We start from the raw sequence: 56,473 nt of genomic DNA on the forward strand, positions 1-56,473 counted from the left end.
AATGTTTGGATGTTTTGCTGGTCCTTGGGGCAAACCGACCAGAAGCGGAAGTCCACTTGATTCGCGCAATGTTTGGTGAAGGCCGGGAGCGGCCATCAATGACAGGCAGCTCCCGACCCAATGCGGCCGGTCAAAGGTTAGTTCTCGCCGCCCGATATCGTGTTTGTGACGATTCGGCCCTGGTCTGAGTCACGCTGCACAACCCGTGTACAATGCTCCCGCAGCATCTGCAACGGATGCGGCTTCGCTTCGATAGCGATACTAGTGGACCCGGCGTTTGCCGGGTGGCTCGGCCGGGCGCCTATCCCTCGGACAACTCCAAGCGAATTACGGCTCGCTCCGAGACCAACTACAAACCACCCTCGGTGCAAGGCATCGCTTGCTAACGTCAGGTTAGCCTAACAATGTCTTTTTTCTCCTCTTTTCGTCGCGAATGGATGTCCAGTCCTCGTAACGATATTCTTGCGGGCATCGTCGTTGCCCTTGCTCTTATCCCCGAAGCCATCGGCTTTTCCATCATCGCGGGTATTGATCCGCGGGTAGGCCTCTACGCATCGTTCTCGATCGCGGTAATCATCGCTTTAGTGGGCGGCCGGCCTGGCATGATTTCTGCGGCCACGGCCGCCATTGCCGTGCTGGTGGTGCCTTTGGTCAAGGATCATGGCGTTGAATACCTGTTCGCCGCCACAATCCTGATGGGCATCTTCCAGATCATCGCCGGCTTTCTTCGGCTTGACCTGCTGATGCAGTATGTGTCGCGGTCTGTCGTCACCGGGTTCGTGAACGCGCTGGCAATTCTGATCTTTGTTGCCCAGTTGCCGCAGCTGACCAACGTCACGTGGGTCACCTACGTGATGGTGGCGGGAGGGTTGGCGATCATCTATCTGTTTCCGCGCCTGACCCGGGCCGTGCCGTCGCCGTTGATCGCGATCATCGTGTTGACGGCCATCTCTATTTACTGGGGCCTGCCCGTCAACACGGTGGGCGACATGGGCAAGCTGCCGTCGTCCCTGCCTTCGTTCCTGATTCCGAACGTGCCCTTCACGTTTGAAACCTTGCAGATCATTCTTCCGTATTCGCTGACCATGGCGGCGGTGGGTTTGCTGGAGTCGATGATGACCGCGCAGATCGTGGACGACTTGACCGACACGCCCAGCAATAAGCGGCGCGAATGCAAGGGCCAGGGTATCGCGAACTTCGTGACGGGCTTCTTTGGCGGCATGGGCGGTTGTGCCATGATCGGCCAGTCCGTCATCAACGTGAAGTCGGGCGGTTCGACGCGGCTTTCCACTTTCGTGGCGGGTTCCTTCCTGCTGTTCCTGATCGTGGTGCTGGGGCCCTTGGTGGCCAGGATTCCCATGCCGGCACTGGTCGCGGTCATGATCATGGTGTCCATCGGCACGTTCAGTTGGGGTTCGATCCGCAACCTGCGTTCGCATCCCTGGCAGTCTTCCGTGGTCATGCTGGCGACCGTTGTGGTGGTCGTCTGGACGCATGACCTTGCACAGGGCGTACTGGCGGGCGTGCTGTTGAGCGGCGTGTTCTTCGCGGGTAAGGTCAAGCGGCTCTTCGCAGTGACTTCGGCCTTGTCTGAGGACGGGCGCACCCGCACCTACTACTACGAGGGCCAGGTGTTTTTTGCATCCACCGATCGGTTTTCAGAAGCCATTGATTTTAAAGAGGTCGTCGACCACGTGGTGCTGGATGTATCCGCCGCGCACTTCTGGGACATCTCGGCCGTGGGTGCCCTGGACAAGGTCGTGATCAAGCTGCGCCGCGAAGGCACGACTGTAGATGTCGTCGGTTTGAATGCCGCCAGCGCCACCATGATTGGTCGATTTGCAATTCACGACAAACCCGGCGCCGACACCAAGTCGTTGGGACACTAAGGAGAAGATATGTCGAAAGTACTTGCATGCATCGATGCCTCCCACTACGCCGCCGCGGTCTGCGACTTGTCAGCCTGGGCGGCGCACCGTCTTTCCTGGAGAGTTGAACTGCTGCATGTTGTGCAGCGAAAAAGCGCGGTGACAGCGCGGCACGACCTTAGTGGCGCTATCGGGCTAGGTGTGAAAAGCGAGCTGCTAGAAGAGCTGACTCGCATCGAAGAAGCGCAAGGAAAACTGGCGGTCGAAGGTGGCCGCGCCCTCTTGGCGACCGCTGAAGAGCGATTACGGGCTGCCGGCATCGGCGACGTCAGTACGGTGCACCTCCATGGTGGCATTGTGGAAACCATTATCGAGCGCGAAGCCGAGGCTGGCTTGGTGGTGATGGGCAAGCGGGGAGCGTCGAGCGAATTCGCCGCCGGCCATCTCGGATCGAAAATCGAGCGCGTGCTTCGAGCCAGTAACAAGCCGCTATTTGTTGCTCCCGAGCGGCACGTGCCGCCAATGCGCGCTGTGATTGCCTACGATGGCGGAAAGTCTATTGCTAGAGCGATTGCATTGCTGACAAGCACGCCGATGCTGGACGGTCTGCCAATACACCTCGTGAGGGCTGGCGCGGAGTCGCAGGAGAATCGAGCCCAGATGGAGCAGGTCGTTCAGCTATTCGCGCAAAGCGGGCGAACGGCAACTTTTTCGATTACCCCGGGGGCTCCAGAGAAAGTTATCGCTGACTGCGTAGCCGGTGGTCCGATGTCCGTGCTGGTCATGGGTGCCTATGGTCACTCGCCGCTCAGGAATTTGATCGTCGGCAGTACCACGACGGCAATGATACGAGCTGTTGAGGTGCCGATCCTGCTTGCGCGATAGCGCTGTGAAATTATGGAATGCCCTGAGGTGACTGGTGTGCGTCACCTGCATAGGATCGGGTGAATGTCCGGCTTTGGCCGGCAAGCGACCGTTCGCCGGCCCGGGATGCATCAACCTCAGTTTGCTCTGCCATCTCAACGGCATCGTTAGCTCGATCCCGAGGTAACGAACCCTGCGTTCAAGCTTCGTTCGCCCAAGCAGCAGCTATACCGCTGGAAGATTCTTCGTCCTGAGGTACATCAGCGAAGGAATTATGCGAAGTTTGATTGAAAGCTCTGAGTGAAACGAATTTCAGATGCCCATCGCCATGACCCAGCCTGCCAAGCCAGCCAGCAGCACCACGAGCGCTGGCGGCACGCGCCCCACTGTGAGCAGCCCGAACGAGAGCAACGCCAACCCGAAGTCCGCCTTGCCGTGGATGGCGCTTGTCCACACCGGGTCATATAAGGCCGATACCAGGATACCAACCACGCCGGCGTTGATGCCCGCCATGGTCGTCTGAATACCCGCCCGGTGGCGAAGCGCCGCCCAGAACGGCAATGCGCCGACCAGCATGAGGAAGGCTGGGAGGAATATGGTGCCCAGCAGAGCCAGGCCGCCAATCCAGCCATGCAGCGGGCCGTGGGCTATTGCGCCAAGATACGCCGAAAAAGTGAACAGCGGTCCCGGCACGGCCTGGGCAGCGCCATAGCCAGCTAGGAAGTCTGCGTTGCTGACGATGCCGCTGGGCACCACGGTGGCTTGCAGCAGCGGCAGCACAACGTGCCCACCGCCGAAGACTAGCGCACCGGAACGGTACACCCCATCCAGCAGCGCTATCGTGGACGATCCCGTGGCTGCTGCACATAGGGGCAGCAAGACAAGCGGTGTTGCAAACAGAAGCAGCGCAATGACGCCCAGTCTGCGCGAGACCGGGTAGCTGTGAGCTTGGCCACCGCCAGGTTGTGAAATCTTCAGCGTCCACCAGCCCAGCAGTCCTGCCAACAAGATCGCGACAATCTGTCCCGCTGCTGAGGGTAGGATCATGGTCAGCAGTGCCGCCAGAATGGCCAGGGCAGCGCGTGGCCGGTCAGGGCACAACGACTTGGCCATGCCCCACACCGCCTGAGCTACGATGGCCACGGCGACTACCTTGAGACCATGCACCCACCCGGACTGGGCTAGTCCCTGGTACTCAGCGATGCCGAAGGCAAACAGGATTAGCGCGATGGCCGATGGCAAAGTGAACCCTGCCCACGCCGCCAGCAAGCCCAACCAGCCAGCGCGACCCAGCCCAAGCGCCATGCCCACCTGGCTGCTGGCCGGACCCGGAAGAAACTGGCACAAGGCGACCAGATCGGAATAGCTGCGGTCATCCAGCCAGCGGCGGCGCTCGACAAACTCCGAGCGGAAATAACCCAGATGCGCGATCGGCCCACCGAAGGAGGTCAATCCCAGTTTAAGGAAGGCGCCGAAGACTTCAACGGGTGAACCGCGCGTAGCTACAGCTTCGTGCTGTACGGTGTTGGTGGAGCCTGTCATTTGTGCATTGCCTCCCCGGTGAACTCCCGGATGCGTTCCTTGGCCAGCGCCAAGCCTTCCTTGCCCTTGGGCGTGATCGTGTAGAGCTTTCGCACGGTGCGTCCGTCGCGCTCCTGGCGCGAAACTAGGTATCCGTCGCGCTCCATCTTGTGAAGCATCGGGTACAGCGTTCCGGGAGAAAGTCGGTAGCCGTGGTGGGCCAGTTCGTCAATCATCCACTGCCCATAGATCTCCTGCGCGGCTGCGTGGTGCAGCACGTGCAGGCGGATCAGCCCCGATAGCAGATCGTGGTGCTCCATGGCGCGAGGTGTTGAGTTCTCTTTCATATCGAGTTTCGATAACGAAATACGATCATAGCACTTGCACCAAGATTCTAGGTTGGTCCAGCTGTTCCGTCTTGAAGGGCAGTTATTGGCTGTGGATGAAACCGGTCGTTGCAACAGCTTGGTTCAATCGCTCGGCCGATGACGACCCACTTCGGCCGGTCGGAGTGCCTCGGTCAACGGCTGCTGTGCAGCGATTGCTGTCCATTGAATCCACCGCATGGTGACGCTGCATCGCCTCGCGCATTACGGCCCGAAACGAACGTCCGATCCGTCATGAAAAAGTAATTGGCGCCACCTACATTCATTGCTTCGTTAAATCCAGACAAATGGACAATATGAAGACCAACATGAATGCGCCCGTCGTGGACTTCAATGACGAGGACTCGAACACATCGCCAAATCCGACATTCGACGCGGTGCTACAAACCCGCTTGAGTCGACGCCGGATTCTGAAGGGAGGCATGGCAACGGTGGGCTCTGCCCTGTTCGGGGTTGGCCTGGCGGGCTGTAATGGCGACGGAGACGACGACAGCGATGTCGATAGCCCGGACACACCGCCCACAGGAGCTCCTCCCACGGAGCCCTCGGAAAAACTGCTCAATTTCGGCGCGGTTCCGAAATCGCTGGCAGACGCGGTCAGCGTTCCTTCCGGATACACCGCGCAAGTGCTCTATGGGGTCGCCTCAGAAAACGGAAAATAAAGCACGCTAAGCCGGTTGCAGCGGTCGTAGCGGCCTGAACTTGCCCGCGCCGATCTTGGCGCTGCTGCGCCAGAGGTAATCGCCGGTGAGGTTGATGTGCTCCCAACCGAGCGGCGACAGGTACTGCAACAGCGCGTCATCAACGGCATGGCCGTTGCCACGCAGCGCGTGCGCAGCCCGTTCCAGATAGACCGTGTTCCACAACACGACGGCAGCCGTTACCAGATTGAGGCCGCTAGCCCGGTAGCGCTGCTGCTCGAAACTGCGGTCGCGGATTTCACCCAGGCGGTTGAAAAACACTGCCCTGGCCAGCGCATTGCGCGCCTCGCCCTTGTTCAGGCCGGCATGCACGCGGCGGCGCAGTTCCACGCTTTGCAGCCAGTCCAGGATGAACAGCGTGCGCTCGATGCGGCCCAGCTCGCGGAGCGCCACGGCCAGGCCGTTCTGGCGTGGGTAGCTGCCGAGCTTTCGGAGCATCAGGGAGGCCGTCACCGTGCCCTGCTTGATCGAGGTGGCCAGCCGCAGGATTTCGTCCCAATGGGCGCGGACGTGCTTGATGTTGAGCGTGCCGCCGATCATGGGTTTCAGCGCGTCATAGGCGGCGTCGCCCTTCGGGATGTAGAGCTTGGTGTCGCCCAGGTCGCGGATGCGCGGCGCGAAGCGGAAGCCCAGGAGGTGCATCAGGGCGAAGACGTGATCGGTGAAGCCCGCCGTGTCGGTGTAATGCTCCTCGATCCGCAAGTCGGACTCGTGGTACAGCAGGCCGTCGAGCACGTAGGTCGAATCGCGCACGCCGACGTTCACGACCTTGGTGTGAAATGGCGCGTACTGGTCAGAAATGTGGGTGTAGAACGTCCGCCCTGGGCTGCTCCCGTATTTCGGGTTGATGTGGCCGGTGCTCTCGGCCTTGCTGCCGGTGCGGAAGTTCTGGCCGTCCGACGATGAGGTGGTGCCGTCGCCCCAGTGCTCGGCGAAGGGATGGCGGAACTGTGCGTTGACCAGATCGGCCAGCGCCGCCCCGTAGGTTTCGTCGCGGATGTGCCAGGCTTGCAGCCAAGCCAGCTTGGCGTAGGTCGTGCCGGGGCAAGACTCCGCCATCTTGGTCAGGCCCAGGTTGATCGCGTCGGCGAGGATCGTGGTCAGCAACAGGTTCTTGTCTTTGGCCGGGTCGCCCGATTTCAGATGCGCGAAATGCCGAGTGAAGCCCGTCCATTCGTCCACCTCCAGCAGCAGTTCGGTGATCTTGACGTGCGGCAGGATCATTGCCGTCTGGTCGATCAGCGCTTGGGCGGTGTCGGGTACCGCCGCGTCGAGCGGCGTGATCTTCAAGCCTGACTCGGTGATGATGGCGTCCGGCAGCTCGTTGGCCGTCGCCATACGGTTGACGGTGGCAAGCTGTGTTTCCAGCAGCGTCAGCCGGTCGTTCAGGTACCGGTTGCAGTCGGTGGCCACGGCCAGCGGCAATTCGCTGGCCTGCTTGAGGCTGGCGAATTTCGCGGGCGGCACCAGGTAGTCCTCGAAGTCCTTGAACTGGCGCGACCCCTGCACCCAGATGTCGCCGGAACGCAACGCGTTCTTCATCTCCGACAGCGCGCACAGTTCGTAGTAGCGCCGGTCGATGCCGGTGTCGGTCATGACCAGCTTCTGCCAGCGCGGCTTGATGAACTCGGTCGGCGCGTCGGCGGGCACCTTGCGGGCGTTGTCGCTGTTCATGCCGCGCAGCACCTCGATGGCGTCGAGCACGTCCTTCGCGGCGGGAGCGGCCCGCAGCTTGAGCACGGCAAGGAATTCCGGCGCGTAGCGGCGCAGCGTGGCGTAGCTTTCGCCGATGCGGTGCAGGAAATCGAAGTCCTCGGGCTGCGCAAGCTTCTGCGCTTCGGTGACGCTCTCGGCGAAGGCATCCCAGGACATGACGGCCTCGATGGCGGCGAACGGATCGCGGCCCGCCTGCTTGGCCTCGATCAGCGCCTGGCCGATGCGGCCGAACAGCCGCACCTTGGCGTTGATCGCCTTGCCGGACGCCTGGAATTGCTGCTGATGCTTGTTCTTGGCGGCGTTGAACAGCTTGCCCAGGATGCGGTCGTGCAGGTCGATGATTTCGTCGGTGACGGTGGCCATGCCCTCGATGGCAAGCGCCACCAGGGTGGCATAGCGTCGCTGCGCCTCGAACTTGGCCAGGTCGGCGGGCGTCATCTGGCCACCCTCACGGGCGATCTTGAGCAGGCGGTTCTGGTGCACCGACCGCTCGATGCCAGAAGGCAGGTCGAGCGCCTGCCACGCTTTGAGGCGTTCGATGTGTTCCAGCATGTGCCGCGAATTCGGTTTGACGGGCGATTGGCGCAGCCAGGCCAGCCAGGTCGTTTTGCCGTTGTCCCGACGCTTGAGCAGATCGTCGAGGCGGCGGCGATGCGCGTCCGACAGCGGTTCGGCCAAGGCATCGTAGATGCGCCGGTTGGCGCGGGTGATTGCTTCGGCGCTCGCCCGCTCGACGGCGTTGAGGGCAGGCAGAATGACCGACTGCTGCCGCAGGTGCTCGATCAAGGTGCTGGCCAGCACGATGCCCTTGTCGGTCTGCAAGGCCATCTCGGTCAGCAACTGGACGGCCTGCCGGTAGTGGCCCATGGTAAAGGGCTGGAAGCCGAACACCGTTTGCAGTTCGACCAGGTGCTCGCGCCGGGTCTGCTCCCGCTGCCCGTATTCGTCCCAGCTTTCGACGCTGACCTTGAGCTGGTCGGCGACCAGTTTCAACAAGGGCGGAAACGGCGGCTCATCGACGCCCAGGATGACACCAGGAAAGCGCAGGTAACAGAGCTGCACGGCGAAGCCCAGCCGGTTGGCCGGGCCGCGCCGCTGCCGGATGATGGAGAGGTCGGTTTCGCTGAACGTGTAGTGACGGATCAACTCATCCTTGGTGTCCGGCAACGCCAGCAGGCTTTCGCGCTCGGCGGCGGACAGGATTGAACGACGTGGCATATTTACTGATCCGTTCTCAAGTATTGATACAGGGTTTCGCGACTGATTCCGAATTCACGAGCCAGCTTGGTCTTTTGCTCGCCAGCCTCGACACGTTGGCGCAGTTCGGCAATACGCTCAGACGACAGGGATTTCTTCCTGCCACGGTAGGCCCCGCGCTGCTTGGCGAGCGCGATGCCCTCGCGCTGCCGCTCGCGGATCAAGGCGCGTTCGAACTCGGCGAACGCGCCCATTACCGACAGCATCAGGTTCGCCATCGGCGAGTCCTCGCCGGTGAAGGTCAAATGCTCCTTAAGGAACTCGATGCGTACGCCGCGCTGGGTGAGGCCCTGCACCAGGCGGCGCAGGTCGTCGAGGTTGCGCGCCAGACGATCCATGCTGTGCACCACGACCGTGTCGCCTTCGCGCACGAAGGCGAGCAGCCGTTCCAGTTCGGGCCGCCGTGTGTCCTTGCCCGACGCCTTGTCGGTGAACACTTTATCCACCTGGATCTGTTCGAGCTGCCGTTCTGGGTTCTGGTCGAAGCTGCTGACGCGGACGTAACCGATGCGCTGACCGTGCAAGGTATCCTCCTGAGGGAAATGTGTCAGGAAGAAATCTATGACCCTTGACGGCGTATGTCAATCAATTCGGAAGGCAACTCTATTCTGACGATTTAGCGCCGGATGGTCTGACGCCAAGTTAGGGTATGCCTCAATCTGACGGTAGCGAGTCGCAGGCGTTCGGATCGGCATCGGTTTCGTTCCCTGTCTTGGCACGCGCTTCGAAGCGTTGATAACACTCCAACCCGCAGAAGTGCTCGACGTATTCCGCGCCTTCCGGGGTGAAGGCGGCATCGAGCGGGATTTCCTTGCAGCACACGCAGCAACTGGTGGTGGTCGAGTCACTTGCATTCATGGTGGCACCCCTCCATTGACTGACGAAGACGGCGAATGCCGCCGCCGGCATTGGCTTCGCGAACAGGAAGCCTTGTCCTGTGTCGCAGTCCGCTTGTCGCAATAGATCAAGACTCGCCGATGTTTCCACGCCTTCAGCCACCACATCCATGCCCAGCCCGTGCGCAAGCTGAATCACGGTGTGCACGATGGTTTGGTCGCGGCGGTCGTTGGCGAGCCCGGCGACAAACGATTGGTCGATCTTGAGCGTGCTGATTGGGCAGCACTTCAGATGTTGCAGACAGGAATACCCCGTCCCGAAGTCATCGGCGGCGAAGCGCACACCGATCTGCCGCAAGGCGTCCAGGGCGGGGAAGATCGCCGGATCACCAAACGCGACCGATTCGGTCAGCTCGATTTCGAGATACTCGGCGGGCAACTCGGCATCAGCCAGCACGCCCTTTACCCACCCGTCGAAGTCCGGTCCCACTTGGCTCGCCGAAACATTGACGGCCAGCCGGAACGGTCGCCATGCCAGCATTCGCCAGTCACGCATCTGGCGGCAGGCTTCGCCCAGCACCCAAGCGCCGATTTCAGGCATCAGGCCGGACGATTCGACCACGGGCAGGAACTGGCCCGGTGGCAATAGTCCAAGCGTCGGATGACGCCAGCGCAACAGGGCTTCCGCGCCGACAATCCCACCACTGCGCAGATCGACGACGGGCTGGTAGTGCAGTTCAAGCTGCCCGCGCTCGACCGCTTGGGCCAGTTCCGGCGTCGTCCATCCATCCGGCCGGAAAGCGCTCATTCTCTTTCCCTGAATGCCCGCAACGCCCGCGACAGGGACAGAAGGAACAGGCCGGTCAAACCGAGCGCCGCGATGACCCAATGCTCGCCGAGGAAAGCACCGGCGGTTGTGCCGGCCAGCACGACAGCGAGGATGGGCAGGTGGCAGGGGCAAGTCAGCACAGCCAGTCCGCCCCACAGGTAGCCGGTGATCGGTTTGTGCGTCTCGGACGGCAAGCGCTCGGGGTTGTTCATGGCAGACTCTCCGCGTGCTGTGCCGGCTCGGTCGGCAGGGTGGCCAACTGCACTTCCAGATCGGCCAACGCTTCGCGCCGACGCTCGACGAACTGACGCAGCAGGGCAAGCTGCGCGGCCGCTTCGTCGCCGTCCGCCGCATCCAGCGCCCGGCACAGCCGCGCCAGCGCGTCGAGGCCGATGCCCGCCTCGAAGGCCGCCCGCACGAAGCACAGCCGTTGCAAGGCGGCGTCATCGAACAAGCCGTAGCCGCCTGGTGTGCACGCCACCGGGCGCAGCAATCCGCGCAGCAGGTAGTCGCGCACGATATGCACGCTCACCCCGGCATCAAGAGCCAGCCGGGACACCGTGTAGGCGTTCATTGAACACCTCCTTTTTCTCACCCGGCGCAGCAGGAAAGCTGCTTCACATCCTTGTTGAAGGTCTGCGCCGCGAGCTTCAACCCCTCGACCATCGTCAGGTAGGGGAACAACTGGTCGGCCAGTTCCTGCACCGTCATGCGGTTGCGAATGGCCAGAGCCGCCGTCTGGATCAGTTCACCCGCTTCCGGCGCGACCGCCTGTACGCCGATCAGCCGATGGCTGCCTTCCTCGATAACCAACTTGATGAAGCCGCGTGTGTCGAAGTTGGCGAGCGCACGCGGCACGTTGTCCAAGGTCAAGGTGCGGCTGTCGGTCTCGATCCCGTCGTGGTGGGCTTCCGCCTCGCTGTAGCCCACGGTCGCCACTTGCGGATCGGTGAACACCACGGCCGGCATTGCGGTCAGGTCGAGCGCCGCATCGCCGCCGGTCATGTTGATCGCGGCACGGGTGCCGGCCGCTGCCGCCACATAGACGAACTGCGGCTGGTCGGTGCAGTCGCCGGCCGCGTAGATGTTCGGGTTGCTCGTGCGCATGCCTTGGTCGATGACGATGGCACCTTGCGCATTGACAGTGACCCCCGCTGCGTCCAGCGCGAGGCTGCGCGTGTTCGGTGTCCGACCGGTGGCAACCAGCAGTTTGTCGGCGCGCAATTCACCGTGCGTGGTGGTCAGCACGAATTCACCGTCCATATGGGCGACCTGGCTGGCTTGCGTGTGCTCCAGCACCTCGATGCCCTCGGCACGGAAAGCGGCTGTCACCGCCTCGCCGATGGCCGGGTCTTCACGGAAGAACAAGGTATTGCGCGCCAGGACCGTGACCTTGCTGCCCAGCCGGGCAAAGGCTTGCGCCAGCTCCAGCGCCACCACCGACGAGCCGATTACGGCAAGGCGTTCGGGAATGGTGTCGCTCGCCAGGGCCTCGGTGGAAGTCCAGTAGGGTGACTCTTTCAAGCCCGGAATCGGCGGGACCGCCGGGCTGGCACCCGTGGCGACCAGGCAGCGGTCGAACATCACGACGCGCTCGCCACCCTCGTTCAAACGGACGGTAAGGCTCTGGTCGTCCTTGAAGCGCGCCTCACCGTGCACAACGGTGATGGCCGGATTACCGCCCAGGATGCCTTCGTACTTGGCGTGCCGCAGTTCGTCGACGCGGGCCTGCTGCTGGGCCAGCAGCTTACTGCGGTCAATCGTAGGCACAGTTGCCGCAATACCGCCATCGAACGGGCTTTCCCGGCGCAGATGGGCGATGTGGGCGGCGCGGATCATGATCTTGGACGGCACACAGCCGACATTGACGCAGGTGCCGCCGATGGTGCCGCGCTCGATCAGCGTGACCTGCGCGCCTTGCTCGACGGCCTTCAGCGCCGCCGCCATCGCGGCTCCACCGCTGCCAATGACCGCTACCTGCACCGGGGGCTCGTTGCCACTGTGCTTTTCGGCGGCGGCCATCCATCCCCGCACCTTGTCGAGCAGTCCGACGCGGTTGTCCGCCAGTGGCGCATCGGCTAGCGTTGCCTTGTAGCCCAGTCCGGCCACGGCGGCAGTCAGCGCGTCCGGCGATGTGCCCGGCACGATGGCGAGTTGCGCTGTGCCCTTCGGATAGGACACCAGCGCCGACTGCACGCCTGGCACTTTTTCCAGCGCTTCCTTGACGTGCGCCGCGCACGAGTCGCAAGTCATGCCGGTGATTTTTAGATGGGTCATGCAACAGATCCTTTATCGTTTGTGGCGCCAGACAATGACGTCCGTTGTGCTGCGGTGCCGTTTTCAGTGACTCACTGCTTGACGCTGGACGGATAGCCCGCGTCTGCGGTTGCCTTGGTCAGCTTCTGCACGCTGGTCTTGGCATCGTCGAAGGTGACGACCGCTTGGCGTGTCTCGAAAGTCACGTCAACTTTGCTGACGCCTTCGACCTTGGAAATCGCCTTCTTGACAGTGATCGGGCAGGCGGAGCAGGTCATGCCCGGTACGGACAGCGTGACGGTCTGGGTGGCGGCCCAGACGGGGGCAACAACGGCGGCGAGGGCGAGGGAGGCAAACAGTTTCTTCATGGTGAACTCCGATCAGTAGAAAAATGGCATGACGTAGGGAAATCCGAGCGCGACCAGAACCAGCGCGGCCACGATCCAGAAAATGAGCTTGTAAGTAGCTCGCACTTGGGGAATCGCGCAGACCTCACCCGGTTTGCAGGCCGCTGCCTGCCGGTAGATGCGCCGCCAGGCGAAGAACAACGCCACCAGCGCCACGCCGATAAAGATGGGGCGATAGGGATCCAACACCGCCAAGTTGCCGATCCAAGCGCCGCTGAACCCCAAGGCGATCAGAACCAACGGCCCGAGGCAGCAAGCCGAGGCGAGGATGGCGGCAAGCCCTCCAGTGAAGAGCGCGCCGCGCCCGGTTTTTGGTTCAGACATGCGCTTGTCCTTTCGAATTGAAATTGGATAGCGTAACCTTACTTCCGTACTCATGTACGGAGTCAAGCGATATGGAAAACAATTTGGAGAACCTGACCATTGGCGTTTTCGCCAAGGCGGCCGGGGTCAATGTGGAGACCATCCGTTTCTATCAGCGCAAGGGCTTGTTGCTGGAGCCTGACAAGCCCTATGGCAGCATCCGCCGCTATGGCGAGGCGGATGTAACGCGGGTGCGCTTCGTGAAATCAGCCCAGCGGCTGGGCTTCAGCCTGGATGAGATCGCCGAGCTGCTGCGGCTGGAGGATGGCACCCATTGCGAGGAAGCCAGCAGTCTGGCCGAGCACAAGCTCAAGGACGTGCGCGAGAAAATGGCTGACCTGGCGCGCATGGAGGCCGTGCTGTCTGAGTTGGTGTGCGCCTGCCATGCGCGAAGGGGGAACGTTTCCTGCCCGCTGATCGCGTCACTACAGGGTGGAGCAAGCTTGGCAGGTTCGGCTATGCCTTAGCGTGCTTTATTTTCCGTTTTCTGAGACGACCCCTCTATGGCTTGGGTGACCCGCTCGCTGAGGGGGTGCTTGCCTACAAGAACGATGGCACGGACAACGATTTCGACAAGCGTGCTGGTGACCACCACGATGGCATGGAATGGTTCGGCCTTGGTGCTGACAACCGGCCGTCGGCAAGCTCGACGGATCGCGGGCTGCTGGCGGTCAACCATGAGGCCACGACGAACGAAGGGCTCAGTTCGTTCTTCCTGCATGCAAATGGGGGCACGAATACGCTACCCCGGCCAGCCGCCGAGGTTGACAAGGAGATCGCCATTCATGGAGTGTCGGTTGTCGAGGTAAAGAAAGCCGGCAATGCCTGGGGTACGGTTCCCGATTCGTTGTTCAATTTCAGGCTCACGGCGCTTTCCGAAGTCGAGATCGCCGGCCCCGCCCGAGGTAACCCGCTGCTGGTGACGAAGTACTCGCCCGACGCGACGCGTACGCGCGGCACGCTCAACAACTGCGGCACGGGAAAGACCCCTTGGGGCACCTTTCTGACTGGCGAGGAAAACTGGTACGGCTATTTCACGCGAGACGCTGCGGACGATGCCGCCCGCGGGAATGACAAATCTGTCACCTCGCTTCGGCGCTATGGACGCAATCAAGGCGCTGCGTCGCGCCACGGTTGGGAATCGGCCGGCGCGGACGATCGATATGCTCGCTGGATAATCAGCCAGTCTGGCGCGTCGGCTGACGGTAGCGATGACTACCGCAACGAGATGAACGGCCAGGGCTACGTCGTCGAGGTGGATGCTTACGACCGCAGCAGAAAGGCGAAAAAGCGCTCGGCTTTGGGCCGGTTTGCCCATGAATCGGCCGCTTTCCGCACGGCAGTCGCGGGTCAACCGATCATCGTATATATGGGCGACGACGCTCGTGGCGAGTACCTCTACAAGTGGGTCTCGTCGGCCAATTGGGATCCCGCGGACGCAGACGCGATCAGTCGTATCTCTGTGGGCGACAAGTACCTTGATAACGGCACACTATTTGCGGCCCAGTTCTCAGAAGATGGCACCGGCTCGTGGTTGGAACTGTCGATGCAGAACTCGGCGGTCAGCGGGTATGCGACCTACCCCTTTTCCGATCAGGCCGATGTGGCGGTCAATGCCCGGTTGGCGGCCGATGCCGCCGGTGCAACTAAGATGGATCGGCCCGAATGGTGTGGCGTGAACCCCGCGAACGGCGAACTCTATTGCACGTTGACGAACAACAGCAGCCGCCGCGTTGATCCCACCGGCTCGCAGTATGAGCCCGACTCCGCCAATCCTCGCGTGTACACCGATATGAAGGGTGGCGCTAGCCAGTCTGGCAACCCCAACGGACACATCATTCGTATCAAGGAATTGGCAGCGGCCGGTGATGGCGATCGCTTCGAATGGGATGTGTACCTGTTCGGCGCGCAAGCCGACGCCGATGTCACGACCGTAAACCTGTCCAGTCTTACCGATGACCAGGACTTTTCAAGCCCGGATGGTCTGGTGTTCAGTGCGGTAACGGGTCTGTGCTGGCTGCAGACCGATGACGGCGCCTACACCGACGTGACCAACTGCATGATGTTGGCCGCGCGCCCCGGGCAGGTTGGTGATGGGGCGAAGAAATCCCTGGCGTATCCCGAGGGGGACGGCAGCACGCTTACGGTGGATACCTATGTCGGTAAGCCGCCAGCGCCAGAGCAGCTCAAGCGCTTTCTGGTGGGTCCGGTTGGATGCGAAATTACGGGATTCTGCGAAACCCCTGATGGCAAGGCCATTTTTGTCAACATCCAACATCCTGGCGAAAACACGGACCAAGCCAACCTCGCTGATCCTTCCAAGTACACCAGCCAATGGCCAAGCAATGCTGGGTATGGAGCGGGCAAACGACCCCGCTCCGCGACGATCGTGATTACGAAGGATGACGGCGGCCGTATCGGAACCTGATACCCAAAACCATAAGTAGGGCCAACATCGTCGATTCGTCGACGACTTTGCGGGGCGATGCTGGGGGGCTGGCACTCGCCCCAATTTTTTTGCGGCGGCCGCTTTAGCATGTCAGATGTTGCTGACACTAATCTGTCATCTATGCGATATAGTCTGTCCGGATATACAGAACTACCGACTTATCGAATTTCCATGCCCATCGCCAGCACGTCCACGCCTTCCCCAGCGGTTGCCAGCCATTTCAACCCGGATTTACCTCGGGACGGAGTGTCTTTCCAGCACGCGCTAAGCGCATTCCACGCCCTTTCTCAGCCAACGCGGCTCGAGATTTTTCGCCTTTTGATGGCGCGCGAGCCGGAAGGGGTGCCTGCGGGCGCCATCGCGGAAATGGTGGAGGGCCCCCACAACACGGTGTCGCAGCATCTGTCGGTGCTTGCCCGCGCGGGCTTGATCTGGGGAGACCGCCAGGGGCGAAGCATCATATATCGTGCCGACGTAGGCGTCATGGGCTCGTTGATGTCGTTCATGTTGACCGATTGCTGCCATGGCCACCCCGAGGCGTGCGCGCCGGTCATCGCTGCGCTGGCGGGTCACTGCGACTGCGACATCATCCCGAATAAGAAGCCGCTTCGTGGCGCCAAGAAAAATGCTGGCGCCTCGGCGGCTACCTAGCCGCCGATGTAGCTCATCTCGATCTTGTGTTGGCGTGGTTGTGACGTTCGAACCTCTGAGTATCGATCGTTGCGGGATCGCCACCGCTCAGCCAAGCCGTTGATCAGCATTTGTGGATTCGACTCCGACCTCAATTGCAAACGTATGTCATCGCCTTGTTCGGCAAACAGACAGGTATAGAGCTTGCCGTCGGCCGAGAGCCTTGCCCTTGAGCAATCGCCGCAGAATGGGTGGCTGACGCTAGAAATCAAACCGATTTCTCCTTGACCGTCTTGGTAAGCCCAGCGGCGGGCGACTTCGCCGCGCACCGTAGGCGCCAAGGGTGTCAACGGGAAAACGGCATGTATTCTCTTTAGGACTTCGTCGGACGGCAGGACGGCCGAGGCATTCCAACCGTTGGTCGCACCGACATCCATGAATTCGATGAAGCGCAGCGCGTGCGCGGTTCCGCGAAAGCGCCGGGCCATCGGCAGGATCTGATCGTCATTCACACCACGGTGCACCACCATATTTATCTTGATGTGCGGGATGCCCGCAGCCTGGGCTGCGGCTATACCCGCCAATACATCATCCACGGAAGCAGTCGTGTCCGCGACCCGCGCAAAGATGGACGGCGAAAGCGCGTCAAGGCTGACGTTCAGACGCCGCAACCCGGCGGCGGCCAGCCCCCGGGCCTTGCGTGCCAATAAAGACCCGTTGGTGGTCATGGCCAGATCAATCGGCGCGCCGGACGGCGTACGCAACGCCGCCAGTCGCGCAATAAGATGCTCCACGTCTTTGCGCAGCAGCGGTTCACCCCCGCTGACCCTGACCTTACGTACGCCCAGGCTGATGAAGGCGCTTGCGACTCTCTCAATCTCATCAAAAGTCAGCAGCTCTTCGCGGCGCAGGAATGAATGATCCGCGCCGAACTGATCTCGGGGCATACAGTAGGTGCAACGAAAATTGCACTGGTCTATGACCGAAATGCGCAAGTCATGCAGAGGCCGACCGTGCCGGTCTTCGGGCGGGCCGTCCATGCCTGACGAGGCGGTCGATGTTGACCGTAGCGAAGGAGATTTGCGGCGATCCAAAAGTGGAGCTTCGATCATGTTCTGCGTCAGCCTGGCGCGCCGGCAAGTATCCAGTCGACGACCTTTTTCGCGTCCTCGGCTGAAATTCCGGGGTTCGGCGGCATCGGCACAGGTCCCCAGGTGCCCGCACTGCCATTCTTGATTTTCCCTAGCAGCAGGGCAGCGGCGCCGGGTTCGTCCTTGAACTTGGCGCCCACGTCCTTGTATGAGGGGCCGACGACCTTGCGGTCAACCGCGTGGCACGCCAGGCAATTGTTCTTGGTCAAGATCGCTTGGATTGTGGCGTCCGGGGCCGCAACACAGGTCAGGCTGGCGGATGCCAACCCAACCGACACGAACAGCTTGGTGATACGCATGAGGGGCAATGCTCCTTTTGTTGAAAATCAGCCCAGGGTGAATCGGCGGCTCTTGAAACTGATGGTGTTCCGGAACTCCTCGACGGAGCCAACTTTCCGGATATTCCCCCAGGTGCCTTTGTAGTAAGGAATGATGTTGCGGTCGGTCCATTCGGTCGTGACGTCGCCTTGGATTCCGTTGACGTAGCCGAACATCATGAACGTCTGGCCGCGCTTTATTTCAGGCACCGGGTACACCATCGCGTAGGTGGAGCCGTAGTCGTTGTAGACCTCGACCACGTCTGAAGCCTCCACGCCTAGGTCCTGGCAATCGGCAGGGTTGATCTCGATGTACGCCATCGGATAACGGTCTTGCGCAAAGCTGTTGTACTGATCGTGATAGGCCGTTTGCCAGATCTCGTTATTGCGGCCGTTGTTCAACCAGAACTTGTATATCTTCTTTTGGGCGACCACGGGCTCGGGCAGGCCTTTCCACTGCGCCGGCTTGAAGTGAGCTTTTCCGTCGGCGGTGTCGAACTTACCGTCCGTGTAGAGCATTTCGGTGCCTTTGAGCTTCCCATCCGCGTAGGCCTGAACGGGTAACTGAACGCCGTTATTGCCGGCGGCGAGCAACCGTTCGTACGTGACCAGGTGACCGGTATCGCCGCCTTGGCTGTCAATCTTCGGCGCGTCCTTCTGGCCCGCCCGACGAAACCCATCATTGAACGCATCCTCTTCCGTCTTCCAGTCGAATCCGGCGAAACGTTGCGCCATCTTGCTGTTGCCTTCCTTCTCGTACATGGCTTTCAGCGTGTTGGCGATTCGCGCGGCGATCAGGCAGTCCGCTTGCGCTTCCCCGGGCGGGTCCGTGAACTTTTGCGACAGGCGAATGCGCCGCTCGCCATTCATGGACGTCAGGTTCGTTTCGCCCGGGTGCGCCGCTGGAAGCAGCAGATGGGCAGCCTCGGCCAGTTTGGTTGGATAGAGATTGATGCTTGCAACAAACAATCCGCCTCGTTGCGTGGCCGCATAGATGATGTCGACCATCTCTTCGGTTGAAGCGCCGCGCGCTTTCTGCATGGCTTCCTTCACGATGGCGGATCGCTTGAGCACCGCCTCTCGGAGCGCTTGCGCGTTATTGCTGGTCTGGAAGTTGTTGGACCCCCACCAGGTCATCATCCTGCCCTTGCCTTTGATGAGTTCCTGGTCAATGTAGATTTTCTTGTCGCCAGGGTAGGGGGGCCTGGCATAACCCTCTTGGTGCCCACCCATGCGTACACATCCGGTGCCACGGCGCCCCACGTTGTGCGTGGCGATGACCAGATCCAGCAACGCCGACTGAATGACGTAGTTGTCGTTGCCCCAGATGATGCCTTTTTCGTAGGCATGCATGGTGCGCGGAAGCTGCCCTGTCTTCTTCGGCTTGTACGACCACTCCGCCGCCTTCTTCAGGTCGTCGACCGGTACGCCCGTGATCTTGCTGCATTCCTCCAGGGGCATGCGATTCGTGTTGACGGCCTCATCAAATCCCGCCGTGTGCGTCTTGATGAACGGCTTGTCCACCCAGCCCTGTTCAACTACGTAGGTGAACAGCCCGTTGAACAGCGCGATGTCAGTGCCAGGTTCGATCGCCAGATGCAGCACCCGATCTTTTCCGGCAATTTGGCGGGCGATCGCGATGGAAGGCGTGTCGCGAGGGTCCACGAAGACGATGCGGGTATCCGGGAGCTCTTCGCCTGCGAAGCGCGCCTTTTTCTTTTCGACCGTCTGCCCATACAGATTGGGGATCCAGTGATTCAGGAAGTAGTTGGTCTGGGATTCGTAAGGATTATTTCCAATCGACCACAGCACGTCGGCAAGCTCGGCGTCTTCGTAGGCATTGTTGAGCTCGCCGATGCCCATCTCGCGCGTAGCATGGCATTCCGAGTTGTAGGCTGGACGATTGTGGATACGGACCATTGGCGTCTGGAGCGCGGTGAACATCAGCTTGCCCGTGCCCCAGGTGTTTTCGAAGCCTCCGCCAGCCCCACCGTGGTCGAAACAGGAGAACACAATGCCCTCGGGGCCATCGGTATCCAGTACCTTCTTCAGCAGGCCGGCGTACAGTGCCAAGGCGTTGTCCCACGGAACGTCCACCCATTGGTCGGCGGCATACATGCGCGGCTGTTTCAGGCGCGCCTTGCCATCGCCATCGGGCGTGTACATATAGCTGGCCATCCGGCCGCCACGGGTCGAACTCAAGCCGCTGTTGACCACGCATTCCTTGTCCGGAACGATCATGATGTTGTGACGCGAGCCATCCCGCTGCGTGATTACGTTGGTCATCGCCGGGGTAAGCGTCAACGCGAAAGGCGGTAGCTGCTGACGAAAGTCCTGGCCCAGCGCATTCTCCTCGGGTGCCCGGCCTCCCTCGCTTTGCTCCGGCCATTTGTAAACGTGGTACCCACAGCCGACGATACAGAAGTGGCACGTCATATTCGTGCGCGCGGCATCCTTCGGCGGCAAGGTGATGCGGTCTTTGGGTGCGGACATGAGCGTCTCCCGACTTACAGAATGTTGGCCTGGCGGCCGTAGATCAAGCCTTCGACCCCAACCGCGGATATCGCGTCCGAACTGGCGTCATAGCGCAGCAGAATCCGTGGGAGGTTTTCGGTGGCTTGCCCGCAGATCATCTGGCCTGCCTTCTCGGCGTCAAACTCGCTGAAGTGGCACGGGCACTTGAACGTTTTTGTTTTGTTGTCGAAAACTGTGGGGCAGCCCATATGCGTGCACATCGTGCTGTACGCGACGATGTCGTGGTCAGGGCCAACGCCGCCGGGAACGGGATGCCCGAGCTTCACAGCGGTACACGGCGAGGCATTGTCGGGATAGGCGAACTGCAGGGGCGTGTCGGCCGTGAGCTTCTGCGCGACGGCGATGGACTTCACGGGGTAGGGCAGCGTGGTTCCTGTGTGCGGCGCCGTGGCCGGTTGGGCTTGGGCGGGCATGATCGGGATGAGTGTTGCGGCAGCAACAGCACCGCCCGTTCCGCTCAACTTGAGGAATCCGCGCCGGGTAAGGATTTGTGGCTCTGACATGTCGATATTTCCTATTGAAACGAAATGACGGCTTCAGTACTCTGTAGAGCGATAAGCAAAGGGCATGCCAAGTGTCTCTGGCACTGCCCTACACAGGAGGAGACCAAGACCATGGGCACAACGCGATGCCGGAGAGGTAACGTCCAGGCGCCCCAACAGGGGCTGGCGTTACCGTTCGGTAACCGCCGCAGCTTTCTCGCGGCCGGCGTAGCGTCTATCGCGGCCTGTACCTTGCCGCGCAACGCAGCGGCGTCCGCGCCGCTTCTGTTAGGCACGACCGCGGTGTTCCTGGACGACCAGCTCCAACTGCTGGATATCTGGCGGGCCGATCTTCAAGCAGCGCTTAAGCAGGACATTCAGTTCGTCCAACGACGCAGCTACGGGGAAATCGTGGACCTGCTGTTGCGCGGCCAGATCGACGCGGCATGGATCTGTGGCTACCCCTACGTCTTGAACGCCGATAAGCTCAAGCTGCTGGTGGTGCCGCAGTACCAAGGCAAACCGCAGTACCGGTCGTACCTGATCGTGCCCAAGGAGGACCGAAGCACGGCAAGAATTGCAGGCTTGCGCGAACGGGTCTTCGCCTACAGCGACCCACTTTCTAATTCCGGCTTTCTGGTGCCTCGGACGGAACTGCTTGCCGAGCATCAGGACCCGCTACGGTTTTTCAGCAAGGCTTTCTTCACCTTTGCGCACAGCAAAGTTGTGGAGGCGGTCGCGGCGGGGCTGGCCAGCGGCGGGGCGGTCGATGGATACGTCTGGGACAGCATTGCGTCGCAACATGGCGCGCGCGCCGCCGGCACCCGCGTCGCATGGCGATCCCCGGAATATGGGTTTCCGCCCATCGTGGTCGGCGAGCATGTTGCCGACGACACCGCGCTTGCGCTGCGCGATGCTTTGCTCCAGATGCACGCGCGTTCGGATGGCCGCTTGATACTCAAGCGCCTATTCCTCGATCGGTTTGTTGAGGGGGCCGATAGCCTGTACGACGGTATCCGTGGGTTGGTGCGCACGTCAGCGGGCGAAAACCCGGCACGAGATTCTGCATGAAGTCAGCCCGTTGGAACCCCTGGTCCAGAATCAGCTATCGCTACAAGGTGCCGTTGGCCTTGGCCGCCGCGATCGTGGTAACGGAACTGGTGGTTACCGCGACGCTGATGCGAACCGCTTACGTCGGCATGCTGCGAGACACGCGGCAAAGCGCGATGGCGTTAACGCAGGTTTTATCCTTGTCGGTGCGCGAACCCTTGATGCGTGACGATCTGTGGCGGGTCTACGAGGCGTTGCGCATACCGCTCACGGCAGGAGATGGCGCCCCAGGCTTGCGGTCGATCATTGTGCTGGACCCCAGCTTGCATGTGTATGCGTCATCCGATCCGCATCGCTATCCGGTGCTGACGCCCGGCGCCGGTTTGCCCACCGAGCTGGCTGCTGCGGCGCAAACCCTGCGTGACGATCCGCGCACCTTTGTATTCAATACCCCCGATAGCCTGGACGCCACGTTGGCAGTCGCCGGCGCCGCAGTTGTGTCTGAAGATGCGGGATTGGCTGGATACGTGCTGGCGTCTTACGACGCTAGCATCTGGCGCCAGCGCCTGTACGACCTGGTCAGCCAGGTGCTGCTGGTCAGTATTCCCGGGCTGCTGTTGCTACTGGCGCTGGGCTGGTTATGGGGAAACCGCATTGCACGGCCGCTCCTGTCTTTGGCCCAGGCGACTCAGCGTGTCGGGCGCGAACCGGCGGCCAACATCGGACTTTCCTTGCGCAAGGAAGGAAGCGACGAAATCGCGGTGTTGGGGCGCAGCTTTGCATCCATGCTGACGCAACTGGAACGACAGGAAGCGCTTGAACAGGAAATCATTGCCGCCGAACGGCTGGCAGCGGTAGGCCTAGTGGCTGCCGGGGTCGCGCACGAGATCAATAACCCGCTTGGCGGCATGCTCAACGCGTTGGATACCTTGGAAAAGCACGGTTCCTACGATGAATTAACCCAAAGAACAGTCGGCCTGACGCGACGGGGCTTGATGCAGATTCGGCATACGGTCGGTGCCTTGCTGGTGGAGGCGCGCCTGGATTCGGCCTTCATGCACACCACGGATTGGCAGGATCTGCGCTTGCTGATCGAGCCCGAATTATCGGAGAAGAACGCCTCGTTGCTGTGGGACGTCACCACCCGGGACGAATTGCCGCTGCCCGCGCATCTGGTGCGCCAGTTGGTCTTGAACCTGCTCATCAACGCAAAGAACGCCGTGGAACGCGGCGGTAGCGTCAGTTGCACCGTGACCGGAACCGCCGACCGCCTTTCAGTAGAAATTGCAAATTCCGGGCAGCACATTCCACACGATGTGCTGCCCCATTTGTTTGAGCCTTACCGGGTGGATGCCCGGGGAGCGGGGCGGGCAGAGGGCCGCTCCCGCGGACTGGGCCTGTGGGTGACTTACCAAATCGTCACGCAATTGCAAGGCACGATCGAAGTGATAAGCGAAGAAGGCTACACCGCCTTCACCATCACACTGCCTTGCGCCGCACCCATTGAAAAAACGAACTTGGAGCTGACGCCGTGATACAGCCATATGTCTGTTTGATCGAAGACGACGCCATCATGGGCGAATCCATTGTGGAAAGGTTTCGTCTGGAGGGAATCCGTGCCGACTGGTTTTCCAAGGGGTATGAGGCAAGGGAGGCCATCCACGCCAATGCCTATGGCGTGGTGATCAGCGATGTCCGCCTGCCAGACCTGGATGGCGACGAACTTTATCTACAGTTGGTGGCGCAGGGCGGTACATTGCCACCGTTCATCCTGATGACCGCCTATGCCACGGTGGAAAGGGCCGTGGATTTGCTGAAGCTCGGCGTCAAGGACTACGTGACCAAGCCTTTTGACATCGCGACGCTGATCCAGACCGTGCGCGATGTTGTCCCGGCGCAGGCCTCGCCGGAAAGCGATACGGAACTAGGGGTGTCGCAGGCGGCCCAGAATCTACGCCGCATGGTGCCCCGGCTGGCGGGCCGTGCGTCGGCCGTCCTGTTGGTTGGAGAGTCAGGGGTTGGCAAAGAGGTATTGGCACGACTGATCCACAGCCAGGCGGGGCCGGACCTTACCGCGCGGCCGTTCGTAGCCGTGAACTGCGGCGCCATTGCCTCCACCATCGCCGAAGCGGAATTCTTCGGCTATGAAAAGGGGGCTTATACCGGTGCGGACAAGCTACGCAAGGGTTACTTCGAACAAGCCGACGGCGGCACGCTGTTCCTGGATGAAGTCGGAGAGCTATCGCCGGCGCTGCAAGGCGCGCTGTTGCGTGCGATACAGGAAAAGCGTGTCCGCCGACTGGGCGCCGAACACGACACCCACACCAAGTTCGACCTGGTCTGCGCCACCAACCGAAACCTGGCCGAGATGGTCAGCGCCAAGTTGTTCAGGGAAGACCTTTACTACCGGATCAACACCGTCACCCTTGAGGTAAAGCCGCTGCGCGATCGGCCTGAAGACATCCTCTGGCTGGCCAAACGGTTTGCCACCAGCATTGCCGAGCGCCTGGGAGAGCCTGCAAAAACCCTGCACCCGTTGTCACTGGCCAAGATGCAGGCGTACCCCTGGCCGGGCAATATCCGCGAATTGCATAACCGGATCGAACGCGCCTGTCTGGTAAGCCAGTCCAGCGTCTTGTTGCCGGGGGACATCTTTCCTGAAGGTCCGGACGGCGACCATTTTCACGATGAGCCGCAAGGTGGGGAAGAGGCCACGCTCAACGCCTACCAACAGATCTGTGAGCGGCTGTACATCGAAGAGGTGTTGCGCCGGCACGGCGGCCGCATTCAAGAAACGGCCGACGTCTTGAGCATATCCAGGAAGAACCTGTGGCAAAAAATGAAGCGCTACGGTATTGACCTGAAGCGCCAAAGCGAATAACGTTGGCACCAACAACTAATTTAGCCACCAAGAATGAATTCAACAAGAACACGTCTGGCCAGTCGGGACGCCGAAGCGCTCTATGAAGCGGTGAACCAGCTGATCAGGGTCCATCAATTCCGCGATCGCGATCGCATTTGTTGCTATGACGTGTCCGTGGCGCAGTGCTATGCCTTGGAAACCCTGGTCAAGCAAGGGCCGCTGCGGTTGCAGGCGCTTGCGCTGGTGATGTTCCTGGACAAGAGCACGGCCAGCCGAATTGTTGATTCGCTGGAACGCAAGGGCTACGTCACAAGGATCGAAGATGCCGCCGACCGCCGGGCGGTGCAGCTTGAGCCGACCGCGGCGGGGCGCAAGCTGTATCAGACCATTCGGGCGGATCTGGTTGCCGAAGAATTTGCCATGATCGAACACATGAAGCCCGAGGTCCTGGAGGCATCGCTTGATCTGCTGCGGCAGTTGACGCGCGCCGCACAAGCACGTTGTGGCGTCGCCTCGACGTGTGCCGTGGAGTTTGAGCCGTAGAGTCCAAGCCGTAGAAATTGCGGCTTTTTTTTAAGCAAATAGTTGGTAGTACCAATTAAATACGGCTTCGGCCGTGTCCCAACCCCATGAAGAGAGGTACCTGGAATGCGCATCAATGACCACCCCGTCGCAATCATCGGAGCCGGCCCCGTCGGGCTGAGCGCCGCCGCTCATCTGCTGGACAGAGGCATACCCTTCGTCGTATTCGAAGCAGGGGACCAGTCGGGCGCAAGCCTGAACCAGTGGGGACATGTACGGATGTTCTCTCCGTGGGGCTACAACATCGACAAGAAGGCCGGCGAGTTGCTCGCGCAGTCAGGTTGGGTTGCCCCGCCCAGTGACGCTTATCCCACCGGACGCGAATTGCTGGCGCAGTATTTGCAGCCCTTGTCGGAATTGGCGCCGATCAAGCGTTGCCTGAAGACCCATCACCGCGTGATGGCGGTCAGCCGCGTTGGGCACGATGTCATGAGAAGCCAGGATCGCGCTGCCGCACCGTTCCTGCTGCGGGTCAGCGGACCCGATGGCGAGCGGGATGTCCGGGCACGGGCAGTTATCGATGCCTCTGGCACCTGGAACACACCAAACTGGATGGGCGCGCATGGCATCCCGGCCTTGGGAGAAGAGCGGTTCGCGGCCCAGATCGCCTATGGCATTCCCGACATTCTGGGAGACGCCCGGCAGCGATACGCCAATCGTCGAGTGTTGGTGATTGGCGGGGGCCATTCCGCCTTCAATGCGCTTCAGGACCTAGTGGAACTGGCCAGCATTGAACCTGGTACACGGGTTTATTGGGCGATCCGCGGGGCTTCGACCGATCGGCTTTTCGGAGGCGGAGAGAATGACCAGCTTGAGGAGCGCGGTAGGTTGGGAACGACAGTCAAAAAGCTTCTGGACGAGGGAAGGATAGTGCTTTTCACCGGTGTCGACGTTGACCGCGTGAGCGATTCCGACGAGGGCTTGACGGTTCACAGTGGCGTCAAGGCGCTTGCCCCCGTCGACGAGATTGTCGTCGCAACGGGATTTCGTCCCGACCTTCGGTTGATGGCGGAGCTTAGGCTCGAACTCGATCCTGCAACGCAAAGCCCTATTCGCTTGGCTCCAATGATCGACCCGAATGTGCATAGTTGCGGGACAGTTCGGCCCCATGGCGCCTCGGAACTGGGGCATCCCGACGAGGGGGTGTTCGTCGTTGGAATGAAAAGCTACGGGCGTGCGCCTACGTTTCTAATGCTGACAGGCTATGAACAGGTCCGATCTGTTGTGGCCGCACTAGCCGGCGACTTGGAAGCTGCAAAACGAGTGGAGCTTGTGCTTCCTGAGACCGGTGTGTGTAACACGCAAGTTCGTCGTGCAAGCGCTGAAGCAAAGTGCTGCACCTAATCTGCAATTGTCATCGGAGGGCGCAGGCGGAGGTTCAATCTGCGACCCCGCTGCCGATGAAGACGGTCCACGTCGACGAGGTGGTTTTAAGGAAGGATCAGGATGGCCACATCTGCGCGCCCTAAAAGCTCTTTGCACGGGACTCCCAGAATGGCGTTCTTGAGGCCGCCGCAGTGCGAATTGCCTGCGACGATTAGGTCGGCGTCCATCTCACGCCCGAATGCCAAAAGAGACTCAATAGAATCGCCCGCAAGGATATGAAGACGCGGCTGCAATTCGCGTTCTCGAGCTGCGGACAAGAGCGTAGCCCACTCGGTCCCAATCTGCTTATGCACATCAGCGAGGAATGACTCCTCGGATTCGCTCAAAAGCTCATCCAGCTTTGGGCGCACTGCGAGGAACGTCAATGCAGCATGGTTGGCTTGTGCCAAGTCCAAGAGCGCCACCAACGATGGCCGACTCAGGTGTGCGAGGTCGAAATCCACCAGAATGCGCGTAAACATCATCTTCACCCATGAGGCCAGGCAACGTGATTCGCCGGCGTCCCTCAGGCTGATCGGAACGTCGATAGGCTGGATAACCGGTCCGGTCCCACCCGCATTTCTTGAAAAGAACGGAAGCTATTCCGTATGTCCAGGTATATGGAAATAAAGTCCGTTCGTCAAGTTGATGAAGATAAGGAGAGGAGGGCGTAAACCTTATTGGGTCTCCGTCTCATGCGTCATCGCTTCACGAGCCAGGCGTGCGATCTCCTCGGCCATGCCCTTGCGCTCGCTATATCGGTCCGTGAGATAGTCACTTCGGTCCCGCACCAGCAGTGTGAATTTATAGAGTTCTTCCATGACATCCACCACCCGGTCGTAGTAGGGCGAAGGCTTCATGCGGCCGGCTTCGTCAAACTCCTGAAACGCCTTGGCGACTGAGGACTGGTTCGGGATGGTTACCATGCGCATCCAGCGGCCCAGCACGCGCAAGGCGTTTACCGCGTTGAAGGATTGGGACCCCCCCGAAACCTGCATAACCGCAAGCGTGCGGCCCTGTGTCGGCCGCACACTACCCGTCTCCAGCGGCAACCAGTCGATCTGACTCTTGAACACACCCGTAAGCGTGCCGTGCCGCTCGGGGCTGCACCATACCTGCCCCTCGGACCACAGGGATAGTGCACGCAATTCAGCCACTTTTGGATGGTCCGCGGGAACACTATCGGGCAAAGGCAAGCCGCTCGGATCGAAAATCCGGGTCTCGGCGCCGAGCCGCGTCAAAATCCGCGCCGCCTCTTCAGTGAGCAACCGACTGTACGAGCGTTCACGCAGGGAACCGTACAGCAGCAGTATGCGGGGCGGATGCGTCGCGCCGGCCGTCAGCGACAGCTTGTCGTGCGTGGGGACGTCCAGCAAAGAGTCATCCAGGCTCGGAAGATCGAGGTCAGAGGGTGAAGAATACGTCGTCATTGCAATACACTCACTCGGGCAAAAATTGTAGTTTTGGGCGGCTGAGCCACGCTGCCAGCCAGAAGCTTGCGGCCAGTAATAACGCCACCACCAAGATTGAGACAAGCACTCCGTCGTAGGAGGATCCAATGGCCCAAAGGGCCGCGGCGCCCACCGGGGCGGCGGCGCGCGCAAATGTCATCGGCACGGTCAGGAGCCCGTTGATGGCTCCGTAGGCATGTCGGCTCAACATTTCAGGCACAACCATGCCACGAACGATCGTGAATATGCCGTTGGCTCCGCCGTAAACCACGCAGATTGCCGCGACGACAATGAAGTCCGTGTGCAAGTAGGCAAGGGCGCCAAAGGCGAGCGGGAAGACCGTCACCACCGCTGTACCCACCATTCGCATGGAGGCGCGTGCCGCGAAAATGCTTACGACGATTCGGCCCGCCACTTGGGCGGGGCCGATCAAAGCGATGGCTTGAACAACCGAAGCGGTGTCGATGCCTCGCTCGCGCAGTAAGGGGTACATATGGAACGTAAAGGCAGAGAACATGGCCGCGTATGCTGTCAGCGACAACAGCAGCGCCCAGAAAACAGGCCGACGCAGCGCTTCCTGAACAGCTAGGCGATTTCTTTCGCGCTGTTCACCAGGATTGACGTTGTCGGTCGGCCTGGCATCTCGGGCAGGCTGAATAAAGAGCAGGTAGGCGCCGGTGCAGATGATTGCGTTGACCGCAGCTAGTGCGATCAATGCTTCACGCCAGCCCCATAGATTCAACAGCCATTGCACCAGCGGGATAAAGACAGTACTGGCAAAGCCACCCCATAGCGTCAGAGCGGTAATGCCCGCCCGTGAATGACCCGGACCCACGCGGCGCGCGATCACGGCGAAGGCCGGCTCGTAAAGCGTGGCTGCTTGCAACGCGCCCAGGGCTGCGACAAGGACGTAGAAAGCCGGCAGGGACGTCACTTGAGACCAAAGCAACAGCAACCCTCCCGCGAGCAGTGAGGAAAGGCCCATTACCCAACGACCGTGTCCACGATCAACCGCAACACCCACCGGATATGCGGCCAACGCGGCGAGGATCAGCCCGAGCGTGGCAGCGCCATAGAGGTCGGGTTTGCTCCAGCCAAGCTCTTTGCCCATCGCCTCGGCAATCAACGGAAAGCTATAGTAGAGCGATCCCCAGGAACAGATCTGACCTATCCCCAATGCTGTGACCAATCCGTGCGCCTTGTCGGATGGATGCACAGTGTCCGCGGCTGTCGAAGGACTTGGCATGGTTTAGCGCACGCGCTTTCCGCTGTCGTCGATGACCACTTCGCCATCTTCTTTGGTGAACGGGCCGCGCTGGGGAGCCTCGAGGATGTCCAATACCTCCTCGGAAGGTCGGCACAGGCGAACACCCGAAGGAGTCACGACAAACGGGCGGTTGATCAGAATGGGATGCGCCAGCATGGCGTCGATCAACGCATCATCGCTTAAGGATGCGTCGTCCAGCCCAAGCTCGAGATACGGCGTCCCCTTCTGGCGAATAGCGTCACGAACGGTCAAACCTGCTTGGGCGATCAGATCAACGAGGGTGTCGCGATCCGGCGGCGTTTGTAGATATTCGATAACTTGCGGTTCGATCCCCGCGTTGCGTATCAGCGCTAGCGTGTTCCGGGAGGTTCCGCATTGGGGATTGTGGTAGATGGTAACGGTGCTCATATGTGTGATCAGGAGGTGAGAGAAAATGCGGTTTCAACAAAAGCGGCCACTTCGGCCGCAGTGGATTTGGCGGTTCGCATGACGCCAATGAGGGTGGCGGACGCAAAACCCGTCCATTCGCCATAACCGACGAGCCACAGGCCTGGAACATCGGCAGCCTGCGTGCCAGAAACTCGAACTTTGCCATCGGGGTCGAGGATGCCTAGTGCGGCGAGATGCGCCAATGCAGGCCGGAATCCGGTGCACCACACGACAGCGCCGACCACTGACGAAGAACCGTCGGCCCACACGACGCCATCGCACGTAAAGCGCGAGAATGGGCGAACCGATTGCAGTACTCCGCGCTCGCGCGCCTTGCGCACGGGTGGGACCATGACCACATCGCCAAATCCGCCTGGAAGGTCTTCGGGTTGTTTGCCCGACTGCATCGCCTGCCAACGCGCGGTAGCGCGTTCAAATAGAACCCGTCCATCAACGTCATCCGGCAAGAACAGCGGTTCGGTGGACGTTACCCACGTGGTTTGGGCAACCTCGGAAAGCTCTGCGAGAATCTGTGCTCCGGAATTACCGCCGCCAACGACCAACACGCGCTTGCCCGCGTAAGGGGCTGGCGACTGGTAGTGCGCGGAATGGACCTGTTCGCCACGAAAGACGTCCCGGTCGTCGTACGGTGGAATGAATGGAGCGCTCCAGGTGCCTGTGGCGCTGATTACGGCCTTGGCATGCCAAGCGCCCTTGTCAGTATCGACGAAGAATCCTGACTCCCGCTTGCTGATGGACGCAACCGCTACAGGCCGCTCCACCTTGAAGCGGTATCGTTGTTCATAGCGCGCGAGGTATTCAATAACCTGATCTCGCGCCGGGTAACCTTGTGTCGGGGGCATAGGCCAGCCGGGCAGGGAGCTCCACTGTACGGGTGAGAACAGGTGCAACGATTCCCATCCGTGCCGCCATGCTCCGCCCGGACCCGCGCCAGCGTCCAGAAGAATCACCTTTAAAGCGGTACGCCTGAGGAAGTAGGCAACGGCGAGGGCACTCTGGCCACCCCCAACAATGACCACATCCGCATGGCGGTCAGGAGCGACCTCGGACATCAGGCGGCCCCCAGAGTTTCGGAGGAAGAGGGCGCTGGAATTCCGCTGCAGCATTCCGCAGTGAGATAGCTCACTAACTCGTTCATCAAATCGATATTCGCGCGGTAGCGCATGTACCGCCCCTCTTGCTCTACGGTAAGTAGACCTGATTGCGTTAGCGCCTTTAGATGAAACGAAAGATTAGTGGGCGGCAGGTTTAATTCCGCCGCGATCTCCCCGGCAACACAGCCGACTGGAGCGGCGCGCACGAGAAGACGGAATATGTCCAAGCGAACGCCGGAGGCAAGAGATTCGAAAACGCTCACAGCAGTGTTTTTATCCATTCGTCAATACTACAACAATAATTGAAACGTTGAGAAGATAAATTTAGACTGTCATCGAATCGTCATGTGACAAGCACAATATGTCGTTAAATCAAGACATATGGACTTTATATGGAAACCCTCGATTGGCCCTCAGGGCGCCCTCAAGCCATGGTCTCAGCGCTCGCCTCTCCAATCGCCTCGGCAACGAATGCAGCGGAAGCTGTCTCGGTGTTCACTGCGCTGAGCCACTCGACGCGCTTGGCCATTTTCCGGATGTTGATACGCCAGGAGCCGCGCGGAATGGATGCGGCGAAGATAGCCGCCGTCGTCGGCGGGCCGCGCAGCACGGTGTCGCAACACTTGGCTGGGCTTGCGAGAGCTGGTCTGATCGTCGGCAGTAGAACAGGCGAGGTCGTTCGCTATCGTGCGCGGCTCGGAGGCATCTACGGGCTACTTGAATTCATCCTGGAAGACTGCTGCGCGACGCATGCGTGTGGCTGCTTGCCTGACGACGCCGAGCTTGTCATTGGCACGTCGGGACGGGGCAGGCAGGAATTGGAAACTGTCATAAACCGTTAATGAATTTGATTCATTATTTCCATAAATCACGACAGACAGAGATGTTGTGATCAGGGAGTCAAACGGACTTCCTCAATGCACCCTCAAGTGGAGAATAAGCATGTTTGCACAGGCCAAAAGATACGCTGCCGGATTGGGCATTTCCTTCGCACTCGGCATGGTTTCAGCCCAGGCCGCGGATATCACGGGCGCCGGATCGACGTTCGTCTACCCGATCCTGTCGAAGTGGTCCGACACTTACAACACCAAGACGGGCAACAAGATCAACTACCAATCGATCGGTTCGGGCGGCGGTATCGCGCAGATCAAGGCCGGTACGGTCGACTTCGGCGCGTCTGACAAGCCCTTGCCCCCCAAGGAACTCGCAGAGGCCGGTTTGGGCCAGTTCCCGGTGGTCATCGGCGGCGTGGTTCCCGTCGTTAACATCGCCGGCATCGAGCCGGGCAAGCTGCGCTTCACCGGTCCCTTGCTCGCTGATATCTATCTGGGCAAGATCGAAAAATGGAATGACAAAGCAATCGCCGATCTGAACCCGGGGATGAAACTGCCCGACGCAAAGATCACGGTGGTGCATCGTTCGGACGGCTCGGGCACGACCTTCAACTGGGTCAACTACCTGTCCAAGATCAGCCCGGAATGGCAGACCAAGGTGGGTGAGGGCACGTCCGTACGGTGGCCCGTTGGTGTGGGCGGCAAGGGCAACGAAGGCGTCGCCGCATACGTGAAGCAGATCAAGAATTCGATCGGTTACGTAGAACTGGCGTACGCGCTGCAGAACGAGATGTCTTACGCGGCAGTCAAGAACTCGGACGGAAAGTTCGTCGTGCCCAGTGACAAGACGTTCCAATCCGCAGCCGCGCACGCCGACTGGAAGAACTCGCAGGATTTCCATCTGGTGATCACCAACGCGCCGGGTGACGACGCCTGGCCCATCGCGGCAACGGTGTTTGTCATGATGTACAAGCAGCCCAAGGACGCAGCGCGTACGGTCGCCACGCTGGACTTCTTTAAGTGGGCCCTGGAAAACGGCCAGCACGAAGCCGAGGCATTGGACTACGTGCCGCTGCCCAAGGAGCTGGTTGCCCAGATCGAAAGCTACTGGGCCGCGCAGATCAAGCGTTGATCCCAGGAGTCGGTCTCGCCCGGCAGCGCTTGCAGGATCGGCGCCGCCGGGCGAGACCGACAGCCAATTGGCTGCGTTCTTACAGGTTGACGTAAATGTCGAATAATCCGGGTTTTAACCCCGCGCTGGATTTCCAGGCCGAGGAGTCGCGATCGCGCCGCGATGCGTCTTCGGACAAGGTCTTTCGCCGCATTGTTGCCGTAGCCGGCATTTTTGTATTGGTGTCGCTGAGCGGGGCCGCGCTGTCCATGCTGTGGGGAGGCAGGCTCGCCTTCAGCACCTTTGGGTTCGAATTTCTCTGGTCCAGTGATTGGGATGCGGTCAATCACAAGTTTGGCGCGTTGGTGCCGATCTACGGAACCTTGGTGACGGCGTTCATTGCCATGCTGATCGCGGTACCGGTCAGCTTCGGTATTGCGTACTACCTGACTGAAGTCGCGCCCAAGTGGCTGCGCCAGCCGGTAGCGTCGGCGATAGAACTGCTGGCGGGCATCCCGTCCATCATCTACGGCATGTGGGGCCTCTTCGTCTTCGTGCCGGTGATGGCTGAATACGTCAATCCGTGGCTTGACGAACACATCGGCGCGCTTCCCTTCATCGGCGTGCTTTTTTCCGGCCCGCCTCTGGGCATGGGCATGCTGACGGCCGGCATCGTGCTGGCCATCATGGTGGTGCCGTTCATCACATCCGTCATGCGCGAAGTGTTTTTGACGGTGCCCCGCCCGTTGAAAGAGTCCGCCTACGCCCTGGGTTCCACCACCTGGGAAGTCGTCTGGAACATCGTCTTGCCGCACACGCGCTCGGCGGTGATCGGCGGCGTATTCCTGGGGTTGGGCAGGGCGCTGGGCGAAACCATGGCGGTGACCTTTGTATTAGGTAACGCGCATCGGCTGACGCCCTCGTTGCTGGAGCCGGGCAATTCCATTGCGGCCACCATCGCCAATGAGTTCACCGAGGCCGACTCCGACATCTACCTGTCGTCGTTGATCGCCCTGGGTTTCCTGCTGTTTGTCGTGACCTTTGTTGTCCTGGCCATTGCCAAACTGATGCTCAACCGCCTCAATCGTCAGGAGGGAAGGCAATGACCCCGCAAGGCCTGCGTCTGCAACGCATGCGTACCGCGCGAAATCTGGTGTCGGTAGCGCTGTCGATGGCTGCGACCCTGTTTGGGCTGTTCTGGTTGATCTGGATCCTGTGGACCACGGCAACCAAGGGCTTCGCGGCGCTTAAATGGGACCTGATCTTCAAGATGACGCCGCCGCCGGGCGCCGATGGGGGCTTGGCCAACGCCTTGTTCGGCAGCCTGTTGATGAGTGTGGTCGCGATTCTGCTCGGTACCCCCATCGGGATTGCGGCCGGAACGTACCTGGCAGAATACGTGAACCGCCATCGGATCGGCGCGGTGATCCGCTTCGTGAACGACATTCTGCTTTCTGCGCCTTCCATCGTGTTGGGCCTGTTCGTCTACGAACTGGTCGTCCGGCAAATGGGGCATTTCTCCGGCTGGGCGGGCGCCATCGCGTTGGCGTTCATCGTGCTGCCGGTTGTGGTCCGTACCACCGACGAAATGCTGCAACTGGTTCCCAGCCAAATGCGCGAAGCGGCGTTGGCTTTGGGGGTGCCCCAATGGAAAGTGACGGTTCAGGTGTTGTTCCGGGCCGCGTTGCCGGGCATCACGACCGGCGTGTTGTTGGCCTTGGCGCGCATCAGTGGTGAAACCGCGCCCTTGCTCTTTACGGCGTTGAACAACCAATACTGGAACGCGGACCTGAGCGCGCCGATGGCCAGCGTGCCCGCCGTCATCTTCCAATATGCAATGAGCCCCTACGAAAGCTGGCATGCGCTGGCCTGGGCCGGCGCCTTCGTCGTCACGATGTTCGTACTGCTCCTGAGCCTGCTCTCCCGCGCTATCTTGTCACGCAACAAGGTGAATCATGACTGAATTTGCTTTCCCGTCATCGGTATTGAACTCCTCGGCGGCCGGGGCCATTGCGGCCCGCAGCGCCACCTTGGACAATCCGGCCATCGCGACGCAGCCGAAAGTGGTGACTCGCGACCTGTGCTTCTATTACAAGGGTGTCCAGGCGCTGAACAACGTCAATATCGAACTGGCTTCCAATCGCGTTACCGCGCTGATCGGCCCGTCCGGCTGCGGCAAATCGACCCTCTTGCGTGTCTTTAATCGTATCTACGCGATTTATCCAGGGTTGGAAGCGCGCGGCGAGGTCTTGCTGGACAACCAGAACATTCTGGACCCCGAGTATTCGATCAACCGCTTGCGTAGCAAGGTGGGGATGGTGTTCCAGAAGCCGGTCCCGTTTCCGATGTCGATCTACGACAACGTTGCCTACGCCATCCGGCACTACGACCGCTTACCCAAGGCCGAGATGGACGTCAGGGTGGAAGCGGCATTGCGCAACGCCGCGCTCTGGGACGAGGTCAAGGACAAGCTGGAGCAGAACGCGCTGGGGCTGTCGGGCGGCCAGCAACAGCGGCTATGCATCGCCCGCGCAATTGCCCTGAGCCCCGACGTGTTGCTGCTGGATGAACCGACTTCCGCACTGGACCCGATCTCCACCGCAAAGATCGAACAGCTGATTGCCGAGCTGAAGAAGGACTACACCGTCCTGATCGTGACGCACAACATGCAACAGGCTGCGCGTTGTTCTGACTACACCGGGTTCATGTGCGCCGGCGAACTGGTCGAGATGGGCCGGACCGACGACCTGTTCACCAAACCGAAGCGTGAACAAACTTCCGACTACATCACCGGCCGCTTCGGCTAGCCATCACCCGCGACCCTAAATCAGGGTTTACAGTCTTCCACTATTCCACGATAATCGAAAAATGGAAATGAAAGATGCTGTCAAAGCCCTCGCCGCGATCGGACACGAATCGCGCCTTACCGTCTACCGCCTGCTGGTCCAGGCGGGGCCGGAAGGTCTGCCTGCCGGCCAACTATCGGAAAAGACGGGCATCCCTCCCTCTTCGCTTTCTTTTCACTTGAAAGAGCTGGTGTATGCCGGCTTGTTGACGTCGCGGCAGGAAGGAAGGTTTGTCATCTATGAAGCTCGATTCGAGTCGATGGCGGAACTGTTGGCCTACCTGACTGACAACTGCTGCGGTGGCCAACCTTGTGCCCCGACAAGCGTCACCGCTTGTGCCCCACATGCAGCCGCTCGCGCGCGGCGCGTGAACAACCTCTCTTGAAGAGTCCGCATCATGACCGAGAAAGTCTATAACGTTCTATTTTTGTGCACCGGCAACTCGGCGCGCAGCATTATGGCGGAAGCCTTGCTCAATACGCTGGGGAAGGGCCGCTTCCATGCGTACAGCGCGGGCAGCTATCCGGGTGGCACCGTGAATCCGTTCGCGATCGAACGAGTGCAAGTGTTGGACTACCCGATAGAGCAACTGCGCAGCAAAAGCTGGGACGAATTCGCCGCGCCGGACGCACCCCAGATGGATTTCATCATCACCGTGTGCGACAACGCCGCCGGCGAAGTCTGCCCGGTTTGGCCAGGCCGGCCGATCTCTGCCCATTGGGGCTTTGAAGATCCTGCCGCCGCGGAGGGCACCGATGAAGAGAAGCGCCGCGTCTTCGAAAAGATCTTTCGGCAGATCTCCGCCCGCATCAATATTTTTGCCAACCTGCCCATCGCGGCGTTGGATAAGGCAGCGATTCATCGCGAGTTGAAGCAGATTGGTGAAAGCAAGCCGGCCGAGTAATGCCGTGCTAATGCTCATGACGCCTGTCGATGGGCCATTTTTTTTGACGAATATTTCGAAAATTCTTGGAGCGTCAAAATGAAAACCATACAGATATTTGACCCGGCCCTGTGCTGCAGCACAGGCGTGTGTGGCTTGGACGTGGATCAGGCTTTGGTAACGAGTGCGGCCGACATCGATTGGGCGAAGCGGCAAGGCGCAAACATCGAACGGCTCAACCTGGCCCAACAGCCCTTGGCGTTTGCGCAGAACGCGGTGGTGAGCGCGTTTCTGACGCGCTCGGGCGCGGAAGCGCTTCCTTTGACCTTGGTTGATAACGAGATTGCGTTGGCGGGCAGATATCCCACGCGCGAGGAACTCGTGCGATGGACAGGTATCGAAGCCCCCGGCGACGCCAAACCGCAGTCGGGTTGTTGTGGCGGCAATCGCACCTGCTAAGGGGACGGCCATGAAATTTCTAGATGCAGCTCCCAGGTTTTTCTTCTTTACCGGCAAAGGCGGAGTCGGCAAGACCTCGCTGGCTTGCGCGGCGGCCGTCTTGCTGGCGGAGCAGGGCAGGCGTGTGCTGTTGGTCAGCACTGATCCCGCATCGAACGTGGGGCAGGTATTCGGCGTTGATATCGGCAACCACATCACCGCGATTGCCGCCGTGCGCAACCTGTCGGCGCTGGAAATTGACCCGCAAGGCGCGGCCCAACAGTACCGGGACCGAATCGTGAACCCGGTGCGCGGCGTCTTGCCCGACGATGTGGTGCGGGGCATTGAAGAATCCTTGTCGGGCGCCTGCACCACGGAGATTGCGGCGTTTGACGAATTCACGTCTTTGCTGACGGACTCAAACCTGACGTCGGACTTCGATCACGTCATTTTCGACACGGCGCCCACGGGGCATACCATCCGCCTGTTGCAGTTGCCGGGAGCCTGGAGCAGCTTTCTGGATGCTGGCCAAGGCGATGCGTCATGCCTGGGGCCGCTGGCCGGCCTGGAAAAGCAACGTTCCCAGTACCGCGAAGCCGTCGCGGCGTTGGCGGACCCGCAACGCACGCGCCTGGTGCTGGTCACGCGCGCGCAGCGGGCCACGCTCGAAGAGGCCGCGCGGACTAGCCAGGAGCTGGCGGGCATCGGGCTGTTGCAGCAGCACCTGGTCATCAATGGTGTCCTGCCTGCCGCGGCCGTCCAGCATGACGATCTGGCCGCGGCCGTCTATGCACGAGAGCAGGCCGCCATCGAGGCCATGCCCGCACCGCTTGTGGCCTTGCCCAAGGACCAGGTCACCTTGAAAGCCTTCAACGTCGTTGGGCTGGAAGCCTTGCGCCACCTGCTCAGCGACGCCGCGCTTGATGCCGACGAGCCGAACCGTGTTGACGTTCCCAAGATCGAAGCCCCTGATCTGGCATCGCTGGTTGATGGCATTGCCGCCGACGGGCACGGCCTGGTCATGGTGATGGGCAAGGGCGGCGTGGGCAAAACCACGCTGGCCGCGGCGATCGCGGTCAACCTTGCGGAACGTGGCCTGGCGGTGCACCTGACCACGTCGGATCCCGCGGCGCATCTGGCACGTACGCTGGAAGGCACGCTCCCCAATCTGACGGTCAGCCGCATTGACCCGCGAGTCGAAACCGAGCGCTACCAGCAGTACATATTGGCGACCAAAGGCGCCAAGCTGGACGCGCACGGGAAGGCCTTGCTGGAAGAGGATTTGCGTTCGCCATGCACCGAGGAAATTGCCGTCTTCGGCGCGTTTTCCCGCATCGTGCGCGAGGCCGGCACCAAGTTCGTCATCATGGATACCGCGCCCACCGGCCACACTTTGCTGCTGCTGGATGCAACCGGCGCCTATCACCGGGACATCGCCCGCCAGATGTCGGGCAGCAATGTCCACTACACCACGCCGATGATGCAATTGCAGGACCCTACGCAGACCAAGGTGCTGCTGGTCACCCTGGCGGAGACCACGCCCGTGTTGGAGGCCGCCATTCTTCAGGAAGACCTGCGCCGCGCCGGCATCGAGCCCTGGGCCTGGCTGGTCAATAGCAGCATCGCCGCGGCGGGACCGACATCGGCCTTGCTATGCCAACGCGCTTTCAATGAACTGCGCGAAATGGACGGCATCGCCAAGCTACACGCGAAGCGATACGCCGTCGTGCCCTTGCTGAAGTCCGAACCCGTCGGCATCGAGCGCCTGCGGCAATTGGCCAGCCACCACCATGACGCCGCGCCAAGCCTTGCGTAGTTACCCACGTAATGACCCTTTATCGCTTCAACCTTCAATCCACAAATAAAAAAGAGTTCGCCCAATGTTTGGTGCAATAGCAATTTTTGTTCTTACGCTCGTGCTCGTGATCTGGCAGCCCCGTGGCCTGGGGATCGGGTGGAGCGCCAGTTTGGGCGCCGTCCTTGCGCTTGTCGCCGGCGTGGTCCACGTCGGTGACATCCCGGTGGTGTGGAATATCGTCTGGAACGCCACCGCCACCTTTATCGCCGTCATCATCATCAGCCTGTTGCTCGATGAGGCGGGCTTTTTTGAATGGGCCGCCTTGCACGTGGCGCGATGGGGCAAGGGTAGCGGTCGGGCGCTGTTCGCGCTGATCGTGTTGCTGGGCGCGGCGGTCGCGGCGCTGTTTGCGAACGACGGCGCCGCGCTGATCCTGACGCCCATCGTCATGGCCATGTTGCTGGCACTGGGATTCAGCCCGGCCGCCACCTTGGCCTTCGTCATGGCGGCAGGTTTTATCGCGGACACCGCCAGCTTGCCATTGATTGTGTCCAATCTGGTCAATATCGTTTCCGCCGACTTCTTCGACATCGGCTTCAACCGTTATGCCGCGGTGATGGTGCCTGTCAATTTCGTTGCGGTGGCAGCGACCTTGGCGGTGCTGATGCTGTATTTTCGTAAGAGCATTCCCGCGCGATACGACGCGGGCCAGCTCAAGCCGCCTGCGGCAGCCATCCGCGACGCGGGCACTTTTCGTGCCGGCTGGGTCGTCCTGGTGTTGCTGCTGATCGGATTTTTCGGCCTGGAGCCGTTGGGCGTGCCCGTGAGCGCCGTGGCGGCAGTCGGGGCGGCAATCCTGCTGCTGGTTGCAGGACGCGGCCATATCATCAGCACGCGCAAGGTCATACGCGAAGCGCCGTGGCAGATCGTGATCTTCTCGTTGGGGATGTACCTGGTCGTTTACGGCCTGCGCAACGCCGGCCTGACCCAATACCTGGCTGATCTGCTGAGCGGGATCGCGGAGCAGGGGATCTGGACGGCCACGATCGGTACGGGCCTGGTGGCGGCATTCCTGTCGTCCATCATGAACAACATGCCGACGGTGCTGGTAGGCGCCTTGTCGATCGACGCCAGCCAGGCCAGCGGCGTCGTCAAGGAAGCGATGGTCTACGCCAATGTGATCGGTAGCGATCTGGGGCCGAAGATCACCCCGATCGGGAGCCTGGCGACGTTGCTTTGGCTGCATGTATTGGAGCGCAAAGGCACCGTGATCTCGTGGGGCTATTACTTCAAGGTTGGCATTGTGCTGACGCTGCCGGTGCTTCTGGTGACGCTGGCTGCCTTGGCAATCAGGCTAGGGTAGCGAGGGCGAGGGTGCTCATATCTCAGACAAAGACCGCTTCTGGCCGAAAGCGGTCTTCGGTTTTTCTTGTCGCGACGGCGGCTCATACGAATACTGTTTATTGAGTTGAGTGCTGCTAAGCTACGTGCGTTTAGCATTTTGTTGCAGTTGCGGAATGAGCGTGATCGTAAACCTGTGAGGGTATTCGAAGCTCGCATTCCATGAATGAGGTGAGAGAGTGGCTTGCCGGCTTAGCTCTTATTGCCCGCAATTGATAATGACATGGCCCACACAGCACATATTCGTAAACTAACTATTCAACGCTTCAGGGGCATCCACTCCCTAACATGGCTGCCTGCGGAAGGAATGAACGTCATCCTGGGTGGGGGTGACGTCGGAAAAACGACCATCCTCGAAGCGATTGCATTGCTGCTTTCACCGTCGAACACTGCGGTCCTCTCTGAGGCCGATTACTGGGCGCGCGACAACGCGCAGGAGTTCGTCATCGAAGCCGTCATGACCCTACCCGATACGACCGGGATCGGCTCGCAGAGCACTTTCGCCTGGCCGTGGGCGTGGGACGGGCAGAATGCGATACCTCCGTCAGCCGACGAAGAAGGAGACCTTGCCGCGCCCGGCGAGCCGGTATATCGCGTTCGGGTACGGGGTACCGCGGAATTGGAACTCGCGTGGGAGGTCATGCAACCCAACGAAGAATTGGCCCATTTTTCGTCAGCCGTTCGCCGGCGTATCGGCTCGGTTCGAATGAGTGCTGATGAGCGCAATGATCGCGATCTGCGGCTTGTCTATGGCTCGGCGCTGGATCGGTTGTTGGCCGATAGCGCATTGCGGGCCCGCATCGGCAAGGAGGTAGCAGGGCTCGATTTGCACGATTCGCTCAATGACAAGGGTAAGAAGGCGATCGAATCGCTGGATGCGCGTATGGCCGGTGCCGCGCTTCCCAGCAATTTGAAACTCGGTCTCACGACCAGCCAGGGGTTGTCCATCGGCGCGCTCATCGGACTAGTGGCGACCGAGAATGACGTGGCGTTGCCTCTGAGTAGTTGGGGGGCTGGCACCAGACGTATGTCCGCGCTCGAAATCGCATCGTCAACGGACAAGGAAGCTAGCATTACGCTCATCGATGAGATCGAGCGCGGGCTTGAGCCGTACCGTCTGCGCAAGCTCATCAAGATCCTGGCCGGCCAACACGGGCAGATTTTCCTCACGACGCATAGCCCTATCGCCATTTCGTGTGCCGAGGACGCGCACCTCTGGTATCTGGACAGCGCGGGCTCCATCGGTGCGCTGCCTCGGGACAAGATCGGGCCGCAGCAGAAGCGCGATCCTGAAACATTCCTGGCGCGTGTGGCCGTCATCGCAGAAGGACCCACCGAAGTCGGCTTTTTGCAGTATCTATTAGAGAGGGCCTTTAAGGGCAACCCGCTTGATTACGGGGTGCGAGTCTGCGATGGTCAGGGAAACGGTGCGACCTTGGATCTGTTGGAGACGCTCGCGTCTTCCGGTTTGCTATTTGCCGGCCTGGCTGACGACGAAGGTACCGCACCAGAGCGGTGGAAGAAGCTGAAGGACAAGCTCAAAGGACGATTGCACCAGTGGCCCAAGGGCTGCACCGAGGACCATGTGATCGGGGCCGTCCCTGAAGAAAATCTCCTCGCACTGCTGAGGGATGCAGAAGGCGAGGTGGATGGCTATCGACTCCGGACTTTGGCGGAGCGCCTCGGACTTCAAGACAAGAGCGTGGAGACGATAGATGCGGCGCTGAAAGCATCGGGAAAGACGTGGCGTACTTTGATAATAGCGGCCGCCAGCGGCAGTAAGGATGGTGCGCCTGCAGGTCAAGAAAAGGCTTGGAAGAAGCACTCCCAGCAATGGTTCAAGTCCACTGTCGGTGGCCAAGAGTTGGCCCAAAAAATGGTCGCGTTAGGCGCTTGGAAGAAAATAGAGCCGCAATTGCTTCCATTGATCAACGCGGTATTGACAGCCGTGGGTCACAAGGCTCTGCAAGAGCTCGATCTATGAGCGACCACGCCGTTGCCAATCTTCTCCGCTCACCCGAGCGGCTGGTGATCATTGAAGCTGCGGCGGGCTGCGGCAAGACATACCAAGCCGCCGCGTACGCGCAGGAGGTGGTTGGGGCGATCGGTGATGGCCGCTTGCTCATCCTGACGCACACCCACGCCGCGTGCTCTGTCTTCGCAGAACGCACGAAGAAGGCAGGGGCGCGCGTCGAGATCAAGACCATCGATGCCTTGATAGCGCAGATCGCACTGGCTTACCATGAGCCACTTGGTCTTCCACGCGATCTGACCTCCTGGGCTTGGCAGGACGGCGGGCGAGGCTTTGAAATCATGGCAACCAAGGTCGCAGGATTTCTGCGGCATCAGCCAATGGTGGCTCGTGCACTGGCCCAACGCTATCCAGTCATCGTGTGCGATGAGCACCAGGACACGAGTGTCGATCAGCACAGTGTTGTCATGTCCTTGCTGTCTGCTGGAGCAGTTGTCCGGATCTTTGGTGATCCCATGCAGCGGATTTACGGCGCCAAGACCGACAAAGCCGCGCGCGAGGATCGTGCCCGCTGGGACGCTTTGAAGGCGCAGGGAGCAGGCGAGAAGCTGATCACGCCCCACCGCTGGCAGACCGGTTGTCCTCTGTTGGGGGCTTGGGTCATCGAGGCGCGGGAGAGCTTGGAACGCGGAATTCCAATAGACCTGACTGGAGCGCTGCCTCCATCAGTTAGGGTGCTTGTCGGAAACAACACGGCTCAGATGCGTACGGGCTACAAACTGTCCAAGGAGCATAGAGCACCGATCGACAAGGTGCTGAAAAGCAGCTCACAGCTTATGATTCTCGCATCGCAGAACGACTTGGTGTCGGCACTTCGGGCGTTCTGGTTTCGTACAGTACCAATTTGGGAAGGTCATACGCGTAATGCGCTAGGGGCGCTCGTACAGACACTGCGCGCAGGTCATGGTGATCCGGAAGCACTGGCGCAGGGTGTCATCACTTTCATGGGCAGCGTCGCAGCGGGATTCAGCTCGTCCAGCCACGGTGACCGACTTTTGCAGGAAGTTCGCACCGGCGCGGCGCGCTCCACCACCGGAAAGCCGGCCAACATCCAAGCGGTCGCACGATGTCTCCTGAATAGTCCCTCACATACGGGCGTGTCGAACGCGCTCGCAAAAATTGCTGCGCTGGTGAAGGAAAACGCCGCAGGCTTTGACACAGTGAAGATTGATCACTGGTCCGAACTGCGGGATGCCGTGCGCATTGGTCAGTTTGCAGATCCGGACGAAGGATTTGCGGAGGTGTCGCGTATGCGCTCCCATTCCCATCCGTCATTACCCCCAAAGGTGCTCAGCAGCATTCACAAGGCGAAGGGCCTGGAGTGCGACCACGCGATGCTGATGGCCTGCGACAAGGGGCAGTTCACATCGACCCTGTACGCCAAGTCCAAGATGTATGTAGCCTTTAGCAGGGCGAAAAAGTCACTAACCTTAGTGGTTTCGACATCCAATCCGAGTCCCCTTTTCAAGCTCCGTTGGTGAATTAGCCCCAATTACCGGCTGTCCGCGTACCTGAACTAGCGGGCGTGAGTGGCAGGCGGGTCAAGGTTGTCCTTTAATTTCCCATGAATCTTGCCGTTGTTCCTTCAGGGCGCGCGCATGGTCCGGCGTGTCTCCGATAGGAGCAGGATATAGGGAGATGTAGGGATGGACGGAAATTCGCAGTTTCAGGGCATCGACAAGGAGTATCCCAGGTTCCAATACCCCGGCCTGATGTCTGTTGGCACGTGCTTTTTGCGTGCCAGGGTGCGACATGACAGCCTGGTAATCGTCTGTGCGCAGCTTTACGACTATCACGGGACATCGGTGACGAATGCCATCGAAGAGGTGCGCGAAGCAGCTATCGTGCAGTTGCACGACGACGTCGGGCTGCAGCACCTCATGCCCGCAAGGAAGTGGTGGCAACGCAAGCCTGTTCGAGAGGAAGTGCTTGCCAATGCGGCTGCCCTGAGCACGATCATCGAGCATTGGCCAAAAGGGCGGGGCCTCGCGCCCGCCGGGTCTTTTGCGATCGTCGAATTTGACGACGCAGGAAAGCCGGAATGGGATTATCGGCCCCAAGCGATGGCGGCGCGGGCATGCGCGGTAGAGGAGGAATTTTTGACGGTGGATCCTGAGAGGCTGTATTTCCGCCAATGTTGATACTGGTTACATATACAGTGATACGTACAGAGGCAAATTCTTCGTCGTACCCGGTCTGGCTGGGAAGGATGGGTTGCGCGATGCTCAAATTTGAGCAACAATAGCCCTAACGCAATAGCTGGTGAGCCTTCGGGCAAAAGCGTTGACTGCCGCGCAAGCGGTTCCGCCAAAAGCGGAGGCAACAGAACGCCAGACTACGGGGCCCCTTCGGGGGCCTTCGCTTTTTCCGGTCATACTATTTTCGAGGCGGGCGCGGCTTGATTCCGTCAAGCGTCAGTTCGATCAAACGCGTGAACTTGATGGAGCCGTGGATTGGCGGCTGTTTTCCCGCGTCCAGCTCGTAGGCGCTCTGGATGGTCAGGAGCACTGCGAGACCGTCGGCGTCCTTGATTCTCCGCACGTTGAAGAAGACACCATAGCTTCCGGTAGAGCCTTCGGCGGTCTCCACGTCGATGGTGACGTAGTTCTCATGCTTGGCATAGCCGCATTTGCGTTTGGCCAGCTCGCGAACAATGAGCGGTAAGCGCGGGGACAAAGCATAGCGGTCATGGCAAAACCTGCGGACCTCGCGCTCATCCTGGTACAGATCCGGGGCATGCTCGGTAACCTCATTTCCGTGCGTGAAGCAGTGCATCGCGAAAGCTACACGGATTTCTACCGTCCGGCCGTCAGTCGTTTCCAACTGGTATCGGAAAGGATGCAAGTGGTTGAGCGGAAAGGACCGGCCTTCGGCGTCAACATATGGTGCCCAGCGCATCATTCCTTCGTTCCAGTTGGCCCCCATTTTTCTTTCCGTGTTTTGAGTTGTGCGAGGCGGCGAGTATGCCTCATCTGGTCACATTTTCTGGTTAGACGCGCTTGCAGTGGTATGTGTGCGCTGTTCCACATGGACGGCGTTCCGCTTAGCGAAGGTGATGCGTTCGCCGATGTAGAAGCCACCGAATTCTTGGCCTGCTTCGGGGTGCCCTGGGAATCCGATAACAAAGCCGCCATACGACTCCTCGTCGATCAGGCCGTCATGCACGCGGTCCAGCCACACTCGGGCTTGGATCATCGGGCCAACGACAGGCTGTAGGTGGACGAAATCACCTTGCTCAATGGTGTCCCGTATCGTGTCGCTGTCGAGATCCCAAGATCGGGTGGCGCCATCTTCCGGGACGAGGAAGTCCGAGGGCAAACGGTGGCCACACATCTGTAAAAAGCGCCACGTTGCCGGCGGCATCGACTGCTCACCTGCCTCCCAACGTTGCACTTGGCGTAGGCCAACGCCAAGAATGGCCGCCGTTTGCGCTTGCGTGCGGCGAGTTTTCCCCCGCAATTTCTTGAGGTCTTCCGACGTGGGCCTCATGGTGTCCGCCAGGCTGAGATTCTGGTTCATGTCTTGCTCCGATCGGATGCGTCTAATAGACGCGACTTAGAGCCGTAATTTCACTATAGCGACTAATAGACGTAAGGGCAAGTCGGTGTCGAGTCACCGCCAAAGCTGTGGCCGCTGCCGTGCAGGCCCGTCAAGAGAGGGCGCAGCTCTAGCTAGCGGGATAGGACGACATAGGTTTACTGTGCAAACATACAGTATTCGCCTATGCCGTTCAGATCTCCTTTATCCCTCGCTGAGCTCCGCGCTATTCAGGACCGTCATCGTGGCTCTGATGGCAAGATCTCCGACGCAGACGTGCTCGCCCTGCTGCTGGAGGTCAAGCGGTACCGCTCGTTTGTGCTGCGAACGAAGCAGTTGTCGAGCGAGGTTCAAACGCCCTTCCGGCGTTCTAGCCCCTGTCTACGATGAATGGTGGGAAGCGCTCGCGGCGGAACCTTGCGTGGCTGAACAGGAGCTGATGGTTCGTGAACTGCTGGAGGGGCCCGGTAAGCTACGCAAAGGCATGGCGCCACGGTAGGCGGCAAGTGTGGAACTCCACACAGGAACGGAGCTGATTCTACCGGTTGGCCGACAGGTGCCCCGTCCCAGCGCACCCGCTGCCAGGCCTGATTGACTTCAACGATTCGTGAGGAGTAAAGTCGATCTGCGCTGGCACGCGCAGGACGCCGTCTTCCGAAGCTCCTAGAGCAGTGCTTTGATCTTCTATTGGCCGATGCCTTCCTTCCGGCCTTTCAGAGCGACGGTGACTCTGTAAACGGGGCCTTAAGGATCGAAGCGCATGAATACCGCCAGCATTAAGCCGCTCTCAGTGAACGGCATCAAGCAGCTCGCCAAGAAAATTAGCCGCGAGCAAAACATCACCCACACAGACGCTCTCAATCTTGCCAGTCGCCAGGCTGGCTACGAGAACTTCGTGCACGCGAAGCGCCAGCTTCCCGTCGCAAGTGCACCGCGCGGGTTTCCCGTCTACATCTCCGTGCACTGGTTCACCCGGCGTCCGCGCAAGGACGATCAGACGCCCAATGGGCTGAGGCATGGCCGAGAACTGCTATGTGTGCACCTCTCTCGTCCATTGCCCGAAATCGTGGCCAAGCACCGCGTCGGCCACGCGCGTGGGCTCTACGGCTTCCGGATGGAATACGTCGATCATCTGGAACACCGGACCAATGTGGACAACCAAGAGGCGGCTCGGGACCTTCTACTGAAGGCGGAGCGCAGCTTGCGCTTCATGGAAGCGACAGGCCTGCAACCAGTATCGACCAAGAAGTTCGACGCCATCGCTAGCGTGCTGAACGGCATGCCCGGCAGAGACCATAACTCGGACTGGTTCGACCCTGTGAGCGGGAGCTATGTGTGCCTGGACGAGCCGTATGCGGCTGAGGTCAAGCGCATGGAGGCCAAGCGCGCCCACTGGCTGCAGAGTAATGGCTGCAAAATGGTGGTGCCCAAGTGGGAGGGCATCTACTACGCCGGCGAGTGCATTCCTCTCCTGATTGGCCTGGACGGCGCCCTGCTGCAGCGTGTTGCTGACGCGTTGGCCAATCTGCGCCCCGTCGTGGAGCCCCACCCGTGGCCACACGAGACGGGCAGGTGCAATGACGATTTTGTCAGTCCTCAACGCGAAGCGGATGCAAAGCCGCGCCGGCGGCGGCCGGGGCCGTCTTACGGCGAATACAACGGCGCGGTGCCGTATGGTGGCCAAACCGGTATCCCGTCGCGCTGGCGCCCGGCCAAAGCGATGCCAATTGAGCTACATCTACAACTTGCCCCTCTAATGCGAGGCCTGTCGGCCATCGGGTTTTCCAGCCGAGTCCACTCGAAGCTGGGCGCTGCCCGTTCCGAATTGGACAATTGGTGGCCATTGGAACACCGGGATGAGCAGGGGCGGGCCTTGGACGATATCTACTATGGAGGGCCGATCGCAGTGTGCGGCGATTCGGACATGGAGCGCCTGGCGATGCTCACCGAAGCGCGTTCCATCGTCGTGCGCGGCTACGACGACTGCAAGCCGCGGCGCACACTGCTCGCGGCTTTTGACGCGGGCATCGCTGAGCTGCAGAAGGTTGAGCGCATCCGCGCGGCGGCGAGCCCAGGCGCTAGCGCTGCGATCTGACGTCTCGCGACAAGCGCGCTCGCTGCAAACAGCCCCCGAAAGGGGGCTTTTTGTTGGCAGCGCTTCGCGCCAGCACAGCCTATAGGCCACGGTGCAGCCTCGTGATAAATTGCCGGCGTCGTGCCGAAAACGACCATAAATCCCCGCCTACTTGTTTAGGTGTCCGGTTTATGTCTGATGTTGTGGTTTTTGTCAGGAGCCAGCCGAGGTTCGGCGATCAAATCGTAGCTTTTCCAGCGCTAAGCCTTCTGAAGAAATTTTGGCGTGAAAAGCGCGTCCGTGTAGTGTCCCGGTACGCAGTTGGCCACTTTTACACGAGCCTGCCGTGGGTGGACGAATTCGTCCAAGCGGATGCGTTCGCGGCGCAAGTGCGCGCGCTGCCACGCCGAGCTCACGCTTCCTTAAGTCTTCACCATTCTAGCGAGCGCTACTCGCTGATTAACCTTATTCGGCGGCCAGCGCTGCGCATGGGATTCGAGAATGGCCGGCTGGGCGATCGCGTATGGACCCACAGTCATCGAAAAGACATCAATGAGTACATTGGGCTTGCAAATCTGCGCCTGCTCGCGACGCATCAGGGGCATGAGCCTGAGCGAACTGCGCGTCAGGCATTTCTGGAGATCTCCAAGCCGCACGTCGGGAAGGTCACACCGGCCGATATCGTTTTCATACCGGGCGGTGGCGCCGGAGATTTCAAGCGATGGGCGTTGGACCACTACGTGGCGCTCTCGGATCTTCTTCAAAACCATTTCGCCGGATCTGCAGGGTTCACCTTCGTTCTGGGTCCCGACGAAGGAAGAATGCGGGAGCACATTGCATACCTAGGCCGAAGCGACTTCAAGATTGAGTTCTGTCGGCCGCCAGCAGAGCTCGCCGCGCTCATGCGCAATGCCCGCCTGGTCGTATCGAATGATTGTGGTCCGTCGCATATCGCCCAAGGCCTGTGCGTTCCATATGTCGGAATCTTCAATGAGCCGAATCCAGAATGGTTCTGGGCGCGAAGGTACACGCGGGATGTGGTTCCGGACAACGGAACGGACGAAATCAACTCTATCGAGCCGGCGCGAGTTCTAAGGGCGTGTCTGGACGTCCTTGGCGAGCGGCGGCGCGCGTAGCGCTACATCTTGCAAAAAAAAAGGCCACCCCGGGTGTGGGGTAGCCTGTCCTGAGAGAAAGCACCGAAGTCAGTTAACCAACTGCTTCGCAAGGGCGACTTCAATGCTGTCACCCCCCTGATTCAGGATATCGAGCCCTGAGTCGGGCATATCGCCAGATGTGGATTGAGAGACTGCAATCTTCTGAGCCATGAGCTGCAGGCAGCGCATCTGGGCGGTGCCCTGATAGCCAAGAAAATCCACGTCCACGTCTCGCGTCTGCCCGATCCGCCAACTACGCCTTGCGGCCTGCTGCAGTGTGTAGACGTTGTAGCCGGTCTGCATGAACAAGATGGTCGGAAACTCCAACATATCCAGGCCTGTCTTGACCAACTCCGGGTTGCAGATCAACGCATCGATCCCTCGGTCGACTTGCTCCATTACCCAGTCCTCCCGCTTTTCCGCGGCCACACTGGAACGAAGCACGGCACTGCGCACGCCGGCCTGGTCAAAGAGTGCCTTTAGCCTGGCCGATGTGTCGCGTGTGCCCGTGTACGTCGTGTAAACGAGCGTACGACGGCCTTTTGCAGTCTCCCGTCGCACGCGCTCCAGCAATGCGTTCTCTTTAGGCGACGCATCCTGGTTGCCGTACAGCGCTGGAAGGCTAGCAAGCAGCGACTTGGTATGAGGATGCCGAACCGTCTCAGCCCGAAAGCAGCATTCTGGCCAAGCGAGAAGTGCATTCAGAACAACTCCCATGAGCGACTTGTCACCAGCACGCAGTGCCCGCCGCAACTCGTCAACCAGCGTGCGCTCCAGATAGTGATACGCCGCCTCCATGTCGGGCGACATAGCGACTTCCACCATGCTCTCGCGATAGGGCGGCAGCACGTCCTGACCGAGCTGAGACAGCTTCAAGAACGCCGTGTATGGGACCACATACCGCATGATCCCCTTCGGACCAAAGCCCGGACCTTTGACGGTGGAGATGGTCCTCTTATCCCCCTTTGCCGTTCGATGAGATCCCGAGTTCGATTCCTTGTGGATGTCGATGAGGACGCCGTGTTCACGCATGAATGCCATCGTCGCAGATGCCATCGACCCCTTTGAGTTGAAGTTATACCCGTCCTCTATCATCATCCGCGGGTGGAGGCGATAGAGGAGATGGTATAGGTCGTCCGCGTAGCCTCCCATCAGCGTTCCGGTCAATGCCAACGCCTTTGAGCACTTGCGCGCGAGCACGCCCATCGCCTGGCCTTGAGCCGAACCTTCGTTCTTGTACTCGTGACCCTCGTCTGCAATGAGCAAGCCAAAGTAGCCTTGCGGAAGATACCGTTTGATGAACTCAGTCGGTTGGAATCCGCCTTGTCCGAAAGACACTTCGGTATAGGCGAGTGCCCGTTCCATGCGCTTGGCCTGGCGATCTGAAAAGACTAAGTCGCCTTCATCGTCCATCAAGTTGATGAACTCGTAGACGTTGTCCTGCAGCATGTCGCCGAGCATTTCCTCGCCGAAGCGAGAAAGCAAGCCGTCCGCAGTGCGGGGGCCTACCGTGGGCATTTGAACGAGTGCATTTTTGACCATGTCCCGGTAGCTCATGGGCGTCGCACGCTTCGGAACGAGCGTCCAAAGGCGCTCGCCGCAATTGCACGCGGTGCGCCGCTCGTTCAAGGCCGCCGTAGCCAGCGTCGGTGTGAGCGGTACACCATCCTCGTCGCACACGAACTGACCGCATCGGGGGCAGCAAGCGGCACTTCTGCAAACGCGACCGAGTTCCGAGTCGAAGAGGACCGGCCGTGTTGCGAAGGCAGGGCGCCAATCGAACCCCATCCGCATCCGAACGCGGCCCAAGATGAAGAACTGCGGTGCAGCAGGTCGACCTCGCATGGTCCTGAGCTGAAGCAGCTTCCGAAGCGTGTCTGGACCGTTGAGGATCCAGACTTGTGCGTTCGGTACCGTTGCACGAATCTCCCGCCGCCATTTGTAGACCAAATGAGGCGGTGCAAGTACTAAAGTTCTCGGGAAACCGGCGTGATGGAGGAGCGTGGCCACGAGAATGCCCATAAGAGTCTTTCCCGTGCCCATTTCAGCGTTGATGACGCCGGCTGGCGCATGCTGCGTCAGCAGCGTGGTCAAGGCGTGCACGACGCGCCGTTGAGCCGGGAACGGTGTGCGAGAGAGAGAGTCTATGATCCCGTCCCAGTCGGGGCGGTGGGCTTCGTCAAATATAGGGGGGTTCTGCGCTCGGACGGCCTGCAACAGGCCAGCGCCAAATTTGCTGATGAACTCCGGAAGGGGGATGTGATCGGTTTCATCAAGCTGGGCTTCTTCCAATGCGACAACTTCGTCGTCAACGATCGCGTTCATAATGGTGCTCCAAGAAAAGGGGATTGAGAGACACCAACTCCCCTTCCGGGATGGTGTCCCGGAAGGGAAGAGAAGACGCTGTTAAGCGCTAGGGTGAAGTGTCAGATGTCCATTGCGGACGTAAGAAGAAATTCGCCTCGAAAAGTCCGTGGGAAGACGTACGAAAGTGGGACTAATCCTCCCGACAGGCCGGCAGGCCTCATCATTCAAGTCGGCCAGTAGGTCTGTGCTTAGTTCTCCTAAAAGGAAGTCCCGCCAGTGATCCAAAAGTGGGACGTCAGAGACCTGCTTGATCAGGTCCCATACCAGGTCTGCAGCAGCGCCCGGTGGCTCGTCGCCACCAACGTCGCGTAGCACCCAGCCACTACGCGTAGCTCGGGACGGCTTCAACAATGCGGGGTCATAGATCCAGCAGTGCAGGAGCCCGCCGAAGAGAGTTTGCTTAGGCAGTCTGCCCGAATGCTTTTCGAGCCGCTTCACATCTCCGACAGAGACTACGGTTTCAACGGCTGATGAGGTCGTCATCAGTGTCAATTGACGCAGGCCTCCCTCTTGAACGCCAAGTTGCAGCGATGCGAAGAGCTGCTGCGCGGACCCATCACGGCCATAGAACGACAGAAAAGCAAGGTCTCCGTTAGGAAACCTCACGCAGGCGTCTACAAATAGATCTTGCAGTTCGCGAATGCGGAACATCATAGATGCGCTCCAGAATTTAGATCAATCGCAACGGGTCACAGTTAGGATGCGAGCTCGATAGAAGCCAAGTACGGCAACAGCTCGCGAATCTGCTGAATCGAGCGTGCAGACAGCCTTACCTCAAGCAGGCGGTCGAGATCGACGACTTGCTCGGTTAATGAAGGTGCGGCATCAGAAACCATGCGGCAGAACTGAAGAAGGCTTCGGGCCCTCGAATGGAGCTCAAATTCCTGAACGCTTGCGCCCGGAGACGGAAGCGGGGCGCTTCCCAAATAGGTAACGTATCGGTTCACGCATTCCCCATCCTCATGGAAGTCATCATGAAGGAGTTTTTGCGGGGAATCTTCTGCCCATAGTGTGGCATTCCCGAAAGCCGCTTCGGCTTGCTGCAATGCGGCTAGATCGTTCGGCGCTTCTACGCCGACCTTTATGAGATGCCGATACGCGACTTCGAAAGTTACGATGAAATTTGAGGGCGTTGTCATTGGTCATATCCAAGCGACAGCGGGCACCCTGCGGGAGGTTGCCCGCAAGGGTTAAGAAAACACTCCAGGTCTGGAGGACCTTGGCCTGGGCAAAAGCCCATGGAGCCGAACCAAAAGGATGCCGGTTACGCCGGCGGCGGCCCAGTAACGCTGGGCTTCGTGGAACGCTGGCCTAAGTGCATGGAGATACGCTTAGGGCAGCGCCCTCGCGAACGCGAGGGGCTGTTTCAATAAGGCTTGAGTCACCGGATGTTGACCAGACGGCCCAAGCGCGCTCCTGGCGTGAAGTCGATTCCGACGATGGTCGGTACGAACTTGTCGCGCATCACGATCGTGGTGCGAACATCGCCATTGCTGGCTTCTTCAAGCTGAACTTCCTGGACTTTGACCTTGATCGTGTCTCCCCGGATAAGCAGCTTGGTCCCGTCGTCGCCCTCCACTACGCCACTTATCTGTCCGGCCGCGAGCGCAAGCGCAAGATGCCAGTCAGAGAGGTTGCAGAGCGGGCGTCGATGAGTGACTTCACCGGTCGAAAAGAAGCGTCCGAGCTGCGGCCATAAAGTCGAAGGTGCTATGCGTTGAAGCTCGTCACGTAACTGTTCGGCGTCGATTTTCGTGGACAGAAATGCGAGCTGACCGGCAACGTGCGGCACAAGATAGGGTGCAGTGGTCCATTCAGCGGGTAGCTCGGACGGAAGTGCTCCTTGCCCAATTTCGACCAACCTTTTCACAACATTGGGGTCAGGTGAGTCGGAACGCCTCTTTACACCGAAGACGACAAGCTGCCGAAACTCCTGCTCAGGCGCCAAGTGGGCCCGCACCCCTTCAAAGTTCCGGGAGATCATGGTCGCAAATTGCTTGTCCATCACATAGTGTGGGACGATCAAGACCAGCACGCCGCCGAAAGCGAGCGATGGCACCGCGGCCTGGTAGAAGACCTTTTCCAAGCGGTCATAGTGCCGGTCGCCAGTGTGCCCCTTGTCGGCCACCACGGCTCCATAAGGGGGATTTAAGAACAGGAGGCTCATAGACCGCGCTGATACAAACACATCGTGGACATCAGCGTGAAGTGCTGACGAGAGGAGCTCCTTTGCGTGCCAGGCGCGGCTCCGGTCAAATTCGACGCCATACGTCACTGTGGACTTTGAGGCATGAAACGCGTCCAGAGCGGAAGCCACCCAGTTAAGGGCGCTTCCTTCTCCGCAGCAGGGGTCATAGAGCCTTGCCCCCGCATCAGGATCGAGCAGCTCAAGGGCGGAGCAAACTCGCTTCAGTGTCTCCTCGTCGGTTGGAAAATAGCCGTTGCGAATGAAGTTCTGCGCGAGCCTAGGAAAGATAAGTGCCATGGGGTTCTGCCTGTAGTGGAGGTTTGAAGCGCGGGCCGGCTGAAGCCGGACCTGCGCATCGAGGGATTGGTGTTATTTGACGTGCCAGGTTTGAGATGCAGCACGGAAGCTGTAGTTGAGTCGCTTCCCGAGCCAATCGCGCTGCGACCGGAACAGCGCGCGGTCGACCGACGGATCTAGCTTTACTGGCTGCCGGGCTTTGATCAGCTCCGTAAGCTCAGCGCCGAAGACTTCCAAGAGCTCGCTGTCCTCGAAGGGCACGCTTGACGCCGTGGGCTGCTCGGCGGTCGCAAGTGGAGCGCTCGCTGCGGGAGGAGGAGGGGCCTCTTCCGCCGACAAGACCTTTGGAGTTGCGGCCTCGCTCTGCGTAGCGATCGATGGGGAACTGCGTTCTTCATCCGCTGGATCGGGCTCGGTCGCCTGAGTGGCAATCTCCGAGTCGCCAGGGTCGTCGCTGTCTAGCATCACGTCCGCGAGCATGGCGCGAATCTCAATTGTGATCTTCCCGTACCACGTGTATGAGTGCGGATAGATCTTCGAGATTAGAAACTCGCCGGGGTAGGAGCCCGACTGAAACTGCTCCAAGATCTTGTCCTTGATTTTGAATTCACCGATTGCGGTTTGCAGCTCACCGACATTGAAGTCGCCGTTGCCGCCTCGAATCGTCTTGACCTCCAGCGTGCCGGGGATCTTGATCATGGTGTTGCTCCAGAAAAAAAAGCGGCCCCTTAGGGGCCAAGATGAATGAGAGGGGCTGCGCGGGAATGCAAACCCGCGCGAGGGATGGACTGGATTGCGTCAGGCCCTACGAATTCGCGGTTCCTGTGGCAGTTTCCAGAATTTTTACGTCACTTCCGAAGATGCGTCGGGGTTGAGGTGCTGCTCAAGTTTCGTTTTGATTTCTTGCGCAACACCTCTCCATGAATGGGGGTGGATGAGATGATTCTCAGGCCAGTTTTGGAGATCTTCGTCGCTGAACTTCGCGACGCTCGTCGCGTGCTTGAGGAGCGCGTCTACGACAAACATTTGAGCGAGCGGGCCATAGGAGGAGAACTCCATTAAGTCCGTGACGCACTCAACGTTTGTCATTCTTTCTCGGTTTGAGTGGTGAGGCATAGTTGGGCCTTTAAGAGGGAGGCCCCCCAATCGGGAGGCCCCGATGGGTCAATGAGAACAGCAGTCTTAGATCGGATGTTCGGAGAACGTGCCATCCGCCTGGTGTGTGACGAGGCGGTTGCCCACGTTATTGCGACGATCCGCAAGCACCTCGACGTACATGCTCTCGGGAAGGGTAATGCCGAGTCGATGCAAGACTCCGCGGAAGTAATCGAGGTCCAACCCAAAGGGATTTCGCTCGTAAAGATTTGAATAAAGGAAGTCGCCGCCGAATTCGCCGTCGTCGTCTGCATCCGGATCAGTGTCAAGAAGCTCGACCGGCTTCGGTATGACCAGGAAGAAATGGCCCATGGGGCGGTCCCAGCCTAGATTGACCGTGATGGCATGGCCGTTGTGCAGGGTTTTGAAGAAATGATTGCTCATCGCAAGCTCCGAAGAAGAGCCCACTCGCCCGTTCGGGCGTGGGCCCGGTAGGGGAAGGAGCAGGGCGTCCAATGGGCGCCACTGCTTGGGTTTAAATCGGGATGACGCGAACTGCGCCGGCACCGCTCAGGACTTGGACCCGTTGGCCAGGCTTGAGCGGGATGTCAGCCTCCTGCGCGATTGCTTGGGTTTGACCACTATCGAGTCGTACAACGACTTCGATGCCAGCGGCTTCGGACACCTTGCGTTCGACAGAATTGCCGGCGATACCGCCGATGAGCGCGCCTATGGCTGCCGCGACATAGGACCCCTTGTGGTTTCCGATGGCGCTGCCCGCCAATCCGCCTAGTGCGGAACCTGCTGCCATGCCTGCCCCGGAGTTGTAGCCGGCCTGAATGGTGATTGGTCGTGCCGAAATGACCGTCCCCGATTGGACCTGCTGCACCTGCTGAGCTTGCTGGTAGCTGTACACGCCGCCTGAGGCGCTCTGATTTGCACATCCGGCGAGAAGGCCGGTCACCGCGATCGAGGTGACAATAGCCGCACGTCGGGTGTTGCCTCGGCTATGCGTGAAGCCGTGGGCGCATGCGCGCACGGCCACGTAGGCCCGCGGTGCCAGGGAAATAGCCCCCCAGACAATGGCGCCGACGCAGATGCCAAAGGCGATAGAAAGGCTTGCAACGCTGAACGTTGAACTCATGTCGGTTCTCCTGAATGAAAAAGGGGAACCGCCGCCCCATTCGGGGAGGAAAGTTCCCCGATGGGCTGAAAAGACACTCCTGGTCGCTAGGACCTGCGGTCACCGAATGGTGGAGCCAAACCGCAGCACTGCAAAAGATGCCAGATGAGCTCTGACGGGCATACTGGGCGGAATCCTACACACAATCTCAACGGTTTGGCAAGAGGGCTACCGAGCTTTTTTGGAGCTTGCCGCCGCTCTATGATGGTTGCGGTGCTGCGGTGGCAGCGTCCTGTTTTGCCGTGGCTTAGGAATAAACTTGAACTCCGTATTTTCAATCCCGAAGTACGTGACACGATCGGTGTTTGCGGGGCTCGGCCTGGTCGCGGTGATCGCACTGTCTGGTTGCGCGACAACCTCCGGTGCCCTGCATGTCGCGCCGGAGGGATTGGACTTCGACTACACGGTCAGTTCGGACGGCGGCCACGTTGCGGTACGCGCATTTGGTGACCATGGAAAAATCATTCTGGTCCTGGACCAGCCGTTGCCGTCGAAGCTGCGGTCGGTGCCAATTGAACTGCCAGGAGGGGCTCGGGGAGATGC

55 protein-coding genes and 1 other annotated feature (1 of these 56 cut by a window edge) are annotated in these 56,473 nt (G+C 60.1%); of the genes, 27 read left to right on the forward strand and 28 right to left on the reverse strand.

Translation table 11 applies throughout. The annotated features are described in order from the left end of the window. The first annotated feature begins 263 nt into the window (after positions 1–263). Positions 264–318: a sequence feature (sul1 is cis-regulatory element that is thought to sense ions involved in sulfur or methionine metabolism; They are found in Alphaproteobacteria), on the forward strand. Between the two features lie 86 nt (positions 319–404). Beyond that, a complete protein-coding gene (locus tag IPU70_RS27880; protein WP_006224632.1) occupies positions 405–1,889 on the forward strand; it encodes a SulP family inorganic anion transporter in 1,485 nt (494 codons plus the stop codon). A 9-nt stretch (positions 1,890–1,898) separates the two neighbouring features. After that, positions 1,899–2,753, forward strand: coding sequence for a universal stress protein (locus IPU70_RS27885; protein ID WP_006224631.1), 855 nt, complete (start codon positions 1,899–1,901; stop codon positions 2,751–2,753). A 291-nt stretch (positions 2,754–3,044) separates the two neighbouring features. Here the strand turns inward: IPU70_RS27885 and chrA are convergent, their stop codons facing one another. Beyond that, entirely contained in the window at positions 3,045–4,274 is a 1,230-nt protein-coding gene (gene chrA, locus IPU70_RS27890) for a chromate efflux transporter (RefSeq protein ID WP_006224630.1), read from the reverse strand. Next, positions 4,271–4,573, reverse strand: a complete 303-nt coding sequence (locus IPU70_RS27895; RefSeq protein WP_006224629.1) for a PadR family transcriptional regulator — start codon at positions 4,571–4,573, stop codon at positions 4,271–4,273. Before IPU70_RS27895 ends, chrA begins: the two co-directional genes overlap by 4 nt. A 374-nt stretch (positions 4,574–4,947) precedes the next feature. On the opposite strand from IPU70_RS27895, the gene IPU70_RS27900 reads away from it, so the two are divergent. Next, complete coding sequence (locus IPU70_RS27900; RefSeq protein ID WP_164741317.1) at positions 4,948–5,301, forward strand: hypothetical protein; 354 nt, start codon at positions 4,948–4,950, stop codon at positions 5,299–5,301. A gap of 6 nt (positions 5,302–5,307) precedes the next feature. On the opposite strand, the gene IPU70_RS27905 is transcribed toward IPU70_RS27900, so the two are convergent. The 8 genes from IPU70_RS27905 to merT form a co-directional block, all read right to left on the reverse strand. Then, positions 5,308–8,274 (reverse strand): Tn3 family transposase, encoded by a 2,967-nt coding sequence (locus tag IPU70_RS27905; protein ID WP_001138070.1) that lies wholly within the window; start codon positions 8,272–8,274, stop codon positions 5,308–5,310. A gap of 2 nt (positions 8,275–8,276) precedes the next feature. Further along, positions 8,277–8,837 (reverse strand): recombinase family protein, encoded by a 561-nt coding sequence (locus IPU70_RS27910; RefSeq protein ID WP_003124096.1) that lies wholly within the window; start codon positions 8,835–8,837, stop codon positions 8,277–8,279. Between the two features lie 130 nt (positions 8,838–8,967). After that, positions 8,968–9,957, reverse strand: a complete 990-nt coding sequence (locus IPU70_RS32910; RefSeq protein WP_003132006.1) for a DUF3330 domain-containing protein — start codon at positions 9,955–9,957, stop codon at positions 8,968–8,970. Then, the gene (gene merE, locus IPU70_RS27920; RefSeq protein WP_003132004.1) at positions 9,954–10,190 is read right to left on the reverse strand and encodes a broad-spectrum mercury transporter MerE; all 237 of its coding nucleotides are present in this window, start codon (positions 10,188–10,190) and stop codon (positions 9,954–9,956) included. The genes IPU70_RS32910 and merE overlap by 4 nt, the downstream gene beginning before the upstream one ends. Next, entirely contained in the window at positions 10,187–10,552 is a 366-nt protein-coding gene (merD, locus tag IPU70_RS27925; protein WP_000995360.1) for a mercury resistance co-regulator MerD, read from the reverse strand. Before merD ends, merE begins: the two co-directional genes overlap by 4 nt. A gap of 17 nt (positions 10,553–10,569) precedes the next feature. Then, positions 10,570–12,255: a mercury(II) reductase gene (merA, locus tag IPU70_RS27930; RefSeq protein ID WP_003156770.1), complete on the reverse strand. Its 1,686-nt coding sequence runs from the start codon at positions 12,253–12,255 to the stop codon at positions 10,570–10,572. A 71-nt stretch (positions 12,256–12,326) separates the two neighbouring features. Then, positions 12,327–12,602, reverse strand: coding sequence for a mercury resistance system periplasmic binding protein MerP (merP, locus tag IPU70_RS27935; RefSeq protein ID WP_003131987.1), 276 nt, complete (start codon positions 12,600–12,602; stop codon positions 12,327–12,329). Positions 12,603–12,614: 12 nt separating this feature from the next. Beyond that, positions 12,615–12,965: a mercuric ion transporter MerT gene (gene merT / locus IPU70_RS27940; RefSeq protein WP_006224622.1), complete on the reverse strand. Its 351-nt coding sequence runs from the start codon at positions 12,963–12,965 to the stop codon at positions 12,615–12,617. A gap of 71 nt (positions 12,966–13,036) precedes the next feature. On the opposite strand from merT, the gene IPU70_RS27945 reads away from it, so the two are divergent. From IPU70_RS27945 to IPU70_RS27955, 3 genes are all read left to right on the forward strand, one after another. Beyond that, positions 13,037–13,471: a mercury resistance transcriptional regulator MerR gene (locus IPU70_RS27945; RefSeq protein ID WP_003131969.1), complete on the forward strand. Its 435-nt coding sequence runs from the start codon at positions 13,037–13,039 to the stop codon at positions 13,469–13,471. 8 nt (positions 13,472–13,479) lie between these two features. Continuing rightward, positions 13,480–15,432 (forward strand): PhoX family phosphatase, encoded by a 1,953-nt coding sequence (locus IPU70_RS27950; RefSeq protein ID WP_088159612.1) that lies wholly within the window; start codon positions 13,480–13,482, stop codon positions 15,430–15,432. A 192-nt stretch (positions 15,433–15,624) separates the two neighbouring features. Continuing rightward, positions 15,625–16,104 (forward strand): helix-turn-helix transcriptional regulator, encoded by a 480-nt coding sequence (locus tag IPU70_RS27955; protein WP_231690636.1) that lies wholly within the window; start codon positions 15,625–15,627, stop codon positions 16,102–16,104. Here the strand turns inward: IPU70_RS27955 and moaA are convergent. The 4 genes from moaA to IPU70_RS27975 are packed head-to-tail and all read right to left on the reverse strand — an operon-like array spanning position 16,101 to position 20,589. Continuing rightward, a complete protein-coding gene (moaA, locus tag IPU70_RS27960) occupies positions 16,101–17,195 on the reverse strand; it encodes a GTP 3',8-cyclase MoaA (RefSeq protein ID WP_081247806.1) in 1,095 nt (364 codons plus the stop codon). The genes IPU70_RS27955 and moaA overlap by 4 nt on opposite strands. Positions 17,196–17,203: 8 nt before the next feature. Further along, positions 17,204–17,533, reverse strand: a complete 330-nt coding sequence (locus IPU70_RS27965; protein ID WP_006224616.1) for a c-type cytochrome — start codon at positions 17,531–17,533, stop codon at positions 17,204–17,206. 27 nt (positions 17,534–17,560) lie between these two features. Beyond that, complete coding sequence (locus IPU70_RS27970; RefSeq protein WP_006221920.1) at positions 17,561–20,044, reverse strand: arsenate reductase (azurin) large subunit; 2,484 nt, start codon at positions 20,042–20,044, stop codon at positions 17,561–17,563. A 14-nt stretch (positions 20,045–20,058) separates the two neighbouring features. Beyond that, on the reverse strand, positions 20,059–20,589 hold the full coding sequence (locus tag IPU70_RS27975) for an arsenate reductase (azurin) small subunit (RefSeq protein ID WP_006221921.1): 531 nt from the start codon (positions 20,587–20,589) through the stop codon (positions 20,059–20,061). Positions 20,590–20,700: 111 nt separating this feature from the next. On the opposite strand from IPU70_RS27975, the gene IPU70_RS27980 reads away from it, so the two are divergent. The 5 genes from IPU70_RS27980 (at position 20,701) to IPU70_RS28000 (ending at position 26,407) form a co-directional block, all read left to right on the forward strand. Further along, a complete protein-coding gene (locus IPU70_RS27980) occupies positions 20,701–21,639 on the forward strand; it encodes a PhnD/SsuA/transferrin family substrate-binding protein (RefSeq protein WP_006221922.1) in 939 nt (312 codons plus the stop codon). Continuing rightward, on the forward strand, positions 21,636–23,153 hold the full coding sequence (locus IPU70_RS27985) for a sensor histidine kinase (protein ID WP_006221923.1): 1,518 nt from the start codon (positions 21,636–21,638) through the stop codon (positions 23,151–23,153). The genes IPU70_RS27980 and IPU70_RS27985 overlap by 4 nt, the downstream gene beginning before the upstream one ends. A 17-nt stretch (positions 23,154–23,170) precedes the next feature. Further along, complete coding sequence (locus tag IPU70_RS27990) at positions 23,171–24,499, forward strand: sigma-54 dependent transcriptional regulator (protein WP_006221924.1); 1,329 nt, start codon at positions 23,171–23,173, stop codon at positions 24,497–24,499. A gap of 33 nt (positions 24,500–24,532) precedes the next feature. After that, positions 24,533–25,024, forward strand: a complete 492-nt coding sequence (locus tag IPU70_RS27995) for a MarR family winged helix-turn-helix transcriptional regulator (RefSeq protein WP_035212055.1) — start codon at positions 24,533–24,535, stop codon at positions 25,022–25,024. A gap of 105 nt (positions 25,025–25,129) precedes the next feature. After that, positions 25,130–26,407 carry an FAD-dependent oxidoreductase gene (locus tag IPU70_RS28000; RefSeq protein ID WP_006221926.1) on the forward strand — a complete coding sequence of 426 codons (1,278 nt, stop codon included), beginning with the start codon at positions 25,130–25,132 and terminating at the stop codon, positions 26,405–26,407. Between the two features lie 86 nt (positions 26,408–26,493). Here the strand turns inward: IPU70_RS28000 and IPU70_RS28005 are convergent, their stop codons facing one another. The 6 genes from IPU70_RS28005 to IPU70_RS28030 all read right to left on the reverse strand — a co-directional run bounded on the left by IPU70_RS28005 (position 26,494) and on the right by IPU70_RS28030 (position 30,971). Further along, positions 26,494–26,913 carry a universal stress protein gene (locus IPU70_RS28005; protein ID WP_100220332.1) on the reverse strand — a complete coding sequence of 140 codons (420 nt, stop codon included), beginning with the start codon at positions 26,911–26,913 and terminating at the stop codon, positions 26,494–26,496. Between the two features lie 192 nt (positions 26,914–27,105). Continuing rightward, on the reverse strand, positions 27,106–27,858 hold the full coding sequence (arsH, locus tag IPU70_RS28010) for an arsenical resistance protein ArsH (protein ID WP_006221928.1): 753 nt from the start codon (positions 27,856–27,858) through the stop codon (positions 27,106–27,108). Positions 27,859–27,868: 10 nt separating this feature from the next. Next, the gene (locus IPU70_RS28015) at positions 27,869–29,068 is read right to left on the reverse strand and encodes an MFS transporter (protein ID WP_006221929.1); all 1,200 of its coding nucleotides are present in this window, start codon (positions 29,066–29,068) and stop codon (positions 27,869–27,871) included. 60 nt (positions 29,069–29,128) lie between these two features. Beyond that, a complete protein-coding gene (gene arsC / locus IPU70_RS28020) occupies positions 29,129–29,554 on the reverse strand; it encodes an arsenate reductase (glutaredoxin) (protein ID WP_006221930.1) in 426 nt (141 codons plus the stop codon). A gap of 8 nt (positions 29,555–29,562) precedes the next feature. Next, positions 29,563–30,648: an ArsO family NAD(P)H-dependent flavin-containing monooxygenase gene (locus IPU70_RS28025; protein ID WP_035212062.1), complete on the reverse strand. Its 1,086-nt coding sequence runs from the start codon at positions 30,646–30,648 to the stop codon at positions 29,563–29,565. Continuing rightward, complete coding sequence (locus IPU70_RS28030) at positions 30,648–30,971, reverse strand: helix-turn-helix transcriptional regulator (protein WP_006221932.1); 324 nt, start codon at positions 30,969–30,971, stop codon at positions 30,648–30,650. Before IPU70_RS28030 ends, IPU70_RS28025 begins: the two co-directional genes overlap by 1 nt. A 111-nt stretch (positions 30,972–31,082) precedes the next feature. Between IPU70_RS28030 and IPU70_RS28035 the strand changes: the two genes are divergently transcribed. The 13 genes from IPU70_RS28035 to IPU70_RS28095 all read left to right on the forward strand — a co-directional run bounded on the left by IPU70_RS28035 (position 31,083) and on the right by IPU70_RS28095 (position 44,173). Next, a complete protein-coding gene (locus IPU70_RS28035) occupies positions 31,083–31,532 on the forward strand; it encodes a helix-turn-helix transcriptional regulator (RefSeq protein ID WP_006221933.1) in 450 nt (149 codons plus the stop codon). Positions 31,533–31,632: 100 nt separating this feature from the next. Beyond that, positions 31,633–32,655, forward strand: a complete 1,023-nt coding sequence (pstS, locus tag IPU70_RS28040; RefSeq protein ID WP_006221934.1) for a phosphate ABC transporter substrate-binding protein PstS — start codon at positions 31,633–31,635, stop codon at positions 32,653–32,655. Between the two features lie 95 nt (positions 32,656–32,750). Then, positions 32,751–33,740: a phosphate ABC transporter permease subunit PstC gene (pstC, locus tag IPU70_RS28045; protein ID WP_006221935.1), complete on the forward strand. Its 990-nt coding sequence runs from the start codon at positions 32,751–32,753 to the stop codon at positions 33,738–33,740. After that, the gene (gene pstA, locus IPU70_RS28050) at positions 33,737–34,597 is read left to right on the forward strand and encodes a phosphate ABC transporter permease PstA (RefSeq protein WP_006221936.1); all 861 of its coding nucleotides are present in this window, start codon (positions 33,737–33,739) and stop codon (positions 34,595–34,597) included. Before pstC ends, pstA begins: the two co-directional genes overlap by 4 nt. Positions 34,598–34,664: 67 nt before the next feature. After that, a complete protein-coding gene (gene pstB, locus IPU70_RS28055; protein WP_006221937.1) occupies positions 34,665–35,441 on the forward strand; it encodes a phosphate ABC transporter ATP-binding protein PstB in 777 nt (258 codons plus the stop codon). A 61-nt stretch (positions 35,442–35,502) separates the two neighbouring features. Then, positions 35,503–35,865: a helix-turn-helix transcriptional regulator gene (locus IPU70_RS28060; protein ID WP_081247808.1), complete on the forward strand. Its 363-nt coding sequence runs from the start codon at positions 35,503–35,505 to the stop codon at positions 35,863–35,865. 12 nt (positions 35,866–35,877) lie between these two features. Next, positions 35,878–36,384, forward strand: a complete 507-nt coding sequence (locus IPU70_RS28065) for an arsenate reductase ArsC (RefSeq protein WP_006221939.1) — start codon at positions 35,878–35,880, stop codon at positions 36,382–36,384. 78 nt (positions 36,385–36,462) lie between these two features. Then, positions 36,463–36,822, forward strand: coding sequence for an arsenite efflux transporter metallochaperone ArsD (gene arsD / locus IPU70_RS28070; RefSeq protein ID WP_035212057.1), 360 nt, complete (start codon positions 36,463–36,465; stop codon positions 36,820–36,822). 10 nt (positions 36,823–36,832) lie between these two features. Then, complete coding sequence (arsA, locus tag IPU70_RS28075) at positions 36,833–38,617, forward strand: arsenical pump-driving ATPase (RefSeq protein ID WP_006221941.1); 1,785 nt, start codon at positions 36,833–36,835, stop codon at positions 38,615–38,617. 64 nt (positions 38,618–38,681) lie between these two features. After that, positions 38,682–39,962 (forward strand): arsenic transporter, encoded by a 1,281-nt coding sequence (locus IPU70_RS28080; protein ID WP_006221942.1) that lies wholly within the window; start codon positions 38,682–38,684, stop codon positions 39,960–39,962. A gap of 345 nt (positions 39,963–40,307) precedes the next feature. Next, on the forward strand, positions 40,308–41,984 hold the full coding sequence (locus IPU70_RS28085) for an ATP-dependent endonuclease (protein WP_223283291.1): 1,677 nt from the start codon (positions 40,308–40,310) through the stop codon (positions 41,982–41,984). After that, complete coding sequence (locus IPU70_RS28090; RefSeq protein ID WP_006227973.1) at positions 41,981–43,513, forward strand: UvrD-helicase domain-containing protein; 1,533 nt, start codon at positions 41,981–41,983, stop codon at positions 43,511–43,513. The genes IPU70_RS28085 and IPU70_RS28090 overlap by 4 nt, the downstream gene beginning before the upstream one ends. A 165-nt stretch (positions 43,514–43,678) precedes the next feature. Then, positions 43,679–44,173, forward strand: coding sequence for a hypothetical protein (locus IPU70_RS28095; RefSeq protein ID WP_006227972.1), 495 nt, complete (start codon positions 43,679–43,681; stop codon positions 44,171–44,173). Between the two features lie 235 nt (positions 44,174–44,408). On the opposite strand, the gene IPU70_RS28100 is transcribed toward IPU70_RS28095, so the two are convergent. Both IPU70_RS28100 and IPU70_RS28105 read right to left on the reverse strand, forming a co-directional pair. Beyond that, entirely contained in the window at positions 44,409–44,957 is a 549-nt protein-coding gene (locus tag IPU70_RS28100; protein WP_054485450.1) for a hypothetical protein, read from the reverse strand. A 51-nt stretch (positions 44,958–45,008) separates the two neighbouring features. Then, positions 45,009–45,551: a DNA-binding transcriptional regulator gene (locus IPU70_RS28105; RefSeq protein WP_006227455.1), complete on the reverse strand. Its 543-nt coding sequence runs from the start codon at positions 45,549–45,551 to the stop codon at positions 45,009–45,011. 778 nt (positions 45,552–46,329) lie between these two features. Between IPU70_RS28105 and IPU70_RS28110 the strand changes: the two genes are divergently transcribed. Together IPU70_RS28110 and IPU70_RS28115 are read left to right on the forward strand one after the other, a co-directional pair. Continuing rightward, entirely contained in the window at positions 46,330–47,664 is a 1,335-nt protein-coding gene (locus tag IPU70_RS28110) for a DUF5623 domain-containing protein (RefSeq protein WP_006227456.1), read from the forward strand. 170 nt (positions 47,665–47,834) lie between these two features. Further along, the gene (locus tag IPU70_RS28115; protein ID WP_006227457.1) at positions 47,835–48,779 is read left to right on the forward strand and encodes a glycosyltransferase family 9 protein; all 945 of its coding nucleotides are present in this window, start codon (positions 47,835–47,837) and stop codon (positions 48,777–48,779) included. Between the two features lie 69 nt (positions 48,780–48,848). On the opposite strand, the gene IPU70_RS28120 is transcribed toward IPU70_RS28115, so the two are convergent. From IPU70_RS28120 to IPU70_RS28145, 6 genes are all read right to left on the reverse strand, one after another. Continuing rightward, positions 48,849–51,125: an SNF2-related protein gene (locus IPU70_RS28120; protein WP_006227458.1), complete on the reverse strand. Its 2,277-nt coding sequence runs from the start codon at positions 51,123–51,125 to the stop codon at positions 48,849–48,851. A 737-nt stretch (positions 51,126–51,862) separates the two neighbouring features. Next, entirely contained in the window at positions 51,863–52,306 is a 444-nt protein-coding gene (locus IPU70_RS28125; RefSeq protein WP_006226471.1) for a hypothetical protein, read from the reverse strand. A gap of 242 nt (positions 52,307–52,548) precedes the next feature. After that, entirely contained in the window at positions 52,549–53,652 is a 1,104-nt protein-coding gene (locus IPU70_RS28130; protein WP_006226470.1) for a DUF6094 domain-containing protein, read from the reverse strand. A 72-nt stretch (positions 53,653–53,724) separates the two neighbouring features. Further along, positions 53,725–54,351, reverse strand: a complete 627-nt coding sequence (locus IPU70_RS28135) for a DUF3275 family protein (protein ID WP_006226469.1) — start codon at positions 54,349–54,351, stop codon at positions 53,725–53,727. Between the two features lie 483 nt (positions 54,352–54,834). After that, positions 54,835–55,191, reverse strand: a complete 357-nt coding sequence (locus IPU70_RS28140; RefSeq protein WP_006226467.1) for a hypothetical protein — start codon at positions 55,189–55,191, stop codon at positions 54,835–54,837. A 91-nt stretch (positions 55,192–55,282) separates the two neighbouring features. Beyond that, the gene (locus IPU70_RS28145; RefSeq protein ID WP_006226466.1) at positions 55,283–55,891 is read right to left on the reverse strand and encodes a glycine zipper 2TM domain-containing protein; all 609 of its coding nucleotides are present in this window, start codon (positions 55,889–55,891) and stop codon (positions 55,283–55,285) included. Between the two features lie 298 nt (positions 55,892–56,189). On the opposite strand from IPU70_RS28145, the gene IPU70_RS28150 reads away from it, so the two are divergent. Continuing rightward, a protein-coding gene (locus IPU70_RS28150) for a hypothetical protein (RefSeq protein ID WP_124260339.1) crosses the window boundary here: on the forward strand, positions 56,190–56,473 show its start. 334 nt of this gene lie beyond the right edge of the window; only the first 284 of its 618 coding nucleotides appear in the window; it begins with the start codon at positions 56,190–56,192; its stop codon lies beyond the right edge, outside the window.

It is taken from the genome of Achromobacter sp. SD115, assembly GCF_017355315.1.
Classification (GTDB): domain Bacteria; phylum Pseudomonadota; class Gammaproteobacteria; order Burkholderiales; family Burkholderiaceae_B; genus Achromobacter; species Achromobacter xylosoxidans_B.

What these genes read in the sequence shown, in the direction of transcription:
- IPU70_RS27880 (WP_006224632.1), top strand. Translation starts at nt 405, where the DNA reads ATGTCTTTTTTCTCCTCTTTTCGTCGCGAATGGATGTCCAGTCCTCGT.
- IPU70_RS27885 (WP_006224631.1), top strand. Translation starts at nt 1,899, where the DNA reads ATGTCGAAAGTACTTGCATGCATCGATGCCTCCCACTACGCCGCCGCG.
- chrA (WP_006224630.1), bottom strand. Translation starts at nt 4,274, where the DNA reads ATGACAGGCTCCACCAACACCGTACAGCACGAAGCTGTAGCTACGCGC.
- IPU70_RS27895 (WP_006224629.1), bottom strand. Translation starts at nt 4,573, where the DNA reads ATGGAGCACCACGATCTGCTATCGGGGCTGATCCGCCTGCACGTGCTG.
- IPU70_RS27900 (WP_164741317.1), top strand. Translation starts at nt 4,948, where the DNA reads ATGAATGCGCCCGTCGTGGACTTCAATGACGAGGACTCGAACACATCG.
- IPU70_RS27905 (WP_001138070.1), bottom strand. Translation starts at nt 8,274, where the DNA reads ATGCCACGTCGTTCAATCCTGTCCGCCGCCGAGCGCGAAAGCCTGCTG.
- IPU70_RS32910 (WP_003132006.1), bottom strand. Translation starts at nt 9,957, where the DNA reads ATGAGCGCTTTCCGGCCGGATGGATGGACGACGCCGGAACTGGCCCAA.
- merE (WP_003132004.1), bottom strand. Translation starts at nt 10,190, where the DNA reads ATGAACAACCCCGAGCGCTTGCCGTCCGAGACGCACAAACCGATCACC.
- merD (WP_000995360.1), bottom strand. Translation starts at nt 10,552, where the DNA reads ATGAACGCCTACACGGTGTCCCGGCTGGCTCTTGATGCCGGGGTGAGC.
- merA (WP_003156770.1), bottom strand. Translation starts at nt 12,255, where the DNA reads ATGACCCATCTAAAAATCACCGGCATGACTTGCGACTCGTGCGCGGCG.
- merP (WP_003131987.1), bottom strand. Translation starts at nt 12,602, where the DNA reads ATGAAGAAACTGTTTGCCTCCCTCGCCCTCGCCGCCGTTGTTGCCCCC.
- merT (WP_006224622.1), bottom strand. Translation starts at nt 12,965, where the DNA reads ATGTCTGAACCAAAAACCGGGCGCGGCGCGCTCTTCACTGGAGGGCTT.
- IPU70_RS27945 (WP_003131969.1), top strand. Translation starts at nt 13,037, where the DNA reads ATGGAAAACAATTTGGAGAACCTGACCATTGGCGTTTTCGCCAAGGCG.
- IPU70_RS27955 (WP_231690636.1), top strand. Translation starts at nt 15,625, where the DNA reads ATGCCCATCGCCAGCACGTCCACGCCTTCCCCAGCGGTTGCCAGCCAT.
- moaA (WP_081247806.1), bottom strand. Translation starts at nt 17,195, where the DNA reads ATGATCGAAGCTCCACTTTTGGATCGCCGCAAATCTCCTTCGCTACGG.
- IPU70_RS27965 (WP_006224616.1), bottom strand. Translation starts at nt 17,533, where the DNA reads ATGCGTATCACCAAGCTGTTCGTGTCGGTTGGGTTGGCATCCGCCAGC.
- IPU70_RS27970 (WP_006221920.1), bottom strand. Translation starts at nt 20,044, where the DNA reads ATGTCCGCACCCAAAGACCGCATCACCTTGCCGCCGAAGGATGCCGCG.
- IPU70_RS27975 (WP_006221921.1), bottom strand. Translation starts at nt 20,589, where the DNA reads ATGTCAGAGCCACAAATCCTTACCCGGCGCGGATTCCTCAAGTTGAGC.
- IPU70_RS27980 (WP_006221922.1), top strand. Translation starts at nt 20,701, where the DNA reads ATGGGCACAACGCGATGCCGGAGAGGTAACGTCCAGGCGCCCCAACAG.
- IPU70_RS27985 (WP_006221923.1), top strand. Translation starts at nt 21,636, where the DNA reads ATGAAGTCAGCCCGTTGGAACCCCTGGTCCAGAATCAGCTATCGCTAC.
- IPU70_RS27995 (WP_035212055.1), top strand. Translation starts at nt 24,533, where the DNA reads ATGAATTCAACAAGAACACGTCTGGCCAGTCGGGACGCCGAAGCGCTC.
- IPU70_RS28000 (WP_006221926.1), top strand. Translation starts at nt 25,130, where the DNA reads ATGCGCATCAATGACCACCCCGTCGCAATCATCGGAGCCGGCCCCGTC.
- IPU70_RS28005 (WP_100220332.1), bottom strand. Translation starts at nt 26,913, where the DNA reads ATGATGTTTACGCGCATTCTGGTGGATTTCGACCTCGCACACCTGAGT.
- arsH (WP_006221928.1), bottom strand. Translation starts at nt 27,858, where the DNA reads ATGACGACGTATTCTTCACCCTCTGACCTCGATCTTCCGAGCCTGGAT.
- arsC (WP_006221930.1), bottom strand. Translation starts at nt 29,554, where the DNA reads ATGAGCACCGTTACCATCTACCACAATCCCCAATGCGGAACCTCCCGG.
- IPU70_RS28025 (WP_035212062.1), bottom strand. Translation starts at nt 30,648, where the DNA reads ATGTCCGAGGTCGCTCCTGACCGCCATGCGGATGTGGTCATTGTTGGG.
- IPU70_RS28030 (WP_006221932.1), bottom strand. Translation starts at nt 30,971, where the DNA reads ATGGATAAAAACACTGCTGTGAGCGTTTTCGAATCTCTTGCCTCCGGC.
- IPU70_RS28035 (WP_006221933.1), top strand. Translation starts at nt 31,083, where the DNA reads ATGGAAACCCTCGATTGGCCCTCAGGGCGCCCTCAAGCCATGGTCTCA.
- pstS (WP_006221934.1), top strand. Translation starts at nt 31,633, where the DNA reads ATGTTTGCACAGGCCAAAAGATACGCTGCCGGATTGGGCATTTCCTTC.
- pstC (WP_006221935.1), top strand. Translation starts at nt 32,751, where the DNA reads ATGTCGAATAATCCGGGTTTTAACCCCGCGCTGGATTTCCAGGCCGAG.
- pstA (WP_006221936.1), top strand. Translation starts at nt 33,737, where the DNA reads ATGACCCCGCAAGGCCTGCGTCTGCAACGCATGCGTACCGCGCGAAAT.
- IPU70_RS28060 (WP_081247808.1), top strand. Translation starts at nt 35,503, where the DNA reads ATGGAAATGAAAGATGCTGTCAAAGCCCTCGCCGCGATCGGACACGAA.
- IPU70_RS28065 (WP_006221939.1), top strand. Translation starts at nt 35,878, where the DNA reads ATGACCGAGAAAGTCTATAACGTTCTATTTTTGTGCACCGGCAACTCG.
- arsD (WP_035212057.1), top strand. Translation starts at nt 36,463, where the DNA reads ATGAAAACCATACAGATATTTGACCCGGCCCTGTGCTGCAGCACAGGC.
- arsA (WP_006221941.1), top strand. Translation starts at nt 36,833, where the DNA reads ATGAAATTTCTAGATGCAGCTCCCAGGTTTTTCTTCTTTACCGGCAAA.
- IPU70_RS28080 (WP_006221942.1), top strand. Translation starts at nt 38,682, where the DNA reads ATGTTTGGTGCAATAGCAATTTTTGTTCTTACGCTCGTGCTCGTGATC.
- IPU70_RS28085 (WP_223283291.1), top strand. Translation starts at nt 40,308, where the DNA reads ATGAACGTCATCCTGGGTGGGGGTGACGTCGGAAAAACGACCATCCTC.
- IPU70_RS28090 (WP_006227973.1), top strand. Translation starts at nt 41,981, where the DNA reads ATGAGCGACCACGCCGTTGCCAATCTTCTCCGCTCACCCGAGCGGCTG.
- IPU70_RS28095 (WP_006227972.1), top strand. Translation starts at nt 43,679, where the DNA reads ATGGACGGAAATTCGCAGTTTCAGGGCATCGACAAGGAGTATCCCAGG.
- IPU70_RS28100 (WP_054485450.1), bottom strand. Translation starts at nt 44,957, where the DNA reads ATGGGGGCCAACTGGAACGAAGGAATGATGCGCTGGGCACCATATGTT.
- IPU70_RS28105 (WP_006227455.1), bottom strand. Translation starts at nt 45,551, where the DNA reads ATGAACCAGAATCTCAGCCTGGCGGACACCATGAGGCCCACGTCGGAA.
- IPU70_RS28110 (WP_006227456.1), top strand. Translation starts at nt 46,330, where the DNA reads ATGAATACCGCCAGCATTAAGCCGCTCTCAGTGAACGGCATCAAGCAG.
- IPU70_RS28115 (WP_006227457.1), top strand. Translation starts at nt 47,835, where the DNA reads ATGTCTGATGTTGTGGTTTTTGTCAGGAGCCAGCCGAGGTTCGGCGAT.
- IPU70_RS28120 (WP_006227458.1), bottom strand. Translation starts at nt 51,125, where the DNA reads ATGAACGCGATCGTTGACGACGAAGTTGTCGCATTGGAAGAAGCCCAG.
- IPU70_RS28125 (WP_006226471.1), bottom strand. Translation starts at nt 52,306, where the DNA reads ATGACAACGCCCTCAAATTTCATCGTAACTTTCGAAGTCGCGTATCGG.
- IPU70_RS28130 (WP_006226470.1), bottom strand. Translation starts at nt 53,652, where the DNA reads ATGGCACTTATCTTTCCTAGGCTCGCGCAGAACTTCATTCGCAACGGC.
- IPU70_RS28135 (WP_006226469.1), bottom strand. Translation starts at nt 54,351, where the DNA reads ATGATCAAGATCCCCGGCACGCTGGAGGTCAAGACGATTCGAGGCGGC.
- IPU70_RS28140 (WP_006226467.1), bottom strand. Translation starts at nt 55,191, where the DNA reads ATGAGCAATCATTTCTTCAAAACCCTGCACAACGGCCATGCCATCACG.
- IPU70_RS28145 (WP_006226466.1), bottom strand. Translation starts at nt 55,891, where the DNA reads ATGAGTTCAACGTTCAGCGTTGCAAGCCTTTCTATCGCCTTTGGCATC.